Origin of the sequence: Aeromonas bestiarum (assembly GCF_000819745.1) — a bacterium.
Classification (GTDB): domain Bacteria; phylum Pseudomonadota; class Gammaproteobacteria; order Enterobacterales; family Aeromonadaceae; genus Aeromonas; species Aeromonas bestiarum.
In genome coordinates this window covers 1-56575 of record NZ_CDDA01000007.1, presented here as the reverse complement: position 1 = coordinate 56575, position 56575 = coordinate 1, and the positions used below count along the sequence as shown (strand labels likewise).

The window sequence follows — 56575 nt, the reverse complement described above, 5'->3', positions numbered from 1 at the left end:
TTTGGTGCCATGGACGTGCTCTGCACCGACAAGACGGGCACCCTGACCCAGGACAAGATCATCCTGGAGCACCACTACGACGTGCGCGGCAGCCGGGATGACAGGATACTGCAGCTGGCCTGGCTCAACAGTTATCATCAGAGCGGCATGAAGAACCTGATGGACATAGCCGTGATCGAGCACGCCGATGCGTTGGGGTCGGGCTGCAAGCCGGCTGGCTACAACAAGGTGGATGAGCTGCCGTTCGACTTCGTGCGTCGTCGCCTGTCGGTGATAGTACAGGATGAGAGTGGCCAGCAGCTGATGGTCTCCAAGGGGGCAGTGGAGGAGATGCTCTCCGTCTCCAGCCACATCGACGACGGCAAGCAGATCCGCGAGCTGGATGAGATTGAGCGCCGTGCCCTGCTGCGCCGCAGCGAGGAGTACAACGCCGACGGTTATCGGGTGTTGATAGTGGCGACCCGCGATATCCCGGCTGCCGAGTGCAAGCAGAGCTACCGGACCAGTGACGAGGCCGGACTGGTGGTGCGCGGCTTCCTCACCTTCTTCGATCCGCCCAAGGATTCGGCCGCCCCGGCCATCCGTGCGCTGAATGACTACGGCGTGGCGGTCAAGGTGCTGACCGGCGACAACCCCATCATCACCAGCAAGGTGTGTCGCGATGTGGGGCTGAACCCTGGGGTGCCCCTGCTCGGCAAGGACATAGAGGTGATGGACGACGTGGCCCTGTGCACAGTCGTCAAGCACACCACCATCTTCGCCAAGCTCACCCCGCTGCAGAAGTCGCGGGTGGTGAAGGCGTTGCAGGCCAACGGCAACACGGTCGGTTTCCTCGGTGACGGCATCAACGACGCCCCGGCGCTGCGGGATGCGGACGTGGGGATCTCGGTGGACAGCGGTGCCGACATCGCCAAGGAGACGGCCGACATCATCCTGCTGGAGAAGAGCCTGATGGTGCTGGAAGAGGGGGTGGTCAAGGGACGCGAGACCTTCGGCAACATCCTCAAGTACCTCAACATGACCGCCAGCTCCAACTTCGGCAACGTCTTCTCGGTGCTGGTCGCCTCCGCCTGGCTGCCCTGGGCGCCCATGCTGGCGATGCAGATGCTGATCCAGAACCTGGTGTATGACGTCTCCCAGATGCTGCTGCCCTGGGACAAGATGGACCCCGAGTTCCTCAAGCGTCCGCGCAAGTGGGAAGCCAGCAACATCAAGCGCTTCATGCTCTGGCTCGGCCCGACCTCCTCCGTGTTCGACATCAGCACCTTCTGCCTGATGTGGTTCGTGTTCGGAGCCGGTGCCATGTATGCCACCGCCAACGGCAGCATGGATCCCCTGGTCAACGGTCAGGCCATCATGAACTCGGGCTGGTTCATCGAGGGGCTGGTTTCCCAGACCCTGGTGGTGCACATGCTGCGAACCCGCAAGATCCCCTTCCTGCAGAGCACGGCTACCCTGCCGGTGCTGTTGTCGACCTCCATCGCCATCGCCATCGGCTGCTACCTGCCGTTCTCGCCGCTGGCGGAGCACTTCGGCTTCATCACATTGGAAGCGCCCAAGTACTTCATGTGGCTGGTGATCACCATGCTGGCCTACATGGGGCTGACCCAGGCGATCAAGACCATCTACATCAAGCGCCACGGTCAGTGGTTCTGACGGGATAAGCCTGGCCATCAGGCACCAGCGTCAGTGGTGCCCGGTGTGAACCAGACTGTCATGCGGATTTTTATCCGTGTGAACGCAAAGAGGGATGGCTCAGGCCATCCCTCTTTTTCATGGGGTCGGGAGGAGATCAGTGGGGGACCAGGGCATAGGCCTCGCCAGCCATGCCGGTCAGGATGGAGAGGCTGACGGCGCCGAACAGCAGACCCGTGACCAGATTGAGCGGGCGCTGGATCCGGCCAAGCAGGCGTTGGGCCCGCGGGGTGGAGAGGCTCCAGGCCAGCACGCCGAACCAGACCAGGGAGAGCAGGAACAGCTCCAGCACCAGCAGGCCGCGCGTCAGGCCGTCCACCTGCGGCGTCACCATGGCCGCCAGCAGTCCCATGAAGAACAGCAGCGCCTTGGGATTGAGCAGATTGGTGGCAAGCCCGTTCCATATCCCCTTGCGCCAGCCCTGCTGCTCTCCGCCAGCCTTGAGGGCCAGTGTTGCCGAGCTGTGCCAGGCAGCCTTGAGCGCCCCCCAGGCGAGCCAGCCCAGATAGAGGGCGCCGACCACCTTCACCGCCATGAAGAGCCAGGGATGTTCGGCGATCAGCAGGCTGATGCCGGTCAGGCTGAGGGTGGCGTGCAGCAAGATGGCGAGTGCTATGCCGAGCGCAGCCCCCAGTGCCGTTGGCCTGTGCAGGCTGGTACGCAAGATCAGCGCGAAGTCCGGCCCAGGGCTCGCCAGGGCGATCAGGTGGATGAGACCTATGGTCAGAAACAGGCTGGTGAACATGGTAAAACCTCGATGACGGTATGGGGTGACAGCATGGGGGATCAGGGCGTGGAGGCGATTGTAAAAGATTGCATCTGTTGATGGTTATCGGCCGCGCTGGCCTGTCATGGCCCTGGCTAGCCGGGCTGGCCCGTAAAAGACTGCATCTGCTGGCGGTAATCGGCGGGGGTCAGCCCGAAGGCCTGCCGGAAACCGTGGTGGAAGTGGCTCTGATCGAAGAAGCCGACCGCCAGCGCCACCTCGCTCACCGGCAGGCCGCTGCCGAGCAGGCGCTTGCCCTGCTCCAGTCTCAGTCGCTTGAGCCAGGCATAGGGGGTCATGCCAGTCTTTTTCTTGAACTGACGCAGGAAGGCGAAGCGATCCAGCCCGAACAGGGCGGCCAGATCCTCCAGGCTGTGGCGCTCATCCAGCCGGGCCAGCAGATAATCGCGCAGGTATCTGAGCTGGGGATCCGCCAGGGCGTGGCGCTCCGGCGCCAGGTGCAGCAGCTCACCGAGCAGGCCCAGCAGCTGGCTCTCCGCCAGCAGGCCGTCCGCCTGGGGGGTGTCCAGATACATGTGCAGCCGGGCGAAGCCCTGGTAGAGGTCGGGGCGGCTCTGCAAGCCCTTGTCGAAGAAGGGCTCGGGGCTGTCCGGCAGCCAGCGCGCCAGCTGCTCGGGGGCGATGGCGAACACCCGCACCTCGTACCCTTCCGGCAGCAGGCTGAGGCCGTCGTGCATCTCGTCCGGGTTGACGGTGGAGAGCTCGCCGCGCACCAGATTGTGGCTGCTGCCCTTGTGGATGAATTTTTGGCCGCCCTGCTGCACCAGACCTATGTGATAGTCCAGGTGAACGTGGCGGCCATAGCTGAACTCCCTGTGATGGGAGTGGGAGAGTTCAACCCCCGGCAGCAGCCGGGATTGCCAGTAGTGGATGCGGGATTGGGGAGCGCTCATCGACTATTGATAACCTGAAACCCGAATATTGGCTTGTAGATTATTGCAGTGCCGACGCGCCATGCCGTCAATCCTGACTGGCAGCCCGGCGCCGCTTGCCGCTGCGCAGTCCGTCCAGGCTGAACAGCACAAGCGCACTCCAGATGCAGCCGAAGGTGATCAGCTTGTCCAGCGCCAGCTCTTCCCCGTAGAGGGTGACTGCCAGTATGAACATCAGGCTGGGGCCTATGTACTGGAAGAAACCCAGGGTGGAGAGCTTGAGCCGGGTGGCGGCGGCGGTGAAGCAGAGCAGGGGCGCCGTGGTGACGGCACCGGCGGCGATCAGCAGCAGGTTGAGCTGCCAGTTATTTTCAGTGAGATGGCTGGTGGGGCTGTCGGCGAATCCCCACAGGTAGATGGCGGCCGGCGGCAGCATGATCATGGTCTCGATCAGCAGGCCTGTGAGGGCATCGAGGGCCAGCTTCTTGCGGATCAGGCCGTAGATGGCAAAGCTGGAGGCCAGCACCAGGGCTATCCAGGGCAGGGAGCCGAAGGCGATGAGCTGGACGGCGACCCCGATCACCGCCAGTCCCACCGCCCACCACTGCAGGCGGCGCAGCTGCTCGCTCAGGAACAGCATGCCGAGCAGCACGTTGAACAGCGGATTGATGTAGTAGCCGAGGCTGGCATCCAGCATGTGACCGTTGTTGATGGCCCAGATGAACAGCAGCCAGTTGCCGCCGACCGTGATGGAGGTGAAGGCCAGGGTGAGCAGCACTTTCGGCTGGCGCAGCACCGCCTGCACCTTGTGCCACTGACGGCCGATCAGGGTCAGCACCAGCAGCAGGACGCAGGACCAGATCATTCGATGAGTCAGGATCTCGGCGGCCGGTACGGCAGAGATGGTCTTGAAGTAGATGGGGGCGAGACCCCAAAGGGTATAGGCGCACAAGGCATAGATGATGCCCTGACGCTGAGCTTGTTGCTGCATGTGGATAACCTTCACTGGAGAGTCGGATGCTGGAAAACATCGCAAAAAATCAGTGTAGCGATCCTTTTGGAGGGAAAGAAGTGAATAAATGGTGATCAGCGGATTTTAACGGCGGTTTGCTCTGCTCAGCGGCCCCCGCCGCGACGGATCTTCTCGACGTCCAGCAGCAACCACAGCATGAGTGCGATGGCGGAGATCCAGGGGCCCCAGGTCACATAGGCCTCACCTTGCCCCAGCATGTAGAACAGCAGCGGCAGTCCTATCACCAGAAACACTACACTTCCCAGAAAAAATAACATTTTTATCTTTATATTTAAGGGCTTGTCTATTTGATGATTATATCGATTGAGGCGGGCGATGAAAGGGTAAAAATGAAAAAGGGGGATTTCTCCCCCAATTCGCTAGATGAGCGTCATTTCTAATGCTATTCGAGCTGGATCCAGGTGCTTTTCAGCTCTGTGTACTTCTCCAGGGCGTGCAGCGACTTGTCGCGGCCGTTGCCGGACTGCTTGAAACCGCCGAACGGCATCGTCATGTCGCCGCCATCCCAGTTGTTGACGAACACGGTTCCGGCGCGCAGGGCGCGGGAGCCCTTGATCGCCTTGTTCAGATCCGCCGTCCAGAGCGCCGCGGCCAGACCGTAGTCGGTGTCGTTGCCGAGGGCGATGGCCTCTTCGAGGGTGTCGAAGCCGGTTACCGCCAGCACCGGGCCGAAGATCTCCTCACGGAAGATGCGCATCTCGGGCGTCACCTCGTCAAAAATCGTGGGCTCGACATAGAAGCCGCCGCTCTCGATATGGGTGCGTTTGCCCCCCAGCAGCAGCTTGGCCCCTTCCTGTTTGCCAATCTCGATATAGCGCAGCACCTGCTCCATCTGGACGCTATCGACCATGGCGCCGATGCGGGTGGCGGGATCGAGCGGGTTGGCGGAGATCCACTCGCGGGCATGGGCCAGCAGCCGTTCCATGAACTGCGGCTTGATGCTGTTTTGCACCAGCAGGCGGGAGGCGGCGGTACACACCTCGCCCTGGTTGTAGAAGATGGCGCCGGCGGCACTCTTGGCGGCGGCGTCCAGATCCGGCGCGTCCGCCAGTATGATGTTGGGGCTCTTGCCGCCACACTCCATAAAGGCACGCTTGAGATTCGACTTGCCGGAGCACTCCACCAGATGTTTGCCGATCCGGGTGGAGCCGGTGAAGGTGATGCAATCCACGTCCATGTGCATGGCCAGTGCCTCGCCCACCGTGTGGCCAAAGCCCGGCAGCACGTTGAATACCCCATCCGGAATGCCCGCCTCTTTCGCGATCCCGGCGATGCGCAGGGCGGTGAGGGGGGATTTCTCGGAGGGCTTGAGGATGACGGAGTTGCCGGTGGCCAGCGCCGGGCCCAGCTTCCAGCAGGCCATCACCAGCGGGAAGTTCCAGGGCACTATGGCGGCGACCACGCCGAGCGCCTCGCGGGTCACCAGCGCCAGCGCGGACTCTTCCACCGGGGCGACCTGATCGTAGATCTTGTCGATGGCCTCGGCGTTCCAGGCGATGCAGTTGGCTGCGGCGGGGGCGTCATACCCCATGGCATCGCCGATGGGCTTGCCCATGTCCAGCGACTCCAGCAGCGCCAGCTCCACCTTGTTGAGGCGCATCAGCTCGGCAAAGCGTTGCATGATCAGCTTGCGCTGTTTCGGGGCCAGCCCGCTCCAGCGTTTGTCACTGAAGGCGGCGCGGGCGGCTTGCACCGCCAGCTCGGCATCCGCGGCGTCGCAGGCGGCGACCTTGGTCAGCAGCTGGCCATTGGCCGGGTTGATGCAGTCGAAGGTGGCGCCATTGATGGCGTCCCGGTAGCTGCCGTCGATGAAGGCTTGCGAGGGCAGGGTCAGATGGGCGGCCTTGTGTTGCCACTGGGCCAGGGTCAGGTCACTCATGTTCACTCCTTGAACCGGCAAAGAATTGGTCTCCGCGTATCAATATGCTAAACATCTTGCCGCTTGTAAATCCATTCTGTAACAATTCATTAAACACTTGCCCCTTTATCCCCGGCAATGGCGGCCATCCTTGTCACTCGCCATGAGCGAGAAACCGGCCGGGGCAAGGCGCCAGCGATCGGCGTGAACGCCGTTGAATGGCCTTAGAAACTGGCCGGGGTGTTGGCGGAGATCAGCACGCACTCCTGCTCGCCCACGTTGCGAAAACGGTGCGGAGTACGGCTGTCGAAGTAGTAGCCATCACCCGCCGCCAGCTGGTGGATCTGCTCGCCGACTGTCACCTCGACCGTGCCCCGGATGATGATGCCGCACTCTTCTCCCTCGTGGCTCAGCATGTCGTCACCCGTGTCGGCACCCGGCGGCAGTATCTCCTGCATCATGCCGATGGCACGGTTGGCGCGGCTGTGGCCAACCAGCCGGTAGCTGATGGGATGGGTGCCGAGATCCGGCATGTCGCTGGCGCGGAAGATCACCTCGGTTCCCATCTCTGTCTCTTCGGTGAAGAAGCTGGCCAGGGACATGGGGATACCTTCCAGCACCTTGCGCAGTGAGGAGACCGAGGGGCTCACCTGATTTTTCTCGATCTGGGAGATAAAACCGTTGGTCACACCGGAGCGTTTCGCCAGCTCGCGCTGGGAGAGGGCCGCCTTGGTGCGAACCGCCTTGAGGCGGTGACCTATATCCATCAATAGACACTCCTTGACTGTTTACTATTATTAAAATTGTGTTAAATATCTTATACCACCCTGCTCATGTATCAGCTAGGGGTGGCACCAGATGGGGCGATAATGAGCCCCTTTTTAGGAATTCAGGTGTTTAATTTAATAGGCATAAGCCGATAGTTACTAAACACCTTAAGGATGAGGTGACCATGAAACCGATCAGCGACATCAATACGCCCTCCGACATGTCCGCCTTCTGGATGCCGTTTACCGCCAACCAGCAATTCAAGGCGGCGCCGCGCATCCTGAAGTCGGCAGAGGGGATGTATTATCACTCAGAGGATGGCCGCAAGATACTGGATGGCACAGCCGGGCTCTGGTGTTGCAACGCGGGCCATGGTCGCCGTGAGATTGCCGAGGCGGTCTCCCAGCAGATTTCCCACCTCGACTTTGCGCCGACGTTCCAGATGGGGCACCCCCTGCCGTTCGAGCTGGCCAACCGGCTGGTGGAGATTGCCCCCAAGGGGCTGGGCCATGTCTTCTATACCAACTCGGGCTCGGAAGCCGTGGACACGGCGCTCAAGATTGCGCTGGCCTGGCAGCGGGCGCGGGGGCAGGGCACCCGCACCCGGCTGATTGGTCGTGAGCGCGGCTATCACGGGGTTGGTTTCGGCGGCATCTCAGTGGGGGGCATTCCCGGCAACCGTAAATGGTTCGGCTCCCTGCTGAGCGGGGTGGATCACCTGCCCCACACCCTAAATATCGCCAGGCATGCCTTCACCAGGGGGCTGCCCGATGAAGACCTGACCCTGGCCGACGAGCTGGAGAAGATCGTCTTCCTGCACGATGCCAGCAACATAGCGGCCGTCATTGTCGAACCCATAGCCGGCAGTACCGGCGTCATCATGCCGCCCAAGGGCTACCTCAAGCGGCTGAGGGAGATCTGCACCAAACACGGCATCCTGCTGATCTTCGACGAGGTGATCACCGGCTTCGGTCGCCTCGGCTCCCCCTTCGCCGCCCAGGAGTTCGATGTCATGCCCGACATGATCACCTGCGCCAAGGGGCTCACCAACGGCGCCATCCCCATGGGGGCCGTGCTGGTGAGCAACGGCATCTATGACGACATGATGGCCGCCGGCAAGGGTGCCATCGAGCTGTTCCACGGCTACACCTATTCGGGTCACCCTGTGGCCGCCGCCGCCGCGCTGGCGACCCTCGAGATCTATCGCAACGAGAACCTGCTGACCCGCGCCGCCGATCTGGCGGGCTACTGGGAGGAGGCGGCCCATTCCCTCAAGGGCTGCAAGCATGTGAAGGACGTACGCAACTACGGACTGGTGGCGGGCATAGAGCTCGAATCCCTGCCGGATGCGCCGGGCAAGCGTGCCTACGAGGTGTTCGTGCGCTGCTTCGAGAAGGGGGCGCTTGTCCGCGTCACCGGCGACATCATAGCCCTGTCGCCGCCCCTCATCATGGAGCGCAACCAGATAGACGATCTCTTCACCCTGTTGCAGGACGTGTTGCAGACGCAGGCATAACCCCTTTTCACCTTGAATTGCATGGCGCCCCGGATTCGGGCGCCATCTCCCTGTGCCCGGCTCGCGCGAGACGGCGCAGGGAGAGACGGATTAACCATCACGGAGGATTTATGACATACAGGGTCAGCAACTTTATCAACGGCGAGACGACAGAGAGTCGCAGCGAGCGCTTCGGTGCCATCTTCAACCCGGCCACCGGCCAGCAGCAGGGCCAGGTGGTGCTCAGCACGGCCGCCGAATGCGGCGAGGCCATTGCCGTGGCAGAGCGCGCCTTCGCCGACTGGTCGCAGACCCCGCCGCTGGTACGGGCCAGGGTGCTGTTTCGCTTCAAGGAGCTGATGGAGCAGCACAGGGATGATCTGGCCCGGCTGATCAGCCGCGAGCACGGCAAGGTCTTCTCCGACGCCCAGGGGGAGCTGACTCGCGGGCTGGAGGTGGTGGAGTTTGCCTGCGGCATCCCCCATCTGCTCAAGGGGGAGCACTCCCTCAACGTGGGCCGCGGGGTGGACAGCCACTCCATGATGCAGCCGGTGGGGGTGTGCGCCGGCATCACGCCGTTCAACTTCCCGGCCATGGTGTCGCTCTGGATGTTCCCGGTGGCCATCGCCTGCGGCAACACCTTCATCCTCAAGCCGTCCGAGAAGGATCCGTCCCTCTCCCTGCGCATGGCCGAGCTGCTCAAGCAGGCCGGCCTGCCGGACGGTGTGCTGAACGTGGTCAACGGCGACAAGGAGGTGGTGGACGTGCTGCTGACCGATCCGAGGGTCGGCGCCGTGTCGTTTGTCGGCTCCACCCCCATAGCCCAGTACATCTATGCCACCGCCTCGGCCCACGGCAAGCGGGTGCAGGCGCTGGGCGGCGCCAAGAACCACATGCTGGTGATGCCGGATGCGGATCTCGATCAGGCAATTTCCGCCCTGATGGGGGCAGCCTATGGCGCGGCCGGTGAGCGCTGCATGGCGATCTCGGTGGCCGTGGTGGTGGGGGATGAGACAGCCGATGCGCTGGTGGCCAAGCTTTCGCCACTGGTGGCGCAACTCAGGGTCGGGCCGGGTCTGGGTCAGAGCCCGGAGAACGAGATGGGGCCCCTGATCAGTCGCGAGCATCTGGCCAAGGTGCGCGCTTACGTGGATCAGGGGGTGGCCGAGGGGGCCCAGCTGCGGGTCGATGGTCGCGGCGTGAGTCACGGGGAAGGTTACTTTATCGGTGGCAGCCTGTTCGACCGGGTGAGCCCCGAAATGCGCATCTACCGGGAGGAGATCTTCGGCCCCGTACTGGCCATAGTGCGGGCCCCGGATTACGAGACGGCGCTCAGGCTCATCAACGAACACGAGTACGGCAACGGCACCGCCATCTTTACTTGCGACGGCGATACGGCGCGGGACTTCACCGCCAGGGTTCAGGTCGGTATGGTAGGGGTGAACGTCCCCATCCCCGTGCCCATGGCGTTTCACAGCTTTGGTGGCTGGAAGCGGTCCATCTTCGGGCCGCTCAACATGCACGGGCCGGATGGGGTGCGCTTCTACACCCGGATGAAGACGGTGACGGCGCGCTGGCCACAGAGCCTGCGCGCCGGCGCCGAGTTCTCCATGCCGACCATGAAGTGACGCGCAGGCACGCTGCCATGGCCTAACTTGTTGCCCCCGCAGGCCATAGCTCTGCGGGGGCAATCTCTGTAAAGGAGTTACAGATGCGACTGGGAATTCTCGATTGTGACCGGCTGGACCCCGATTTGGCGGGTGATTTCGGCCCCGTTTACTCCGAGATGTTTATCAAGGGCTTTCGGGCCCTGGCCCCCGAGCTGGAGTTTCGGGTCTGGTCGGCGCTCGATGACGAGCTGCCGGACGACCTGCACGGGTGCGATGCCTGGCTCATCACGGGTTCGCGCCACGATGCCTACAGCGATCTGCCCTGGATCCAGGCGCTGCGCGGCTGGATCCGCCAGGCCCACGATGCGGACGTCAAGCTGGCCGGAGTCTGCTTCGGTCATCAGGTGATCGCCCAGGCGCTGGGGGGCGAGGTAGTGAAGTCCACCAAGGGCTGGGGGCTCGGCGTCTCAGTTCATCCCATGCTGGCGACCGGAGCCTGGATGCAGCCCGGGCTGGACACCATCCGGATCCTGGCCAGTCACCAGGATCAGGTCGAGCAGCTGCCGCCGGGCGCGATCCGGCTGGCGGGCAACGATTTTTGTCCCAACTTCATGTTCTTGCAGGGGGATCACATAGTCGCCATTCAGGGACATCCGGAGTTCTCGGTGGAGTACAACCGGGCGCTGATCGAGCGGCGGCGGGACTTTCTGTCCGACGACCGCTATCAGCGCAGCCTCTCCTCGCTGGAGGGGGAAGTGGACTCGGCCACCATGATGCAGTGGCTGTTGCAATTTTTGGGCATACTGCCCGGTGGCGAAGGAGCGACCGGCGGGATCACAGCAGGAGAGCGAGCATGATTATTGGCGTACCCAAGGAAATCAAAAACCATGAATACCGGGTCGGCATGACTCCCGCCGGAGTGCAGGAGCTGGCGGCCCGGGGACACAAGGTCCTGGTGCAACAGCAGGGAGGCGAGGCGATCGGACTGTCCGATGCCGAGTACCAGGCGGCCGGGGCCGAGCTGGTGGCCAGCGCGGCGGAGATCTTCGCCCGGGCCGAGATGATAGTGAAGGTGAAGGAGCCCCAGCCGGAGGAGTGCGAACTGCTCAGGCCGGATCAGCTGTTGTTCACCTATCTGCACCTGGCGCCGGATCCGGTGCAGACCCAGCTGCTGGTGCACTCGGGGGCTGTGGCCATCGCCTACGAGACGGTGACCGACGAGCGCGGCGGCCTGCCGCTGCTGGCTCCCATGTCAGAGGTGGCGGGGCGGATGGCGATCCAGGCCGGCGCCCACAGCCTGGAGAAGGCGCAGGGGGGCAATGGCACCCTGCTCGGTGGCGTACCCGCGGTGGCGCCCGCCAAGGTGGTGGTGTTGGGGGGCGGTGTGGTTGGCGTCAACTCGGCGCGCATGGCGCTGGGACTGGGAGCCGATGTCACCATTTTGGATCGTTCCCTGCCGCGGCTGCGGGAGCTGGACAGCCTCTATGGCCCGGCCCTCAAGACGCTTTACTCCACTCGCACCAATATCGAGGCCTGCATCGCCCAGGCGGATCTGGTGATCGGCGCCGTGCTGATCCCGGGGGCGGCGGCGCCCAGGCTGCTGACCCGCGACATGCTCAAGCTGATGCGCAAGGGATCTGTGCTGGTGGACGTGGCCATCGATCAGGGAGGCTGTTTCGAGACCTCCCACCCGACCACCCACGAGGAGCCCACCTATGTTGTGGACGGCATCATCCACTACTGCGTGGCCAACATGCCGGGTGGCGTGGCGCGTACCTCCACCTTCGCCCTGACCAATGCCACCCTGCCGTTCGTGCTGGCGCTGGCCGACAAGGGCTATGCCCAGGCGCTCAGGGATGACAAGCACCTGCGGGCCGGTCTCAACGTGTTCAAGGGCAAGATCACCCAGGCGGCGGTGGCCCAGGCGCTCGGCTACGAGTACGTCAGCGCCGAGTCCGTGCTGGGCTGACGCAGCAGCGTGAAGCTGGCCGGCAAACGTCGAGCGGGCTCACAAACCCCGCGATTTCAGGGAGGGCCGTCAGGGCCCTTTCTCATATACTGGGATCCCTTGTCAGTGAGGTCTCTCCATGTCCCGTATTCTGCTGCTCGCCAATCTCAACTGTGATCATGTGCTCTCCCTCTCCGAACCCCTGGTGGCCGGAGCCCGCCTGCAATACGTGGATCAGGGCCGCCGGCTGGGGGGCGGCGCCGCCAACACAGGCATAGGGCTGGTGTGGGCCGGCCACGAGGTGACCATAGCCTCCCGCATCGGGCTGGATGAGGCGGGCGACTGGCTGCTGGAGCAGGCGGCGAGCTATGGGCTGGACTGCTCCCACGTGGAGCGGTTCGGCGGCGAGACAGGCGAGCTGTTGATCCTGGTGGACTCCACCGGCGAGCGCACCATCCTCAGGCGACCGAGGCGCCCCGATCTGCCCGGCGACTTGCCGCTGGAGGGGGTGGACTGCCTCTATGTGAACTATCCCGGCACCGCCATCATCGGCTACATGCGCCAGATGCTCGGCAAGAGCTTCGTGGTGGCCCAGTATCCCAAGGGGGGGCAGGCGCGCCGCCCTTGCCACGTGCTGGTGGCCTCCCGCTCCGATCTCGGCGAGGTGAGCGACCCCTGGCAGCATGCCCGCCAGCTGGCGGGTGAGCAGCTGGAGTGGCTGGTATTGACCGAAGGCAAGGCAGGGGCCGTGGCCATTCACGGCGAGGAGCAGATCCGGGTGGCGGCGCGGCCCGTGTCCGTGGTGGATACCACTGGGGCGGGGGATGCCTTCGCCGGCGGCCTCATTCACGGGCTGGCACGCGGCATGGCGATCCAGGATGCCCTGCAGTGCGCGGTGGATTGGGGCGCCTTCGCGGTCGCCTCCGAGAGTTCGATTCCCTCCAGCGCCTTGAAAAACTGGCTCAGGCAGCCTCACTGAATCCTGAAAAACGGTTTCGTATGGTGCAGGTGAATCCACCCGGGTGTTTGGGGAAGACAGGCGAATTTAGCCGCCAAAAACACCCCAAACCTTGGACTAAGCCTGCAAGTTTGCGATCAATCAAAGAAAGTGTCGATTTATGTGCATCTTCATCGACACCCGCCTGAGCTGCTCTTAACCTTGTCACTCCACGACTCAGATTAAGATGCGTACTCCGTGCAAGCGCAAGCGCGGCCCCGCCTCTTAGCTTTAGGTTGTCGTCCTGATTTCTGGCTTGTAGTAAGAGGCAAGTGCGACCATGCAACTGACACGATTTACCGACTATGCCCTGCGTACCCTGACTTTTTTGGCGGTTCAGCCGGGAGATCGCCTGTCGACCATCACTGAGGTGGCCGATACCTTTGCCATCTCCCGCAACCACGTGGTCAAGATAGTGCACCAGCTCGGCATCAAGGGGTACATAGAGACGGTACGTGGCAAGCATGGCGGCATCCGCCTCGGCCGCTCCGCCGTCTCCATCAACCTGCGCGATGTGGTGATGGACATGGAACACGTGCTCTGCCCGGTGGATTGCAAGCGCGAGAACTGCCGCCTCTCCGGTGGCTGCCGCATCCAGGGCATACTGCGCCGCGCCATGAACGCCTTCCTCGAGGTGCTGGGGGAATACACCCTGGCCGATGCGGTGCGCGATCCGACCCGGCTCTGCCACCTGCTCGGCATCGAACAGGATTCCATCCTGGCCATGGCATAAACGCCGCGCCGAACTGACAAAGGGGCCCCCGGGCCCCTTTGTGCTTTCTGGCGTGTGAGCCAAGGGTGGCGGTTGGGGTCAGAGCTGGGGGATCAGGGTGATGGCGCCATGGAAGCAGGCGAGACCGCAGGCACCGCAGCCATCGCAGGCCGCCATGTTGACGCTGACGCCATCGGCGGTGGCCTTGATCGCCTGCTGGGGGCAGGCATCTTCACACAGCAGGCAGTAGAAGCCCTGTCTGGCCTGACAGCTCGCCTCTATCTGCACCCGGGTCTGCACCTGGCGTCCCCACTGGAGGTTGAGGGCGCCGGTCGGACAGGCTCTGGCGCAGCTGCCGCAGTAGCTGCACTGGCCGCAGGCGAGATCCAGCACTGGGGTGCCGGCGATGACGGTCCCCTCATATTCGGGCTGGCTTGCCGGTTTGAGCAGGCCGTTGGGACAGGCCTTGAAGCATTCACCGCAGCGGGTGCAGAGGGAGAGGTACTGGGACTCTTCGATGGCCCAGGGCGGGCGTGCCTCGTGACAAACCACGTCCGGTTTGCGGGAGCCCCCCAATGCGTGCGTCAGCCATCGACAGAAAAAATGAGTCATGCTCACCCCTGATACCTATTAGGGGTTAATTTTATCCAAGTTTCGGCTGGCAAGCCAGAGAATAGCGCCGGCCAGGATCGCAAGCCGGGTTGCCCTTGTGTAAGCTAGGCGAGTCTTTTTGCGGGATTGAATGAACTCATGTGGTTATTTCTGTGGCGTGCGTCTCTGTTGTATATCTTCCCCCTGCTGATGTGGGGCTACTGCCGCATCAAGGATATCGAGTTCGCCGAGCTCGATACCGGGGTTAACAGTCACAAGTGGGTGGTGCTGGCCGCCTACCTCCTCTATGTGGTGATCTGGCTGTTGCTCAACCGCTACCTCGAGCTCTTCCTGCGTCAGCGGAGCCGCAAATGATCGAGCCCGGGCTCTGGGGGATCTTGTTGCCTGCCGCCGTGCTGGCTCTCGGGCTTGGCTGGCTGATCGGGCGTCGGGCCGCCACGGCGCAGGCTCAGGAGCTGATGCTGGCACAAGAGCGCCATCAGGCGCTGCAGGATCGCTTCGACGAGTTGCAGGACGAGCGGATGCAGGGCCAGCAGAAGCTGGATCAGCAGCAGACCCTGCTGATCAAGCTCACTGCCCGCCTCAAGGATGCCGAAGCCACCCTGCGCAGCGAGCGGCTGGCCGCCGCCGAGAAGCTGCAACTGCAGCAGGAGGCGGAGCAGCGTCTCAGCCAGCAGTTTGAAAACCTCGCCAACCGTATCTTCGAGCAAAACTCCGGCAACTTCCGCGAACTGAACCAGAACAGCCTGGATCTGCTGCTGACTCCGCTCAAAGAGCAGCTCGAGGGTTTTCGTCGTCAGGTGGGAGAGACCCACGCCCAGGAGACGGCCCAGCGCCACAGCCTCAAGTTCGAGCTGGAGCGTCTGGCCGAGCTCAATGCCCGCATGACCGAAGAGGCGGCGGCCCTGACCCGCGCCCTCAAGGGGGACAGCAAGCAGCAGGGCAACTGGGGCGAGGTGGTGCTGGCCCGCATCTTGAGCGAATGCGGCCTACGCGAGGGCCACGAGTATCACACCCAGGTCAATATCGAGGTGGACAGGGGCAAGCGCTATCAGCCCGACGTCATAGTCCACCTGCCCCAGGAAAAAGACATCATCATAGACGCCAAGGTGTCGCTGACCGCCTACGAGCGCTGGTACAACTCGGACGACGAGCTGGGCAAGGCGGTGGCGCTCAAGGAACACGTCGCCTCGGTGCGCAACCACATCCGCGAGCTGGGCCGCAAGGATTACCAGCAGCTGCCCGGGGTGCGCACCCTGGACTATGTACTGATGTTCGTGGCGGTGGAGCCCGCCTTCCTCACAGCGGTGGAGGCCGATCCCTCCCTGGTGCGCTACGGCCTCGACAACAACATACTGCTGGTGAGCCCCACCAACCTGATGGTGGCGCTGCGCACCATAGAGAACCTGTGGCGCTACGAGCGGCAGAACCAGAATGCCCGCCAGATCGCCGAGCGGGCCGGTCGCCTCTACGAGAAGCTGCGGCTGTTCGTGGAGGAGATGCAGCAGATGGGGGGCAGCCTGCACAAGGCGCAGGAAAGCTACGACAAGGCGATGGGGCGGCTGGTCAACGGCCGTGGCAACCTGATCGCCCAGGCAGAGCGCTTCCGCGAGCTGGGAGTCGAGGTGACCAAGACGCTGCCCGAGCCGCTGGTCAACCGCGCGCTGGAGCGGGAAGAGTCCGCCGAGTGAGGTGGATGGTCATGCACCGCATGAGAGGAAGAAGGGCAGCCATTGGCTGCCTTTCTTGTTTTCGTTTGTCGGCGGACTGCGGAGTGCAACTTGATCACTGCTTCCAGAAGGAGGGAAAAAAGAGCACGGCCACTGTCAGGATCTCGAGCCGCCCCAGCAGCATGCCGAACGACAGTATCCACTTGGCCGAGTCCGGCAGGGTGGCGAAGTTGGTGCTGGGTCCTATGACGGGGCCCATGCCGGGACCCACGTTGGCCACGGCGGTGATGGAGCCCGAGATGGCAGTCAGGGGATCCAGCCCGATGGCGGCGAGCAGGGCGGCGATCAGCAGTATGACGGCGAAGTAGGCCAGCACGAACGAGATCATGGAGCGGATAATGGCATCGTTGACCGGACGACCGTTGTACTTCTGCGGGAAGACGGCGGAGGGGTGCATCAGCTGGCGCATCTGTTTCTTGAACAGGGCGAATGCCACCTGTACCCGGAAGATCTTGAGCCCGCCGGCGGTGGAGCCGGAACAGGCACCCAGTGCCAGCAAGATGATGAAGATGATGCTGGTGAGCGGCCCCCAGGTGCCGAAATCGCCGAGGCCGAAGCCTGTGGTGGTGAGCACTGAGACTATGTTGAAGCTGCTGATGCGCAGGGCATCCATGAAGCCGTAGATGTCCCTTATCCACAGATAGAAGGTGACGACGACGGTGACCCAGATCACCAGCCAGAAGAAGCCCTGGACCTGTGCATCCTTGAGCAGGCTGTTGTCACGGCGGGAGAGGGCTTGCACATAGAGCAGGAAGGGCAGGCCGCCGAGGAACATGAAGAGGGTGCCGATCCAGTGCGCCGAGTTGGAGAAGTGGGACATGGACTGATCCGAGGTGGAGTAGCCGCCGGTGCTGAGGGTGGTCATCGAGTGGTTGACCGCCTCGAACAGCGTCATGCCGCTCACCCAGTAGGCGAGGAAGCAGAGCATGGAGAGCACCAGATAGACCACCACTATGTTGTTGGCCACCGTCTTGGCGCGTGGCGCGCTCTTGTCCGACCAATCCGAGCTCTCGGTCTGGAACAGCTTCATACCGCCCACGTTGAGGTAGGGCAGCACGGCCACCGCCATCACTATGAAACCCACCCCCCCCAGCCACTGCAGTATGGAGCGCCACAGCAAGATGCTGTGGGCCATGCCGTCGAGCCCAGACAGCACTGTGGAGCCCGTGGTGGTGACCCCGGACATGGTCTCGAAGTAGGCATCGGTGAAGTCGATGTGGTTGATGAAGAAGAAGGGCAGGGCGCCGAAGATGCAGGCCACCACCCAGACCGAGGTGGTGAGCAGAAACATCTCCCGCACGCCGAGGTGGAACACCGCCTTGCGGCCGTAATGGAGACAGAGCAGGGCCGCGCCGTGGGTGATCAGCACGGATTTCAAGAACTCGACGAACCCCTCGGAGCCGGTGAGCAGGGCCAGCAGGGTGGGCAGCCACATGAACAGGGCCAGCTTGGAGAGCACCAGCCCGAGCGTGAAGATGATGGGACGCAGCTTGATCATGCAAGATAACCTGGTCGTTGATTGACAAAAGACCCGGACAATCCCCTTGGGAGGTTGTACCGGGTCTGGTTTGCGCTGCCTGGATGCATGGGCAGATTACAGGAAGAAGGGACTTGGCTGGAACAACCGTTCCACTTCCGGGATGTACTTCTTGTCCACCAGGAACATCACCACGTGGTCATCCTGCTGGATCCGGGTGCGATCGTGGGCAATCAGCACCTCATCACCGCGCACTATGGCACCGATTGTGGTGCCGGGCGGCAGCTTGAGCTCGCCGACCGTCTTGCCGACCACCTTGGAGGTGTTCTCGTCACCGTGGGCTATGGCCTCGATGGCCTCGGCCGCACCACGGCGCAGGCTGTAGACGTTGGCGATGTCGGCCCGGCGCACGTGGGTCAGCAGGGCCGAGATGGTGGCCTGCTGGGGCGAGATGGCGATGTCGATGGAGCCGCCCTGCACCAGATCCACGTAGGCGCTGCGCTGGATCAGCACCATTGTTTTCTTGGCGCCCATCTTCTTGGCGAGCAGGGCCGACATTATGTTGGCCTCGTCCTCGTTGGTCACCGCGATGAAGACGTCGATCTGGTCTATGTGCTCCTCGGCCAACAGTTCCTGATCCGCCGCGTCGCCGCAGAAGACGATGGTGTTCTCCAGCACCTCGGAGAGCTGCTCCGCCCGCTTCTGGTTGCGCTCGATAAGCTTGACGCTGTAGCGCTTCTCCAGCTGGCGGGCGAGGCCGGCGCCTATGTTGCCGCCGCCGACGATCATGATGCGACGATAGGGGCTCTCGAGCCGCTGCAGCTCCGACATCACGGCCCGGATATGACCGGCGGCGGCGACGAAGAACACCTCGTCATCCGCCTCTATGATGGTGGTGCCTTGCGGGCGGATGGAGCGCCCCTGACGGAAGATGGCGGCGACCCGGGTCTCTATGTTGGGCATGTGATCCCGCAGGGTGGAGAGCGCATTGCCCACCAGGGGGCCACCGTAGTAGGCCTTGACCGCCACCAGACCCACCTTGCCACCGGCAAAGTCCACCACCTGCAGGGCGCCCGGATACTCGATAAGGCGACGCACATAGTCGGTCACCAGCTGCTCGGGGGCGATCAGGTGATCCACAGGTACGGATTCCGGCAGGAACAGGCGATCCCGCTCCACCAGATAGGCAGGGGAGCGAATGCGCGCCACCTTGTTCGGGGTATTGAACAGGGAGTAGGCCACCTGGCAGGCGATCATGTTGGTCTCGTCACTGTTGGTGACCGCCACCAGCATGTCCGCATCCTGGGCGCCCGCTTCGCGCAGCACCTTGGGGTGGGCGCCGTGGCCGTTCACCACACGCAGGTCGAACTTGTCCTGCAGCTCCCGCAGCCGGTCGCTGTCGGTATCGACTATGGTGATGTCGTTGTTCTCGCCGGCCAGGTTTTCGGCCAGGGTGCCACCGACCTGGCCAGCGCCCAGAATGATGATCTTCATAGGGACCCCTCAGGGAACGAGGATGCGTTGCAACGGATGGCAATCTGGTCGGGGTCAGTCGTCAACATGATGATTCTCATAGGGAAAGCTTGCTCGATGTTGCGCAGTAATGGGTGCCGTCAAGCGGCACCCGTCATCTTCATGGCCATTGCCCTGCTTACCGCTTGATCAGCTTGGCATAGTAGAAGCCATCCATCTCGGCTTCGCCCGGCAGGAACTGGCGGCCCGGGCACGCCGGCGTGTCCTGTTCGTGCAGGGGCACCAGAGTGGCATCCGGGGTGGCAGCCAGGAAGGCGCGGATCTGTTCGCGGTTCTCTTCCGGCAGCACTGAGCAGGTGGCGTAGAGCAGAGTACCGCCGCTTTTCAGTTTCGACCAGAGAGCGATCAGAATACGGCGCTGCAGCTCGGCCAGCTCACGGATGTCCTGATCCCGGCGCAGCCACTTGATGTCAGGGTGGCGGCGGATGACGCCGGTGGCGGAGCAGGGGGCATCCAGTAGGATGCGATCGAACTGACCCTTTGGCCACCAGAGTTCCGGGGTGCTGGCATCACCGTGGATCACCTCGGCCTTGAGGCCGATGCGATCCAGGTTCTCCTGCACTCGCTTGAGGCGGTGTTCGTCTGCATCGACGGCGACCACCCCGGCCAGCTTGGGCTGACGCTCAAGCAGGTGAGCCGTCTTGCCACCGGGGGCGGCGCAGGCATCCAGCACCCAGTCACCCGGCTGGGGATCGAGCAGGCGTGCGGCCTGCTGGGCGGCACCGTCTTGTACCGAGCAGTCGCCAGCCTCGAAGCCGGGCAGCTTGGTCACGTCGCAAGGGCGTTCCAGCAGGATGCAATCTTCCCCTTCCTCACCGGCCACCGCATTGATGCCCGCTTCGGCCATGCGGGCCAGCATCTGCTCGCGGCTCTGGCGCTGGCTGTTGTTGCGGATCCACATGGGCGGGCGCTGGTTGTTGGCCTCCATGATGAACTCCCAATCTTCGGGATAGGCCTGGCGCAGGCGCTTGGTGAGCCACTCCGGGTGGCCGAGGCGAATGCTGGGAACGCGGTCGATGCGCAGCAAGATGACTTCGGCGCTGCGCTGGAAGTTGCGCAGCACACCATTGATGAGGCCGCGCAATGAGGTGCCCTTGAGCAGTTTGACGGCGTTCACTGTCTCGGCCACGGCGGCGTGGGCCGGAATGCGGGTGTAGATGAGCTGATAGAGACCGACCAGGATCAGATAGTGGAAGATGCGGCTCTTGTTCTTGAGCGGCTTGTCCATCATCTCGTTGACCGCCGCATCGAGGCGGGGCAGCCAGCGCAGGGTGCCGTAGCAGAGTTCTTGCAGGAGGGCGCGATCGCGGGGCGCAACCTTCTCCTGGGCAGCAGGCAGAACAGCGGAGAGGGATTGGCCCTGATCCAGCACCTGTTGAATAACGAGAGCGGCCTGTGCACGTGTTTTCATAATGTTACCTTAGATGCGCAAGTCGGGGCCTGGGCCCCGCTTGGTTCAATTCAATTGCGTGCCGGGTTCAAACCAGTCGCGGCGAGAGTTGAGCAGATCCGAGACGGACATGGCTTTCTTGCCGGGCGGTTGCAGAGTGAGCAGGCGCAGCACGCCCTTGCCGGTGGCGATGTCGATCCCCTGCTTGTCGGCCTTGAGCAGGGTGCCGGCGTTCTGGCCATGGTCGCTGTCGATGACGGTGGCTTGCCATACCTTGATGGTCTGGTCAGCCACTTCAAACCAGCTGATGGGCCAGGGGTTGAACGAGCGGATGCAGCGTTCGATGGCGACGGCCTCCATGGCCCAGTCGATGCGGGCCTCTTCCTTGGAGAGCTTCTCGGCGTAGTTGGCCAGCGCATCATCTTGCGCCTCGGCAGCGGTTTCACCGGCAGCCATGGCATCGAGGGTCTCGACCAGTGCCTGCGGGCCCAGCTCGGCCAGCTTGTCATACAGGCTGGCGGAGGTCTCATCGGCGGCGATAGGGCAGCTCACCTTGCGGATCATGGCGCCGGTATCCAGCCCCACATCCATCTGCATGATAGTGACGCCGGTTTCGCTATCGCCCGCCCAGATGGAGCGTTGGATAGGTGCGGCACCGCGCCAGCGGGGCAGCAGGGAGCCGTGCACGTTGATGCAGCCGAGGCGCGGGGTATCGAGCACCGCCTTGGGTAGGATCAGGCCGTAGGCCACTACCACCATGAGATCGGCGCCAAGGGCAGCCAGTTCGGCCTGCGCCTCTTCTTTGCGCAGGGAGGCGGGCTGGTAGACTGGCAGATCGTGGGCGAGGGCCAGGTCCTTGACCGGGCTGGCAGTGAGCTTCTGGCCACGACCGGCCGGTTTGTCTGGCTGGGTGTAAACGGCGACGACCTCGTGGTCGGAAGACAACAACGCCGCCAGGTGACGGGCGGCGAAGTCGGGAGTACCGGCAAAAATCAGTTTCAGCTTGTTCAATGGGGCAGATCCTCAGAGGATTTTGCGATCTTCACGGGCCATCTTTTCCAGCTTCTGGCGAATGCGCTGGCGCTTGAGTGGGGACAAGTAGTCCACAAACAGCTTGCCGACCAGATGATCCATCTCATGCTGTATGCAGATGGCGAGCAGATCGTCTGTTTCCAGCTCGAATGGCTTGCCGTTGCGATCCAGCGCGCGCACCTTGACCCACTCGGCGCGTGGCACCAGAGCGCGGTGCTCGGGCACTGAGAGGCAACCCTCTTCGATGCCGGTGCTGCCGGATTGCTCGAGGATCTCGGGGTTGATCAATACCAGAGGATCTTCACGGTTTTCAGAGACATCGATCACTATGATGCGCTGATGAATGTCGACCTGAGTGGCGGCAAGGCCTATGCCTTCCTCCGCGTACATGGTTTCGAACATATCATCTACAATGTGTTGTAACTCGGGTGTAAAGGTCTCGACAGGGGCTGCGACAGTGCGCAGACGTTCATCGGGAAAACGCAATACATCTAGAATGGCCATAGTTTTTTCTTTAGTTTCGTATAAATGCAGTCAATATTGGCGTAATTCTAGTCATTTACGCCGACAAAAAACAGCAACACTTTGCGTGCAGAAGTAACAGGGAGTGTTATGTATCTGAAGCAAACCATCCTCGCCTGCCTGCTGGCCACTCTGAGCCAGGGTGCCTTGGCCGATCAGTTGAAATTGAAAGCGGGTTATCCCGAGCGTTATGTCGTGCAAAAAGGCGACACCCTCTGGGATATTTCGGGCCAGTATCTGGCAGAGCCCTGGCTCTGGCCCCGCCTGTGGAACATCAATCCCCAGATTGCCAATCCGCACTGGATCTACCCCGGTGACGTGCTGCATCTGAGCTGGGTCAACGGCGAGCCTCGGCTCGGCAAGGCGACACAGGGGGGCAAGCCGGTCGTCCATCTCTCGCCCAAGAGCCGCTACGAGAACAAGGCCAATCCGGTCCCGACGCTGCCGCTCAGCGAGATAGGCCCCTTCCTGCAAACCGACCACATTCTGGCTGACAACCAGCAAGCGAAAAAGCTGCCCTATGTGCTCGGCAACAACGAGGCCCACATCGGTATGCTGGAGGGCGACACCCTCTATGTGCAGGGCTCGCTGACGCCTGGTCAGGACTACGGCATCTATCATCCGGGCATGGTTTACAAGGACAAGCAAACCGGCGAGCTGCTGGGGCAGGAGGCGGTCTTTGTCGGCACGGCCAGAGCCGAGGAACGGCTGCCGGATGATCGCACCCGGGTCACCCTCAGTCACAATCAGCGAGAGGTGTATCAGGGGGACAAGGTGATGCCTTTCCCGCCGCAGGAAACGCTCTCCGCCGTGTTCACCCCGAAGGCGGCGCCCGTGATCTCACCGGGCTACATAGTCGATCTGCCGAGCAAGGCCCGTGGCGGTGGCAAGTTTGATGTCGTGCTCATCAACAGGGGGCTGCGGGATCAGCTTGCCCCCGGCGATGTGCTGGAGATCCGGCGCCCCGGTGCCAAGCTGGTGAGCAAGAACGGCAAGGTATCGTACAAGGAGTACTCTTCCGTCTACAACAAGGCCTTCTACTCGGCCGGCAAGCCCCCCTTGCCCTCGGAGGCTGTGGCCAGGGTCATGTTGTTCAAGGTGTACGACAAGCTGAGCTACGGCCTCATCATGCAGAGCCAGGACATGGTCAGCTCCGGCTATCAGGTCAGTAACTTCTAACGTGCCACCTCCACTCGGGCGGGTCTCGCTGTGGCTGACGCTGGATGCCGTCACCGGTATCGGCCCCGTCACCGCCGCCCGTCTGCTTGCCCACTTCGGTGGCGATATCGCCGCCCTGTTTGAGAGTGATGATGGTCGTTTGCGGGCGCTTGGTCTGCACTCGGCCCAGATCCGGCAGCTAAGATGGCCACTACCTTCGGTTGAGCAGGGGCTGAGCTGGGCCACCGAGCCTGGCAATCACCTGCTCTGCCCCGATGATCCCGCCTATCCTGACCTGTTGAAAGAGATCCCCGCCGCCCCCTTGCTGCTCTACTGTCGTGGCAATCTTGCCGCCTTGTCTGTTCCACAGCTGGCGATGGTCGGTACGCGCCACCCCACCTATGCCGGCAAGGACAATGCCGCGCGCCTGTGTACGGAACTGGTGGCGTATGGTCTGGCGATCACCTCGGGACTCGCGCTCGGTATCGATGGTGTCTGTCATCAGCAGACCCTGGCGACTGGTGGTATCACGCTCGCCGTGCTGGGCTCCGGCCTCGACTGCCTCTACCCCAAGCGTCATCAGGGGCTGGCTGGCCAGATCCTGGAGAACGCGGGTGTGCTCATCTCCGAGCTGGCGCCGGACAAGGGGCCGCTCGCCGAACATTTCCCTCGTCGCAATCGCATCATCAGCGGACTGGCGCTCGGAACCCTGGTGGTGGAGGCGGCCGAACAGAGTGGCTCACTCATCACGGCCCGCTACGCGCTGGAGCAGGGGCGTGAGGTATTTGCCGTTCCCGGTGCGCCGCAGAATGTGCAGGCGCTGGGCTGCAACAAATTAATCCAGCAGGGGGCCAAACTTGTATTGAGCGCGGCCGATATAGTGGAAGAGCTTCCCGGATTGGTCAGCCTGGCACGGAAACCGGATGGATTGCCTGAGCAACGGCATAATAGCGAATTGCCTTATGCCGATTTGTTGGATAACGTAGATTATGAGACCACGAGCGTGGATACCGTCGCCGAACGGGCCCAGCTTCCTGTCGAAGTGGCATTGGGCAGGTTGGTAGAGCTGGAGCTTTCCGGTGCAGTGATGGCGGTAGCCGGTGGATACGTCAGAGCGAGGAGGGCGAATCATGTTTGATGTATTGATGTACCTTTTCGAGACCTACATCCACAGCGATGCAGATGTAATGGTCGAGCAGGATGAACTCACCGACGAGCTGAGTCGGGCCGGTTTCGATAAAGACGAGATCGAGAAGGCGCTCGACTGGCTGGAGCGACTGGCCAACCTGCACGATAGCGAGCGGGAGGTGTACGTCACCGCCAGCGCGCAAGGCTCGATGCGTATCTATGCCCCGCAAGAGCTGGCTCGCCTCAGCACCGAATGCCGTGGCTTCCTGCTGTTCCTGGAACAGGCTCAGGTACTGAATGCCGAAACCCGCGAGATCTGCATCGAGCGTCTGCTCGAGCTGGACAAGCCGGATATCGAGCTGGACGATTTGAAGTGGGTCGTCATGATGGTGCTGTTCAACGTACCGGGCAGTGAAAATGCCTACCAGCAGATGGAAGAGCTGGTGTTTGATGAGTCAGACGGCGTCATTCACTGACAGTCCGGTGCCGCGCTGGTAGAATTCAGGCCATCTGGATTTCAAGGCGCAGCCCATGTCAAAAATCGATCATCATCTCTTTTCTGCCCACGAACAGGCGTTCGAGCGAGAGCCGTGTCCGCAGTGTGGTGCCGAGCTGGTGATCCGACAGGGCAAGCATGGCCCCTTTCTGGGCTGCTCCGCCTATCCCTCCTGTGACTATATCCGTTCCCTGACGCCATCCGGCCGCGACATCGAGAAAGTGCTCGAAGGTTCGGCTTGCCCGGATTGCGGCCAGCCGCTGGCAATCAAGAAGGGGCGTTACGGTCTGTTTGTGGGTTGTACCCAGTATCCGGCCTGCCAGCACATCGAATCCCTGCAGGAAAGCGACGATACCCAGATCCTCTGTCCCGAGTGTGGCAAGGGTCATCTGGTGAGTCGCACCTCCCGCTATGGCAAGCAGTTTTACTCCTGCGATGGGTATCCCCATTGTAAATATGTGGTTAACGACAAGCCGATCCCCATGCCTTGTCCCGAATGTGGCTGGGGCATCATGGTAGAGAAGAAAGTGAGGGGAAATCTGAGGTGGATCTGCCCGCAAAAGAAATGCGGCCATCAAAGTGAGCAGGTATAATCCCGCCGCCGTAACCAAATTGAAACGTTTTCGGCGAACTTCAACCCCCCACTTGGAGTAAGGAAATTCCCACCATGAATAAACCCTTTGTTGCCGTATTGATGGGCTCTGATTCTGATTTTCCCGTGATGCAATCTACCCTTGAAGTCCTCAAGTCGTTTGATATCACAGTGGAGGTCAAGGTTACCTCTGCGCACCGCACCCCGGCTGCGACTCATCAGTATGTGACCGATGCCGAGGCCCGTGGCTGCAAGGTCTTTATCTGTGCTGCCGGTTTGGCGGCTCACCTGGCCGGTGCCGTTGCCGGCATCACCACCCGTCCCGTGATCGGGGTGCCCATCGATGGCGGCCCGCTCAAGGGACTGGATGCGCTGCTCTCTACCGTGCAGATGCCGGGCGGTGTGCCAGTAGCAACCGTGGCGATCGGCAAGGCCGGCGCCAAGAACGCGGGCTATCTGGCGGCTCAGATGCTGGCGGTCGGAAATGATGAGCTGGCGGCCAAGGTACGTGCCGAACGTCAGAAGAATGCCGAAGAGGTGATGGCCAAGGATGCCGCCCTGCAGGCTCAACTGCTCAAGTAAGTGATAAAGCGGCAACCAGCCGGACATGTTCGCGCTTTATAACAGGACGCACGGATGTGTAACGGCGGTTGTCGCTCTAACAGGTTCAATCCAAATAAGTGATGAGGCGGCAGCCTGGCTGCCGCATTTTTTCTATGCCCAACGAATTTGAACAAGCGGTTGCCGCCCTCCACAGTGAAGGGGTGATCGCCTATGCCACCGAGGCCGTGTTTGGTCTGGGTTGTGATCCCGACTCAGAATTGGCGGTGCAGCGTCTGCTGGCCATCAAGCAGCGTCCGGTGGAGAAAGGCTTGATCCTGATCGCCGCCGATCTGGCGCAACTGCAGGAATATATCGATGTGAGCCAGCTCAGCGCCGAGCAGCTGGCCCGGGTCGAGGCCAGCTGGCCCGGCCCCTTCACCTGGATCATGCCCGCTCGAGCCGCGACGCCGACCTGGCTGACCGGTCAGTTCGACACCCTGGCTGTGCGAGTGACGGCCCATCCTCAGGTGCAGGCCCTGTGCCGCGCCTTCGGCAAGCCACTGGTCTCCACCAGTGCCAACCTGACCGGCGAGGAGCCTGCCCGTCGGCTAGCCGAGATCGGTGAGGTGCTGGCAAGCCAGCTGGCCTATGTCCTGCCCGGCGAGGTCGGGGGCCAGGCCAATCCTTCCGAGATCAAGGACGCCAGAACCGGCGCCATCATTCGCCCCTCCTGAGTGGGGCGGGCTGACCCTTTTTTACCGCAATGCACATGGGCCTTGAGCCCTGGGTGTGACATCACAATAAAATGGACAGGGCGTTCAAGATCCTGCCTGACTGGAGACAAGATGAGCAAACCGGACGTGGCCCAGGTCAAGGCCTTCCTGTTGCAGTTGCAGGACGAGATCTGCCGTGGCCTGGAGCAGGCCGATGGTGCCGGGCACTTTGTGGAAGATGCCTGGTGCCGCGAGGGTGGCGGCGGTGGTCGTACCCGAGTGTTGCGCCATGGCGCCGTGATCGAACAGGGAGGCGTCAACTTCTCTCACGTCTATGGCGATGCCATGCCTGCCTCGGCGACGGCCCACAGGCCCGAGCTGGCGGGTCGCAAGTTCGAGGCCATGGGGGTGTCGCTGGTGATCCACCCGCACAATCCCCATGTGCCGACCAGCCACGCCAACGTCCGTTTCTTCATCGCCGAGAAAGAGGGCGAAGCGCCCATCTGGTGGTTCGGCGGTGGTTTCGACCTGACCCCGTTTTATCCGTTTGCCGAGGATGTGCAGCACTGGCACCGGGTATCGCACGACCTCTGCCAACCCTTTGGCGAGCAGGTCTACCCCGAGTTCAAGTCCTGGTGCGATCGCTACTTCTTCCTCAAGCATCGCAACGAGACGCGCGGGGTGGGTGGCCTCTTCTTCGATGACCTGAATCGTTGGCCGTTTGCGGATTGTTTTGCCTTCATGCAGGCGGTCGGCAAGGGCTATCTCGATGCCTACCTGCCGATTGTCGAACGGCGCAAGGCTCAGCCCTATGGCGAGCGGGAGCGGGAGTTCCAGCTCTATCGTCGTGGTCGCTATGTGGAGTTCAATCTGGTGTATGACAGGGGAACCCTGTTCGGCCTGCAGACCGGCGGACGTACCGAGTCGATCCTGATGTCTATGCCACCACTGGCCCGCTGGGAGTATGACTGGCAGCCGGAAGCGGGCAGTCCGGAGGCCTTGCTCTACACTGACTACCTCACGCCACGAGAGTGGCTGTGACCAGAGGGGCCATCATGGCCCCTTTTTACTGGCCGATATTCGGCTTGTTCCCGCGCGAGAAAACCCGTTAAATCGGAATATTGCCCTCTGATGGAACTCCTTGATGGATCGTTATCTGGTTTTTGGCCACCCGGTGCGCCACAGCAAATCCCCCTTTATCCACACCCTGTTTGCCAGGCAGACCCAGCAAGAGCTGGAATATGGTCTGGCCGAACCCGCCATCGATGAGTTTGCCACGACCCTGCGCGCCTTCTTCGCACAAGGGGGCAAGGGGTGCAATGTCACGGTCCCTTTCAAGGAGCAGGCCTTCGCGCTGGTCGACAGGTTGAGCCCGAGGGCCAAGCGGGCTGGGGCGGTCAATACCATCAAGCTGACCGACGACGGCGTACTGCTGGGGGACAATACCGATGGTGCCGGTCTGGTGGCGGATCTCAAGGCCCACGGCGTGACCCTGACGGGCGGTCGGATCCTGCTGCTGGGCGCCGGAGGGGCTGCCCGTGGTGCCCTGGCGCCCTTGCTGGCCGAGCATCCGGCCGAACTGGTGATTGCCAACCGCACCCACGCCAAGGTGGAGCAACTGGCGGCCGAGTTTCACGATCTGGGGGCTGTCACGGCCCAGCGCTATGAGCTGCTGGAGGGGGTGTTCGATCTCATCATCAATTCCACCTCTGCCAGCCTGCAAGGAGAGCTGCCGCCCCTCGCCCCTGCGCTGATCCACGCCGATATTGCCATCTACGACATGATGTATGGTGCCTCGGATACCCCTTTCATCGGCTGGGCCAGACAACAGGGAGCCCGCCAGATCATGGATGGGCTGGGCATGCTGGTCGAGCAGGCGGCGGAGGCCTTTACCGTGTGGCGCGGAATCCGGCCAGGGACTAAACAGGTATTGAGAGAACTGAAACGAAATCTGGGGACCCTATGAACCAAGGCATACTGTTTCCCGAGCTGGCGGACTGGCAGGCGCATGAACAGCGGATCCATTTCCCGGCCCAGCAGAGAGGGGCTCTGGTCGATTGTTACATCAGTCGCCGGCGCCTGGAAAAGATGACTGGTCTTTCCCTCGTCAGGGAGGAGGACATACTGCGCGCCTTCGAGAGTGTGCGCTTCGATATCGAAGATGTGGCAGAGAAACTCATTGAAGAACAAGAGTTTGCGGAAGATGGTGCAATATATCTCTAAGTTTTCTTAGTTTTTTCTCAAAGCAGCGGAACTTGTGTGGAATGCCGCTGACTAACTAGATAGTTGAGGAAGTGCTAGCTAGTCACCTTTATAACTCCCCGGTATTCGTACTGGGGATTTTTTTATCTACATGAAAAATAAAGTGTTTTATGTAATTCATCTTTCATGAAACTAAATTACATAAATTACTTTCACTTTCTGCTGCTTTGCTATACAGTTAGCAACGTAGGGTACAGAGGTAAGATGTTCTATCTTTCAGACCTTTTATTTCACGTAATTGAATGTGGCTGAATAGCAGCCCCGATGAGTATTCGTCGGGGTGTTTTTTTATGTGCGGCGTTTAGAGTAAATGCTTTAATGTGGCCAGATATTTGTTAGAATGAAGGGGCTTCTTGAGGAAAACCAGTTGTCTTTGTTCTCAAGATTTAGCTTCTTCCCAATTTTTGAACTGATTGTTTCAGGCCGATACTGCACCAGTGGTACCGGCCTCATTTTTGTCCCTCCCCGCCACCTCTATGTAATAAAATTTCATTTCCGTACTTATTGAGTGATGTGCCTTCAATTCGATGGCAGAAATCTGAAAACGTTGCCATGGGGATAAAAAGTTAATTTAGAATGGTAATTAACTTTTCATCCCATTGTTAAAAAAGGCTTTTATCAAATTTTCTTGAGGAAGAGTATAGGCGGGTATCTAGGGTTGGCGGGACGTCATCAAACTGAAAGTCTTTCAATCAGCGGAGGGTCAACTCCGCCAATTGCAAGGAGGGGATAGCAGTATGATGGAGGAATGCATTATTCCTCGATCTGCTCTTGCGCATCACCTTCGGCGATCTCGTCCGCCCCGGCCAGATACCAGCCAGACAGAGTCTGGGCCAGTTTTTCCACCCCGATATTGTTGAGGGAGGAGAAGGCTTCTACCTGGATCTGAGGGCCCAGGTCGGCAATGGCCTGACGAACCTTGATGACCTGATTGTTGCGGGGACCCGGGCTCAGTTTGTCCGCCTTGGTCAGCAGCAGCATGACCGGCAGTTCACGGTGGGAGCTCCACTCCAGCATGTTCATGTCGGTATCTTTGAGCGGGTGACGGATGTCCATCAGGATCACCAGGCCTTTCAATGACTCACGACGCTGCAGGTATTCTGCCAGTGACTTTTGCCACTTGAGCTTCATTTCCAGCGGTACTTGTGCATAACCATAGCCCGGCAGATCGACCAGACGCTTGCCCGGTTCCAGTTCAAACAGGTTGATCAGCTGGGTGCGACCCGGGGTTTTACTGGTGCGAGCCAGGTTCTTGTGCTTGGTTAAGGTGTTCAATGCAGATGACTTACCGGCATTGGAACGGCCGGCAAACGCAATCTCGACACCCCCATCATTTGGCAGGTGACGGATGTCGGGTGCGCTGGTCACAAAATGCACCTTATTGAAATTCAGAGTTTGTGTATCCAACGTAAATTCCCCATAGAGATAGAGGGTTATAGAGTTACTTTTTTGTGAAATCGTGTAAAATGGCGTCGCTTAAACGCGTTTATTTTAACATGCCTTCAGCGGCATGGGATCTGGAAGCCTAATAACGAGAAGTTGGAACGCCATGAAGAACCTAGTCATTACTCTTGCTCTGATGGTTGGCGTAACGGGGATGGCACAAGCCAAGGGCGATGCCGCTGCGGGACAATCCAAGGCTGCCGTGTGTGCGGCTTGTCATGGACCGGACGGAAACAGCCTTGTCGATATGTATCCCAAGATTGCTGGTCAGCACGCATCATATATCAAAAAGCAATTAGTTGAACTGAAGGCTGCAGCTTCTGGCCAAATTGGTCGAGTTGCGCCCATCATGGGGCCTATGGCGCTTCCCCTGTCCGATCAGGACATGGAAGACCTTGCTGCCTACTTCTCCAGCCAGAAGGTAACACCGATTGCGGTGCCTGATGACGCTGTAGCAGCGGGTAAAGCGCTCTATATGGGTGGTGACATGAGCCGTGGTCTGGCTGCTTGTACCGCTTGTCACGGTCCGCGGGGCTCGGGTGTCGAGCAGGCCAAATATCCGAGCCTGTCCGGCCAGCATCCTGCTTATATCAAGGCCCAGCTCACCGCGTTTCGTGCGGCTGCCCGTGAGAACGACCCGAACAGCATGATGCGGGACGTTGCCAAGAAGCTGACCGATCAGGATATAGAAGCCTTGTCCAAATACGTGGCCGGTTTGCACTGAAAACGCATTATGATGTACCCCATTGATATTAACGAGGAGCCACCGGCTCCTCGTTTCTTTTTGGCCTTTAACTCCATTTGGCCAATTTTTTCTCGCATTGTTGTAAGAGATCCCCCATTCATTGGCCTGGCCAGGGCTTAAACATGTTTCAAAAAATTTTTAGTAATTCATTAATTTCAATATGTTAAATGACAATAAGCAATTTATATCCGTTTGAAAACGTTCTTGGTGGATTGAGTCGTTTTATTAAGTTGATACAGTGGATACATGGAATGGCCCACGAGGCGATTCACGACCGGGATGTTGTGAAGACAGGATGTCTATGCGGCGGGATGCCACAGGACCACGCAAGTGACAGGCAAGGGATTGAAATACCAGGATGGTGACTGCTCAGGAAGAGCGGGGCTGCGGGATGCAACCACCCCAGAGTGATAGCCGGAGGCCGTCTCCATGGGTCAAGCAAGCACACGCACATTCAGGAACGACCATTAAGGTCAGGACGACCATATACAAAGATATGATGCGCAGAGGTATCACCAGGGACAGGGTGATTTACAGCCAGGGATGGGACTCGCATAAACATATCGAGGCAGCTTCGGCTGCCTTTTTTCTTTTGGGTCATTAACCCGATTAGCCATTCTGTGTCAAAATACCAGCAACATGCCCAGAGGATACCGATCCTGCGGTGTTCAGAGGCCAGAAATGGTCGGGTTGGTGCAGGATCCCGCTCTTGTTTCTGATCCACTGTCCCCCGTGTCAGTATCCTCCCCGGATGGTCTCATCCCGGGTGCGGCTTCAATCCAGTTATTTGTCGGAGTCAGTCATTCATGTCGGCTAAACAACCCAACCGCAAGCCTACCGGTAAGCGCAAAGAATCAGATGCCAGTGCCCTGGAAGGCCGTGAGCGCAAGCGCGCCGCCAAGCGTAAGGGCTTGAAGGCGGGTTCCCGCCAGCAGGCAGAACAGTCCAGCAACAAGAATGGCAAGCAGGCCAAGGATCCGCGTATCGGTTCCCGCAAGCCCATCGCGCTGATCGTGGAAGAGAAGAGCGGCAAGCCGGTTGCGCCCAAGCCGGTGAAAGAGAAGAAGCTGGCGATGACACCCGAGCAGGAGCTGGCTGCCATCGAGAATGATGATCGCCTGAACGATCTGCTGGATCGCCTCGATGCCGGCGAGACCCTGGAAGCGGCCGAGCAGACCTGGGTTGACCAGCGTGTCGATCGCTATCAGGAGCTGATGGATGAGCTTGGCATCATAGACAACGATGATGACGAAGACGACGATGGCTCCTTCGACGATGCCGGCTATGACGAGCCGAGCCAGCCCGCCTCCGAAGAGGAGCTGTGGGATCGCTTCACCCAGGTTGACTATCAGCCAGAGCCCAAGCCTGAGCCGAAGAAAAAGTGATGAGTGGATGGATGCTGGCCGCCCTGTTGGGCGGCCTGATTTTGCTGGGGCTGGCCTGGTATGCCGGTACCCTGCTGGCCCGTCTCAAGCGCCAGCGTGATGTGCAGATGCAGGCCGTTGCGGCCCGCAATGAGCGTATCCTCGACAGCGTACGGGTGATTGCCCATGCGGTGCGGGACGGTCAGTGCGATTATTCCGAAGGCGCCATCCGGCTGACCAATTTGCTGGATGCCTTGCAGATTCAGGGCGGTCGGGCCTTTGCCAGTGAATTTCCGGGTTTGTACAGTCTCTATGAGAAGGTGAAAGAGATGCCGACTCATGAGGCGAGACGGGCCCTCAAGCGCAATGAAGTGATGAAGATGGATCTCGAACGCAGTGGCTATGAGGCCGAGCTGGAGGCGCAGATCCTCAAGGATGTGGCCCAACTGAAGGATTTTCAGTTAAGCCGGTGAGCCGATAACAAAAAAGAGGAAGCAAGCGTGCAAGCAGAACAGATTGTGTGGGATCAGGCCCTGATCGAAAAATATAACTACAGCGGCCCGCGCTACACCTCCTATCCCACCGCGCTGGAGTTCAACGAGCGCTTCGGCTATCCGGACTTCGTTCACGCCGCAGGCCAGTATCCGGCGCGCAACCTGTCTCTCTACGTGCACATCCCTTTCTGTCACAAGCTCTGCTACTACTGCGGCTGCAACAAGGTGATCACCCGTCATCAGCACAAGGCCGATCAGTACCTCGACTATCTCGAGCAGGAGATCAAGGCCCAGGCCCCCCTGTTCAAGTATCGGCTGGTGACCCAGCTGCATTGGGGCGGCGGCACGCCCACCTATCTTGACGAAGCCCAGACCCGCCGGCTGATGGCCATGTTGCGCGAGCACTTCCAGTTCGCGGACGAAGGCGAGATCAGCATCGAAGTGGATCCGCGGGAGATCGAGCTCACCATGCTGGATGTGCTGCGTGAAGTGGGGTTCAACCGCATCAGCCTCGGCGTGCAGGACTTCAACAAGGCAGTGCAGGTCGCGGTCAATCGCGAGCAGGATAACGACTTCATCCGCGCCATGCTGGAGCGTGCTCGCGAATTGGGCTTTCGCTCCACCAACCTGGATCTCATCTACGGCCTGCCGCACCAGAATCGAAACAGCTTCCACCACACCCTGGAAGAGGTGCTCAAGACGGATCCGGCCCGCCTCTCCATCTTCAACTATGCCCATCTGCCAAGCCGTTTCGCCGCTCAGCACAAGCTGAAAGAGGAAGATATGCCGGCCCCCCGGGAGAAGCTGGCCATGCTGCAGGACACCATCGCCTTCCTCACCGGCCAGGGTTATCAGTTCATCGGCATGGATCACTTCGCCAAGCCTGATGACGAGCTGGCGGTGGCCCAGCGCGAGGGCAAGCTGCACCGCAACTTCCAGGGCTACACCACCCAGGGGGATTGTGATCTGCTGGGGCTGGGGGTCTCCTCCATCAGCATGATCGGCGACGCCTATTCCCAGAACCAGAAAGAGCTCAAGGCCTATTACGCTCAGGTAGAAACGCTGGGCCATGCCCAGTGGAAGGGGTGCTCCCTCAACCAGGACGACCTGATCCGCCGCGAGGTGATCAAGCGCCTCATCTGTGACTTCAGCCTGAACTTCGCCGCCGTCGAACAGGCTCATGGCCTGGTCTTCAGTGAGTACTTCGCCGACGATCTCAAGCTGCTGCAGACCTTTGTCGACGACGGTCTGGTACGCATGACCGAAGAGGGACTGGAGGTGGTCTCCACCGGCCAGCTGCTCATTCGCAACATCTGCATGTGTTTCGATGTCTATCTGCGCAACAAGGCGCGCCAGCAGCAGTTCTCCCGGGTGATCTGAACCGGCAGCCCGGCGCTGAAGATAAAAAAACCGCCTCTCGGCGGTTTTTTTATGGAGTAAGCAAGCGGTTCAAGACTCAGCGGCTGGCGGCGCGGGCACTCAGCTCGGCTTTCTCGCCATCGCTCAGGAAGGCCAGGGTCAGGCCGTTTTGCTGGGCGGTGCGGCTCTCGCTCGCCGTCATACCGGCGGCCGGGGCGGCCACCTCGTATTCGTGGGGCAGGTCTATGCCTTCGACCGCAGGATCGTCCGTGTTGAGACAGGCCAGCACGCCGGCGGCCAGGAACTGGCGGATCGGATGCTCGGTCAGGCTCGCCACCGTGGTGGTCTGGAGGTTGGAGGTGAGGCAGGATTCGATGCCGATGCGGTGCTCCGCCAGATAGGCCATCAGACGGGGATCCTGGATCGCCTTGACGCCGTGGCCGATACGCTCGGCGCCCAGATCGCGGATGGCTTGCCACATGCTCTCGGGGCCGGCGGCTTCACCTGCGTGCACGGTCACGCGCATGCCCGCATCGCGCACCTTGCGAAAGTGCTCGGTGAACAGCTCGCCCGGGAAGCCCAGCTCGTCGCCGGCCAGATCGACGGCAACCAGCTTGTCGCGGTGGGCCAGACAGGCCTCCAGTTCGATGCGGCACTGCCCGGTGCCGAAGGTGCGGCTCATGATGCCGATCAGGTTGGTCTTGATGCCGAAATCGCGGCTGCCGGCAGTCACGCCGTCTATGATGGCCTCCACCACGCCCTGCGGGTGCAGCTTGTGGGCCATGGCCATGTAGGCCGGGCTGAAGCGCAGCTCGGCGTAGTCGATGCCGGCGCGCAGCAGATCTTCCACGTTTTCGTAGGCGACCCGGCGGCAGGCGTCGTAATCGGCCAGCACGGCCACGCCCCAGTCCAGCTTCTTCAGGAAGGCGACCAGACTCGGCTCGTTCTCGACGATCTGCACGTGGGGGCGCAGCGCCTCCAGTTCATCGGCGGGCAGCTGGATATTGTGCTGACGTCCCAGCTCGAGGATGGTCTGCGGACGAATGTTGCCGTCCAGATGGCGGTGCAGGTCGGTCAGGGGGAGAGATCTGTCAATCATGGTGACGCCTTCTTCGAGTCGGGTTTGAAAGCCTGCCATTCTAGGCAGGGCTCTCAAAAAAGATACCCCGTTTGAAATCAAACGGGGTCTTATTGGTCAGTGATTTGCGAAGGCGTGATGGGAATCGTTTTTCCCGAGGACTCAGGAGAGGTCGAGTTCCTTCAGCTTGCGAGTCAGGGTGTTGCGACCCCAGCCGAGCAGGCGGGCGGCCTCCTGTTTATGGCCATGGGTGTGATCCAGTGCCGTCTCCAGCATGATCCGCTCGAACTGGGGCAGGGCATCGGCCAGGATATCGGTCTCCCCCAGCGCCAGCTTGCTGGCGACCCAATCCTGCAACTGCTGCTGCCAGCCACCGGTCAGGGCCGGCTGGCCCGGCTCGGCCGCGCTGGTGATGGGGGTCAGCAGCTCGGCGGGCAGATCCCCGACCAGCACCTCCTGGCCAGAGGCCATCACGGTCAGCCAGCGGCAGACGTTCTCCAGCTGGCGCACGTTGCCCGGCCAGGGCAGGCGGCTGATGTAGGCCTGGGTGTCCGGATGCAGGCTCTTGGCCTCCACGTTCAGCTCCTTGGCGGCGCGCAGCAGAAAGTGCTGGGCCAGCTGGGGTATGTCTTCACGGCGCTCCTTGAGGGCCGGAATGTGGATGCGGATGACGTTGAGGCGATGGAACAGATCTTCCCGGAATTCGCCGTCGGCGACCCGCCTCTCCAGATTCTGGTGGGTGGCGGCGATGATCCGCACGTCCACCTGCACCGGTTGATGGCCACCGACCCGGTAGAACTGGCCATCGGCCAGCACCCGTAGCAAGCGGGTCTGCACATCCAGCGGCATGTCGCCTATTTCGTCGAGAAACAGGGTGCCACCGTCGGCCTGCTCGAAGCGGCCGTGACGTATGTTGTTGGCGCCGGTGAAGGCCCCTTTCTCATGGCCAAACAGCTCGGATTCGATGAGATCTTTCGGGATGGCCGCCATGTTGAGGGCGATGAAGTTCTTGTGGGCGCGCGGACTGTGCTTGTGCAGCGCGTGGGCGACCAGCTCCTTGCCGGTGCCGCTCTGGCCGTTGATCAGCACAGAGATGCTGGAGCGCGACAGCCGGCCTATGGCGCGGAACACTTCCTGCATCGCCGGCGCCTCGCCGATGATCTCGGGTGTGGCGGTGGCTTCTTGCTGACGAGACTTGCGCTTGGTGCGCTGCTCTTTCAGGTGATTCTCGGCGCGGCGCACCAGGGTGACGGCCTCGTCGATGTCGAACGGCTTGGGCAGGTACTCGAAGGCGCCGCGCTGGTAGGCGTTGACCGCGCTGTCGAGATCCGAGTGGGCCGTCATTATGATGATGGGCAGATCGGCCTGGCGGCGGTGGATCTGCTCCAGCAGGCTGAGGCCGTCTATGCCAGGCATGCGGATATCGGAAAGGATAACGTCCGGCGAGCGCATCTCGAGCGAGCTCAGCAGGGCCTCGCCGTCGGCGAAGCTCTCACACTCGAAGCCTTCGCTGCCGAGGGTGCGTTCCAGCACCCAGCGGATAGAACTGTCGTCATCGACGATCCACACTTTTGCTGTCATGACGTTCCCTTATTTGCGAAGCGGTAGAAAGATGGTGAATTCGGTGTGGCCTGGCCAGCTGATGCAGTCGATGCGCCCCTTGTGCTGATCGATCAGGTTCTGGGCGATGGAGAGGCCGAGCCCGGTGCCTCCCTCCTTGCCGGTGATCATGGGGTAGAAGAGGGTATCGCGGATGGCATCGGGAATGCCGGGGCCGTTGTCGATGATCTTGATCTCGGCCGCCAGCCGGTAGCGCTGGCCGTGGATGGTGATCTGGAAGGCGGTGCGGGTCTTGATGCGGATGAGCCCGGTTTGCTCGCCTATGGCCTCGGCGGCGTTGCGCACTATGTTGAGAAACGCCTGCTGCAGCTGATCCGGCTCCATCTCGAATTCCGGAATGCTGGGATCGTAATCCCGCTCTATGCGGACCGTCGGCGGTAGCTCCAGCTCCACCAGGCGGCGCACCTGTTCCAGCACTGAGTGGACATTGTGCATCTGGTGACGACCCGGGCGTTGTGGGCCGAGCAGGCGATCGACCAGCACTCGCAGCCGGTCGGCCTGCTCTATGATGATGCCGGTGTATTCACGCAAGGCCGGATCCGGCAGCTCTTTTTGCAACAGTTGGGCCGCGCCGCGCAGGCCGCCCAGCGGGTTCTTGATCTCGTGGGCCAGACCACGCACCAATTCCTTGGCCGCCTGCTGCTGGGCATGTTGTTGCAGCTCCTGGCTGATCTTCTTCTGCTGATCGATCTTGCGCAGCTCCACCACCATCAAGCGTTGTTCATGGTCGGCGAGCGGGCTCACGCTCATCTCCACCAGTCTGGGTTCTCCTTCCACCACCAGGGTCACTTCGCTGTCGGTGAAGCCCTGCCCCGAGGTGAGGCACTGCTTGAGGCGTTGCAGATCGAGGGAGATGTGTTCCAGCAGATGGGGCAGCTCGATCCCGATGAGCCGGCGCTGGCTGAGGGAGAGCAGTTGTTCGGCCGCCGGGTTGACGAACTGGATGCAGAGCCGCTCATCCATCAGGATGACGGCGGTCAGCAAGTTATCGAGCAGTATCTTGGCTTGATCCGGGCGGGTTGGCACAGGTTTCTCCCTAAAACGGTGCTATACACCAGTAATGCACCAACGTGGTGCATTTAGTCTACCCGTATCGATGCACAGGATCACCCCTTGTTGGGGAGCGGGGTCACTTTTGGTGCCGGATTGAGGCTGGCTCGGTGCAGGTAGAAGGTGACTACCCTGGATTTAGCAAGGATCGTACCGTCTTTGGCCAGCAGCTCGAGTTGGGCCTCGTGCGCACCGCGATCCAGGTTCTCGACCCGAATGGCCAGGCCATTGTTGACTATGGGGGCCGCCTTGCCATCCAGCGTCAGGCGCACGTCGTACTGGGTCGGTGCTTTCGGGCTGATCTGGCCCTGGAACACCACGTTGCCTGTGTTGTCGCGCAGCGTGCTGCCCTGTTCTGGTGAGAGCAGCTCGATCACCAGCTTGGCCGCTTCCTTCTCCTTCTTGGCATCGACGCCGGTCAGGCTGTTGAAGTTCTCCACCTGTACCGAACGCGGCGAGCTGCCAACGAGAGGGGCAACCCGCAGATCCACTTCTTTGGCCTGCTGGCCGGGGGGAGGGGCATCCGTGTAGTGGACGACGCCCTTGCTGTCTGTCCAGGAGTATACCTTGGCGGCCTGGGCCCCCATGCTCGCCAGCAGCAGACTCAGTGCCCATACGGGGTATGTGTTTCTCATCCATCTCTCCTTGACGGGATTTTGCTTAATCCTATCAGAGAAAAAACCCGCCTGTTGGCGGGTTTGGTCAAGTTCTGAGCTGTGGTCCGGATTAAACGGAGTAGTACAGTTCAAACTCCAGCGGGTGCGGGGTCATGCGCACGCGGTCAACATCCTGCTGTTTCAGTTCCAGGTAGGAGTTGATGAAGTCATCGCTGAACACGCCACCGCGGGTCAGGAACTCGCGATCGCTGTCCAGTGCGGCCAGGGCTTCGTCCAGAGAGCCGGCAACGGTCGGCACTTCGGCGGCTTCTTCCGGCGGCAGGTCATACAAGTTCTTGTCCATGGCATCGCCCGGATGGATCTTGTTGATGATGCCATCCAGACCGGCCATCAGCTGGGCTGCGAACGCCAGGTACGGGTTGGCTGCCGGATCCGGGAAGCGTACTTCGATGCGGCGAGCTTTCGGGCTCGGCACTACCGGGATACGGATGGAGGCAGAGCGGTTGCGGGCGGAGTAGGCCAGCATGACAGGTGCTTCATAACCCGGCACCAGACGCTTGTAGGAGTTGGTGGTCGGGTTGGCGAAGGCGTTGATGGCCTTGGCGTGCTTGATGATACCGCCGATGTAGTGCAGTGCCATCTCGGACAGACCGCCGTACAGGTCGCCGGCGAACAGGTTGACGCCGTTCTTGGCCAGGGACTGGTGGCAGTGCATGCCGGAGCCGTTGTCACCGAACATGGGTTTCGGCATGAAGGTGACTGTCTTGTTGTAGGCGTGTGCCACGTTGTGGATCACGTACTTCAGCACCTGCACTTCATCCGCTTTCAGGGTGAGGGTGTTGAAACGGGTCGCGATCTCGTTCTGACCGGCGGTCGCCACTTCGTGGTGGTGAGCTTCAACGACCTGGCCCATCTCTTCCAGCACCAGGCACATGGCGGCGCGGATGTCCTGGGAGGAGTCGACCGGTGCAACCGGGAAGTAACCGCCTTTCACGAACGGACGGTGGCCCTTGTTGCCGTGCTCATACTCGGTACCCGAGTTCCAGGCGGCTTCTTCAGATTCGATTTTCACGAAGCTGTGGCCCATGGTGTTCGAGAAGGTGATGTTGTCGAACATGAAGAATTCCGGCTCCGGCCCGAACAGCACGGTGTCAGCGATGCCGCTGGCTTTCAGGAAATCTTCGGCGCGCTTGGAGATGGAGCGCGGATCGCGGTCATAACCTTGCATGGTGGCCGGTTCCAGCACATCGCAGACGATGTTCAGGGTGGTCTCTTCGGTGAACGGATCCAGCTTGGCGGAGGCCGCATCCGGCATCAGCACCATGTCAGACTCGTTGATGCCCTTCCAGCCGCCGATGGAGGAGCCATCGAACATCTTGCCGTCTTCGAAGAAGTCTTCGTTGACCTGGTGGGAAGGGATGGATACGTGCTGCTCTTTACCCTTGGTGTCGGTAAAGCGCAGGTCAACAAACTTGACTTCGTGTTCCTGGATCAGGGCCAAAACGTTCTGGGCTGACATGCTAAGTAACCTCCGGTGTTAAAACTCTTAGGGTGAATGCGTCATCACATTCACATAAGCCAGTATCGTGCCAAGTTTGTGACAGCTTGATTTCAGGGCATTTGCGACTATAAGCCTGCCCCAAGACCCGCCATCTCAGCGCGTTACGCCTCAAAGTAGTGCAACAGTGGATCGTTTTGGTGCACTAAAATGGTGCGCAGTATACGGTCAGCCCCCATCTAAGCAGGCTTTGAGCGGAAGGTCCATGATCCCGATCCCCTGTTATGCGTGAATGCACTGCAATTCTGCTAGGCAGATCACAAAGGCGAGAGTACAATTAGCGCCCAATTTTACCCGGTGATTGAGGCGAGAATGTTAGAGAATTTACGCAATATTGCGATTATTGCGCACGTAGACCACGGCAAAACTACCCTGGTTGATAAGCTGCTGCAGCAGTCTGGAACCCTGGACCGTACCACTGATGGTCAAGAGCGTCTGATGGATTCCAACGACCTGGAAAAGGAACGTGGTATTACCATTCTCGCCAAGAACACCGCGATCCGCTGGAAAGACTACCGTATCAACATCGTTGATACCCCGGGTCACGCCGACTTCGGTGGTGAAGTAGAGCGCGTCATGTCCATGGTCGACTCTGTGCTGCTGCTGGTTGATGCTGTTGACGGCCCTATGCCGCAGACTCGTTTCGTGACCCAGAAGGCATTCGCCCAGGGTCTGAAGCCGATCGTGGTCATCAACAAGATCGACCGTCCGGGTGCTCGTCCTGACTGGGTTATGGATCAGGTATTCGACCTGTTTGACAACCTGGGTGCGACCGATGAGCAACTGGACTTCAAAGTTGTCTACGCCTCTGCACTGAACGGTTGGGCCACCATGGACCAGGGCGTTGAGTCCGACAACATGGAACCCCTGTTCCAGGCCATCGTTGATAACGTTGAGCAGCCGAAGGGTGATCCTGCCGGTGCTTTCCAGATGCAGATCTCCCAGCTGGATTACAACTCCTACGTGGGTGTTATCGGCATCGGCCGTATCAGCCGTGGTCGCGTCAAGACCAACCAGCAAGTCACCGTCATCGGTGCCGATGGCAAGACCCGTACCGGCAAAGTCGGTCAGGTGCTTGGCTACCTGGGTCTGTCCCGTACCGAAGTGGTTGACGCGCAAGCGGGTGATATCATCGCCATCACAGGTCTGGGCGAGCTGAAAATCTCCGACACCATCTGTGACAACAGTGCTGTTCAAGCCCTGCCGCCGCTCTCCGTTGACGAGCCGACCGTGAACATGACCTTCCAGGTCAACACCTCACCGTTCGCCGGTAAAGAAGGCAAGTTCGTGACCTCCCGCAACATCATGGAGCGTCTGAACCAGGAGCTGGTCCACAACGTGGCCCTGCGTGTGGAAGAGACCGAAGATCCGGACAAATTCCGCGTATCCGGTCGTGGTGAACTGCACCTCTCCATCCTGATCGAAAACATGCGTCGCGAAGGCTACGAGCTGGCGGTATCCCGTCCGGAAGTTATCCTGCGCACCGTGGACGGCGTTCTGCACGAACCGTTCGAAACCGTGACTGTCGATGTGGAAGAGATCCACCAGGGTTCCGTGATGGAGCAACTTGGCCTGCGTAAGGGCGAGATGACCAACATGACCCCGGATGGCAAGGGCCGTGTCCGTCTTGACTTCATGATCCCGAGTCGTGGCCTGATCGGCTTCCAGACCGAGTTCCTGACGATGACCTCAGGTACCGGTCTGCTGTACCACACCTTCGACCATTACGGTCCGCACAAGGGTGGCAGCATCGGCGAGCGTCAGAACGGCGTGCTGATCTCCAACGCTACCGGCAAGGCTCTGACCTTTGCCCTGTTCGGTCTGCAAGACCGTGGTCGTCTGTTCATCGGTCACGCGACCGAAGTGTACGAAGGCCAGGTGATCGGTATTCACTCCCGTTCCAACGACCTGACAGTGAACTGCCTGAAGGGCAAGCAGCTGACCAACATGCGTGCCTCCGGTACCGATGAAGCCCAGGTGCTGACTCCGCCGATCCGCATGACCCTGGAACAGGCTCTTGAATTCATCGACAACGATGAACTGGTAGAGATCACGCCCAAGGCTATCCGTGTGCGTAAGAAACTGCTGACCGAGATGGATCGCAAGCGCGCCGGTCGTGCTTGATATCTGTTCCTCGACAGACAGAGAGAGGCCTTCGGGCCTCTTTTTTTATGGTCGCTCGGCGGGGTATCGCTGGCCAGCATGCCCGAACAGGTCGCATCGATCCGGCCCATAGGTGGCCAAATGGCCATGCAATCTGACACAATGCCGGCATGATGAAGACATTGGGAATCACGATGCAGCAGAAATTCGGTGGCCGTCTCGGCCATGCCCTCTCCTTTTTACGCCACGATGGTGGCCACTTCGCCCAGTTTGTCTGGGGTCGTTTCCAGCAGGACAGGCTGACGGTGACCGCCGGTTATCTGGCCTATGTCACCCTGCTCTCCCTGGTGCCCATGATTGCCGTGGTGTTCGGCATGATGTCCGCCTTTCCCGTGTTCCAGACCCTGAAACAGGCGATGGAGCAGTTCGTCTATCACAACTTCGTGCCCACCGCGGGTGAGATGCTCAAGGAGTACATAGACGGCTTCGTGGCCAATGCCACCAATACCACTGCCGTCGGCATCGGTGCCCTGATAGTGGTGGCGCTGATGCTGATCTCGGCCATCGACAAGAACCTCAACTACATCTGGCGCTCGACCCAGGGCCGACCGCTGGCGCAGGCGTTTGCCATGTACTGGATGATACTGACCCTGGGCCCTGTGCTCATCGGCGCCAGCATCGCCATCTCCTCCTACATTTTCTCGCTGCGGCTGTTTGGGGCCGAGAGCCTGTTCGGCATCGGCTACCTGCTGCTGCGCGGCTTGCCGTTCCTCTTCTCCGTGCTCACCTTCCTGCTGGTCTATACGGTGGTGCCCAACTGCAAGGTGCGGCTGATACACGCCTTCATCGGCGCCCTGGTGGCCGCTACCCTGTTCGAGCTGGCCAAGCGCGGATTTGCCATCTACATCACCAACTTCCCCTCCTATCAGGCCATCTATGGCGCCCTGGCGACCATTCCGATCCTGTTCGTCTGGGTCTACCTCAGCTGGTTGGTGGTCTTGCTTGGCGCGGAAACTACCGCCTGCCTCGGTGAATATGAGCGACCGGGTGCTGATGAGTTGGCCTGATCCGGCCTCTTGCTGTTAGCATCGATGACCGCCCCTGTTAGCAAGATGGGGGCGGTCATTTTGTTTCAAGAGGAGAGGGATGTGATTGCATTGATCCAGCGGGTTTCCGAGGCCAGCGTAACGGTAGAGGGAGACGTGACCGGGGCCATAGGCCGGGGGCTGCTGGTGCTGCTCGGGGTGGAGCAGGGGGATGACGAGGCCAGGGCCGCCAAGCTGCTGCACAAGGTGAGCGGCTACCGCATCTTCTCCGACGAGAATGGCAAGATGAATCTGAACGTGAGCCAGGCGGGTGGCAGCCTGCTGGTGGTCTCCCAGTTCACCCTGGCGGCGGATACCAACAAGGGGATGAGACCCGGCTTCTCCGGCGGCGCCCACCCGGTCGAGGCCGAGCGGCTATACGACTACTTCGTGGCGCAGGCAGCATCCAGCGGCATACCGACCGAGACGGGCCGCTTTGCCGCCGACATGAAGGTGGCGCTGCTCAACGATGGTCCTGTGACCTTCTGGCTGCAGGTCTGAGAGGATGTATCGGCAGAGCCGGTGGCAATAACCGGGAGCATCGCGGCTAGGCGAGGTGGCGCGGGATTGCGTGCAGGATCACGTTGATGTAGCCGGGCACTGGGTGCGCCTGGGTGGGGCCAATCCACTCCTCGGCCAGCATGAGTGCCTGCTCCAGCTCCCTGTGGGTGCGCGGCAGCAGGTTGATGATGAGGGGACCGCGCAGCCGGGCGGCCAGGGTCTGATAGAGGTGATGCTGGAACAGCAGCAGGGGGTTGCCATCCTGGCTGAACAGGTCGAGCAGCGCGAAGTCATAGGTGTCGTCGTGGGCCAGCAGGAAAGCGAGGGCATCGGCGTGGTGCAGGTGCAGCGCCCGATCAGCGGGTTCCGCCGGGTGGCGGAAGAACGCCTGAAACAGGGTCAGTACCTCTTCGTCCAGATCCACGCAGTCGTGCCGTGCCTCGGGCCAGCGTGCCCCCAGGTGACGGGTGAGATCGCCGCCGCCCAGCCCCAGCTCCAGCACCCGGGTAGCCGTCACCGGCAACAGGCTGGCGATGCACTGCTGATGGGGCAGGCAGAGACTGGCCGGTTGGGCGAGGGACATGGCCGACTGCACCACGCCGTCTATCTCCAGCCAGCGGTGATGGGCATTTTCCAGAATGGAGAGGCGCCGTTCCGGCTTGGCGCTCAGGTGCAATAAGTGGTCGGCTTGGTACGCTTGCAGATTGAAGTCCATGAATTTGCACGGCAAGATGGTTTTCGACCAGTGTAACTCAAGGATGGAACTATGTACCGGGTGGTCACTCCCCAGACGGCAGCCGAGCTGGACTCTTACTACCCGCTGCGCTGGGAGGCATTGGTGCGCAAGCCCTTCAATCTGTCCGTCGGCACTCACTCAAGGATCGCTTTATGTACCGGGTAGTCCCCCCTCAGACGGCAGCCGAGCTGGAAGCTTACTACCTGCTGCGCTGGGAGGCATTGGTGCGCAAGCGCTTCAATCTGTCCGTCGGCACTCACTCAAGGATCGCTTTATGTACCGGGTAGTCACCCCTCAAACGGCAGCCGAGCTGGATGCTTACTACCAGCTGCGCTGGGAACTGCTGCGTAAACCCTTCAATCTGCCCGTCGGTTCCGAGCGGGACGAATACGATACCGTTGCCATCCACCGCCTGATGCTGGCGCCTGATGGCACGCCCATCGCCGTCGGCCGACTGTTTGTCGGTGGTGATGAGGCCCAGATCCGCTTTATGGCGTTGCGCCCCGAGTTTCGCGGTCAGGGACTGGGTGCCCGCATGGTGGAAGATCTCGAACAACTGGCCCGCAGCGAGAAGGTGAAGCGGCTGGTGATGAATGCCCGCCAGGAGGCGGTGGAGTTCTATCGCAAGTGCGGCTTCCTCGAGGTGGGGGAAGGCCCCGTCTCCTTCGGCCGCATTCCCCATCGCCAGATGATCAAGTCCCTCAGCCCCTTGCAGACCATCCAGTATCGCCCCGAGTGGTGCCAGGATCTGACCACCCGCTGGTCGCGGGGCATCCCCATCAGCGAGAAGATGGGGGTACACATCACCCACTACGACGGCCAGACCTTCCATCTCAAGGCCAATCTGGCGGCCAACCTCAACGTGCACGACACCATGTTTGCCGGCAGCATCTACAGCCAGTGCGTGCTGGCGGGCTGGGGCCTGATCTGGTTGCAGCTCAAAGAAGCGGGTCTGGTGGGGGATACAGTGCTGGCAGAGGGCAACATCAAGTATTACCGCCCGGTCAACGAGGAGCCGGAGGCGCGGGTGGCCCGCGAGGGAATGCCCGCCGTGCTGGCGCCGCTCAAGGCGGGAGAGTCGGCCAAGTTCAGCCTCAAGATCAAGCTGTTCAGTGGTGACAAGCTGGCGGCCGAGTTCCTCGGTCACTACGTGGTGCAGCCCATCAAGCGGCCCGGTCAGCAGGCCTGACGCTTTTCACCTCGCAAGATTGCAACAAGGCCTCATGATGAGGCCTTGTTCGTTTTACTGCTCGCTGGCCGGCGTGGGCGCTTTGGCGGGCTGTGCCGGTCGCCAGAGCGGGCTGTTGCGCCCCTGGGCCGGGTAGCTCACCCCCACCTCCCAGCCACAGGAGGCCTGCTTGGCCGGGAACTCCCAGCTCAGCACGGGGGCATAGAGCGGGCCGCGCCAGTGGCTCAGCAGCTCGGCGCAGCGCTGGCCATTCAGGGCACCGAGATCCAGCTGCCACTGTTCGTTGACCAGATCTATGCCCCCCTGCAGGGCGAGCAGATGGGTGATGGTGGAGGCGCCGGCCTGCTCTATCTGCAACTGGCCCTGCTCCACCTTGCCCTGCAGCTTGATGCGGTAGAAGGGGGTGTCCCCCGCCTGCATGGCCTGCCACAGCTGATCCGGGCTGAGGGTGGGCGGGGTTGCGCCCTTGAACCACTCATCCAGCAGGGGATCTATCTGCACCTTGTCCCAGAAGGGCTCGTTGGCATCGAGGGCAAAGCTCCCCTGCAGGGTGCTGCGCCACTCGCCTGGCGTCTTGCCGTGCAGGGCCTGCAGATCGGCACTCAGATCGGCCTTGCCGGCGAAGGAGATGGGGGAGTGCAGCAGCTTGCTCCACTGCACCAGATCCAGCTTCTCCCCCTTGAGCTGCAACCGGCTGGTCTGGCCCGGCTCCTTGCCCCACTGGCCGCTCAGGCTGAGGGAGCCCTGGTCCGGCAGCGAGCTGGTCAGCTTGTTGAGCAGCCAGGCGCTGGGGGTCAGTTCACCGTCCAGCGCGCCGTTGCGGGCGCTGAGGCCGTCCCACACCAGCTCGAACCACTGGCTCTCTATCCTGGCCCGACCGAGCAGGGGGGCGGGCTGCTGGCCCCGCAGGCCGAGATCGGTCAGATAGAGCTGCCAGCCGGTCAGCGACAGCGGCAGGGCATCGTCGAACGAGAGCACCTTGAGCTTGTCGAATGCCAGCTTGCGGATGTCGATCTGCTGTGGCCGCCAGCTCTGCCAATCCTGCCACCACCCCTGTGGCAGGCTGATGTCCATGCCGCTCAGGGCCATGTCTTTCAGGGTCAGCTTCTGCTGCTGGGTATCCAGCGCCAGTTCCAGATTGAATTCGCCTTCGTAGGCCTTGCCCTGCACCTCGGCGTCAATCTGCTGGGGCGAGAAGGCGACCTTGCCCTGGATGGCCTCCAGCTGGAACAGGCCGCGGCCGAGATCGCCGAGGGTTCCCGAGAAGTAGCCGGTCGGCGTGCTGCCGGCCTGCCAGTTGAAGGCGGTGAGCTGGCCGTTGAGGTTGTTGAGGGCCAGCTCCTGCTCGATGTCGTTGAAGCTGAGATCCCGGATCTGGCCGAGATCCAGGCTGACCTGACGCAGGGGAGATTCGGCCTTGGCAAGGGTGCTCCACTCGATGCGCATACCCTGGGTCTTGAGGTTGCTCAGCCGCAGGCTGCGGGCCGGCCAGTCCAGTTCCATGCCGGTTTCCAGCAGGCCGTCGAACAGGTTGGTGGTCAGCTTGTCGGTACTCAGCACCTGGCCTTCCAGTCGACCCTTGAGGTTGAGGCGGGAGAGGGCCAAGGCAGGGGTTGTCAGCTGATTGATGTTGAGGCTCAGGTTGGCCTGGGGTGGCCGCACCGGATTGAGCAGCTGCCAGTCGTTGAGGGTGGCGTTGAGGCCGCTCAGGGTCAGCTCGTCACTCTGCAGGCTGAGCCGATCTATGGTGCTGTCGCTGATGGTGAGGGAGTGCACCGGCAGGTTCGGCAGCTGGTTGGGCAGCGGCAGCCTGATGACGGGGCGAATGAGATCGAGGTGGGCGATGCGCACGTCCCGGTTCAGCCAGTCGATGCTCTCTATCTCCAGATAGAGCTTGTCGAGGGTGACGGCGTCGCCATAGCTCACCTGCTCGGCCAGCAGGGTGTAGGGGTGGAGCGGGTTGAACACCAGCCGCCCTATGGTGACGGGCACCCCTGTCTGCTGGCTGATCCAGCCGGCGATGGGGCCCTTGGCCCGCTCCGCATCGAACAGGCCTAGGCCGACCCAGACAAACAGCAGCAGGAAGGCAAATGTATAGAGCAGGCCGCGTAGCCAGGAATTCATGGGTGCTTTCCTCCTGTTTCGGGATGGTTGTCAGGCGTTGGAGTAGTGATCTCGCAGACCCAGCCAGCGGCGGATCAAGGGGTCTACGTGGGAGCCGTATCTGTCCATCAGGCAATGTGCCCATCTTCTGCATTTACCTTGGTCAGGCATTGGAATAGTGGTCCCGTAAACCGAGCCAGCGCCGTATCAAGGGATCGACATGGCTCGGGTGGCGGTCCATCAAGAAGCGCGCCATCTTCTGCACCTGCGGGATGAGCGACTGGTCGCGCACCAGGTCGGCGATCTTGAGATCGGCCAGCCCGGTCTGACGGGTACCGAGCAGTTCCCCCGGGCCGCGCAGCTCGAGATCGCGCTGGGCGATCAGGAAACCGTCGTTGGTCTCCCGCAACACTCCGAGCCGGCTCTGGGCCGTCTTCGACAGGGGAGCATGATAAAGCAGCACGCAGTGGGAGGCCACAGAGCCGCGACCAACCCGGCCGCGCAACTGGTGCAGCTGGGCAAGCCCGAGCCGCTCCGGGTTTTCGATGATCATCAGGCTGGCGTTGGGCACATCCACCCCGACCTCGATGACTGTGGTGGCGACCAGCAGCTGCAATATGCCCGCCTTGAACTCCTCCATCACCCGCTGCTTCTCGATGGGGCGCATCCGGCCGTGCACCAGCCCGATATGCAGGCCGGGCAGCTGGTTTTGCAGCTCGGCGGCGGTATCCTCGGCGGCCTGGCACTCCAGCACCTCGGACTCCTCGATCAGGGTGCAGACCCAGTAGGCTTGCTTGCCCTCTTCACAGGCCAGCTTGACCCGCTCGATCACATCCTGGCGACGGCTGTCCGGCAGCGCCACCGTGGTGATGGGGGTGCGGCCCGGCGGCAGCTCGTCGATGATGGAGGTGTCGAGATCGGCATAGGCGGTCATCGCCAGGGTGCGGGGAATGGGGGTGGCCGTCATGATGAGCTGATGGGGATGAACACCCTCCCTCTCCCCTTTTTCGCGCAGGGCGAGGCGCTGGTGCACCCCGAATCTGTGCTGTTCATCGATGATCACCAGGGCCAGGCGCTGGAATACCACCTGATCCTGGAAGATGGCGTGGGTGCCCACCACCATCTTGACGCTGCCGTCGGCGATGGCGGCGAGCTGAGCCTCCCGCGCCTTGCCCTTCTGCTTGCCCGCCAGCCAGCCGACTCCGATGCCGAGCGGTGCCAGCCAGTGGCCGAAGTTGATGGCGTGTTGCTCGGCCAGCAGCTCGGTCGGGGCCATCAGCCCCACCTGGCAGCCGTTGCCGATGGCTTGCAGTGCGGCCAGCGCCGCGACCAGCGTCTTGCCTGAGCCCACGTCGCCCTGTACCAGCCGCATCATGGGGTAGCTGCGTTGCAGATCCTGGCCGATCTCCGCGACCACCCGGTTCTGGGCGCCGGTGGGAGTGAATGGCAGGGCGCCGAGCAGTTGCTCGACCAGCGCGGGCGCCGGCTTGAGGACGCGGGCCAGCTGGGTTTGCGCCTGGGCACGGACTTTCAGTACCGAGAGGTTGTGGGCCAGCAGTTCCTCCAGCACCAGTCGCTGCTGGGCCGGGTGCTGGCCGCTCTCCAGCAGCGCCAGCGCCACCGAGGGGGGCGGGCGATGAAGCAGGCGCAGGGCGGCGGCCAGTTCGATCTGCTGGGGATAGAGGCCGGCGGGCAGCACCTCTTCCACTCCGTACAGGTCGAGCTGGGCCAGCGCCTGATCGGTGAGGTTGCGCAGGGTGAGCTGGCGCAGCCCTTCCGTGGTGGGGTAGACGGGGGTGAGCGCCTCTTCGGTCTGGCCGGCCTGTTCTTCGCCGAGCAGCTTGTACTCGGGGTGGGCCATCTCCAGCCCGTATTTGCCGGGGCGCACCTCGCCGAAGCAGCGGATCAGGCGGCCCTGGCCCAGGCTGTTCTTCTGGGCGGCAGTGAAGTTGAAGAAGCGCAGGGTCAGGGTGCCCGTGCCGTCGCTGATGCGACAGACCAGCATGCGGCGGCGGCCCATCACCAGCTGAGTGTCCTGGATTTCGCCCTCGACGGCGCCGTGCAGCCCGGGCGGCAGATCGCCGATGGGCCACACCTGGGTACGGTCCTCGTAGCGCAGGGGGAGGTGGAACAGCAGATCCTGTACCGTCGCCAGCCCCAGCCGCTCGAGTTTCTCCTGCATCTTGCTGCCGACGCCCTTGAGGCTGTCGAGGGAGATTTTATCCAATTTCATCAATTAGATGCCCGAAAACACTGTAAATATGTCCAGATGATAGGGGTTGTTGATGGCTCGATGCAAGCCGCGTTGCAGTGAGCCGGGCCGGCCGGGCGGCTGAAAAAAGGCGGTGGCCACATGTGACAAAGGCCTGCCGAAAAACGGGAGGCCTTTGTTGCAGCTGCCTGTGGGCGCGATGCGCCCGGCGTCAGATGATGCGTTTGAGCAGGATATGAGCCCTGACCCTGTGGATCCGGGCCAGCAGCTTGCGCACCTGTTCCGGGTAGTCCTTGATCTGCTCAATCTGATCGAAGTGGCTGATCCGCTTGGTGTTGGCGAGTATGTTCTCCCGCTCCCCGTTGAACTGGGCACGCAGGTGATGGCGACGATCGTACACCAGCAGACCGTTCTCCAGATCCAGCGCCCAGGCGCGGGGGTTCAGGTTGTTGCCGGTGAGCAGCGCCCACTCGTCATCCACGAAGATCCCCTTGAGGTGGTAGGAGTTGCGCTCGCAGCACCACAGCATCAGGTTCAGACGGCCGGCATCTATGTGATGCTGGTTGCGCTCGGCAAACTTGCGCAGATTGGTCTCGTACAGATAGGGCAGGCCGCCTATGGTGGAGAATTTCTCCTCCGGCGGGATGAAGAAGTCGTTGGCCGTCTTGTCACCCACCACTATGGTCACCTTGCAGCCGCGCTTGAGCAGGGCCTCGATGTCCTTGTTCAACTCCTTGGGCGGGTTGAAATAGGGGGTACAGATGAAGATCTCCCGCTCGGTGGCGCGCACCAGGGTACGGATCATCTTGTTGAGCTGATTACCCCGCTTGCCCAGCCCCGTCATCGGAGTGATAGCGATCTCCTGGCTGTTGACCGGCATGCTCTCGAAGCGGTACTGGCCCAGGCGCAGGCTGTGCTTGAAGCGGCGGATCGGCCCCTTCAGCTGCTTGGCAGTGGGGATGTCGCTGCGATCCAGCCGCTGCACAGCTTCGCTCTTGAGGAAGAGATCGTCCACATAGTGGACCATGCAGCGGGTCAGCTCGGGGCTGGTGATCTGGTGATAACGGTCGAAACGGTAGCGATCCTGCTGATGCAGATAGATGTCGTTGAGGCTGGCACCCGAGTAGAGCAGGGTGTCATCGAAGATGAAGCCCTTGAGGTGCAGCACGCCGAGCAGTTCGCGCCCCTTCACCGGCACGCCGTAGATGGCGATCTGGTGTTCGTGGCGGGCGGCCATTTCCTGATACATCAGGTGGTTGCCCCCCTGCTTGCCCTTGCCGATCAGACCGCGCTGGGCACGGTGGAAGTCGACGAAGAGCTTGATGTCCAGGGCCGGGTTGCGCTGCTTGGCGGCGTAGAGGGCGGACAGTATCTCCCGTCCCGCTTCGTCATCCTGCAGGTAGAGGGCCACCAGATAGATGCGGTGAGTCGCGCTGGCGATGAGCGAAAGGATCCGGCTCTTGAAGTCCCGGGGGCTGTTGAGCACCTGAAACTGATCTGCGGCGACGGCGATCTGGGGCAGACGAGCCAACAGCTGTCGATAGTGTGCCGATGAATGCATAGAGAAACCTGAAATCACTGCGTTAAGCGTTCCACTCGGAGCGATGGATAGGCGATTCTAGCAACCTCGACCTGTTAGCCAAAGAAAGAATCGTCATAAAGATGAAAAAGGCCTCACATCGGAGGCCTTTTTGACAGCGGTTATGTTCAAAGGAAGCTGTAGATGATCATCGCCATGACGCCGCCCGTGGTGCCTATGATGGTCTCCATCACTGTCCAGGTCTGCAGGGTCTGCTTCTCGGAGAGGCCTAGATAGCGGTTGGCCAGCCAGAAGCCGGAGTCGTTGACGTGGGAGAGCACTATGGCCCCGCCCCCGATGGCGATGGTCACGGCGGCCAGCTGGGCACCGTTCAGGCCGAGCGGTTCCAGCATGGGCAGCAGCAGACCGCATGCGGTCAGCATGGCGACGGTGGCGGACCCCTGAATCACCCGTACCGCGGCCGCCAGTATGAAGGCCAGCGCGACTATGGGCAGGCCGGAATCCGCCAGCATGTTGCCAAGGGCGGCACCCACCCCGGAATCCACCAGGATCTGCTTGAACACGCCACCGGCGCCGGTCACCAGTATGATGACGCCGGCTGGCTGGATGGCGCTGTTGCAGACGTTCATCACCTCGTCACGGGACATGCCGCGACGCACCCCCAGCAGGTAGAAGGCGGCCAGACAGGCGACCATGATGGCGGTGAAGGGGTGACCGACGAACTCCAGCCAGTTGTGCAGTGTGGATCCCGCCTCGACGAAGCGGCCGACTATGGTCTTGAGACCTATCATCAGCAGCGGCAGACCGATCAGGCCCATGGCCAGTCCGAAGGAGGGCAGGGTCTTGCAGTCGTCGTGGGCGCTGCTCTGGGCATCGGCGGGCAGCGGCACATCCACCACCTTGCTGATCAGCTCCCCGAACAGCGGGCCCGCCAGGATCAGGGCCGGCACGGCGGCGATCAGGCCGAACAGTATCATGTAGCCAAAATCGGCCCCCAGCTGGGACGCCACCAGAATGGGGCCCGGCGCCGGAATAAGGAACGCCTGGCAGGTGGCTATGCCCGCCAGCAGTGCTATGCCTATCTTCACCACGCTGCCGCCGCCGCGACGGACGATGGCAAAGGCCACCCCGATCAGCAGCACCACGGCCACGTCGAAGAAGAGCGGCAGAGCGCAGATGAAGCCGGTCAGTGACATGGCCCAGTTGGCGCGCTTGACGCCGAAGGTACCGAGCAGGGTATGGGCCACCCGGTCGAGGGCGCCGGTGACCTCCATCACCTTGCCGAACATGGCGCCCAGCGCCACCACCACGGCGACGAAGCCCAGGGTGCCGCCCATCCCTTTCTGGATGGTGTTGGCGATCTCGGCCGGGTTCATGCCGGCAGCTAGGCCGGCCACCATGGAGACCAGGATGAGGGAGACGACCGCGTGCAGGCGGGCCTTCATCACCAGAAAGAGCAGCAGCACTATGGAGCCGGCGGCCGTCATGATCAGGGAGAGGTCAGACATTGTTGTGCGTTCCTTGTTCCAGATTCAGTATCGACACCCTGCCGATCCATTGGCAGGCCATATCTTTATGATTTATTTAGATTTATGGCCAGGGCTCAAGCTCGCTTGCCCAGGTGGCTGTGAGTTCGCTCAGTCTGTGGCAGACTTCACATTTCTTGTTGTTACCGGTAACATGTTACCGGTAACGTGCTAAGTTAGAACCCATCGGCAGCACGATTTTTGAAAAATGGGATAGAGGTCAAACAATGGCGGGCAAGAGCATTATCGTGATGGGTGTGTGTGGTAGCGGCAAGTCCAGCGTCGGCCTCAAGGTGGCCCAGGCGCTGGGGGCCAAGTTCATCGATGGCGATGATCTGCACCCCAGGGCCAATATCCAGAAGATGGCCGGTGGCAATCCGCTCAACGACGAGGATCGCGCCCCCTGGCTGGAGCGGATCCGCGACGCTGCCTACAGCCTGGAACAGAAGAACGAGGTGGGCGTCATCGTCTGCTCGGCCCTCAAGAAGCAGTACCGCGACCAGATCCGCGAGGGCAATGACTCAGTGCATTTCCTGTTTCTGGATGGTGATCAGGCGCTTATCCTCGAACGTATGCGGGCACGCAAGGGCCATTTCATGCGGGAAACCATGGTACAAAGTCAGTTCGATACCCTGGAGCGCCCGGATGGCGAGGCCGGTGTATTTCACATCGATATAGACGGCACCTTCGAGCAGGTGGTTGATCGGGCCGTCACAGCATTGGAGCAAGCCCAATGATCCATCAGGTTATTTCCAGCGTCACAGCCCGCATTCGCGAGCGCAGTGCCGCCCGTCGCCAGGCGTTCCTGGCCCGTATTCAGCGCCAGGCCGAGCAGGGCAAGACCCGCGCCGCCCTGGCTTGCGGCAACCTGGCCCACGCCGTGGCCGCCTGCAGCAGTGACGAGAAGGGTCGTATCCTCGACATGACCCGCGCCAACGTCGGCATAGTCACCGCCTACAACGACATGCTGAGCGCCCATCAGCCCTATCAGGGCTACCCGGACATCATCAAGGCCGCGCTGGCCGAACTGGGTCACAGCGCCCAGGTGGCGGGTGGCGTACCGGCCATGTGCGACGGCGTGACTCAGGGTCAGCCGGGGATGGACATGTCCCTGTTTTCCCGCGATCTCATCGCCCAGGCGACCGCGCTCTCCCTCTCTCACAACACCTTCGACGCCACCCTGCTGCTCGGCATCTGCGACAAGATAGCCCCGGGCCAGATCATGGGGGCGCTCTCCCACGCGCACCTGCCCACCGCCTTCGTGCCGGCCGGCCCGATGGCCAGCGGCATCAGCAATGATGACAAGGTAAAGGTGCGCCAGCAGTACGCCGCCGGTGAACTGGGCCGCGATGCCCTGCTGGAGATGGAGTGCGGCGCCTATCATGCGCCGGGTACCTGTACCTTCTACGGCACAGCCAACACCAACCAGCTGGTGTTTGAGGCCATGGGCCTGATGCTGCCGGGCTCCGCCTTCGTCCATCCTCACAGCGAATTGCGCCACGCGCTCACCGAAGAAGCCGCCCGTCGCATCAGCGCCATGATCCCTGGCTCCCCTGCCTACCGCCCCTTGAGCGAGGTGCTGGACGAGCGCTCCCTGGTCAACGGTCTGGTGGCCCTGCTCGCCTCCGGCGGCAGCACCAACCACAGCATCCACATGGTGGCGCTGGCACGGGCCGCCGGCCTGCACCTGACCTGGGACGACATCAGCGATCTCTCCGATGTGGTGCCGCTGCTGGTGCGCATGTACCCAAACGGCCCGGCCGATGTGAATGCCTTCGAACAGGCGGGCGGCGTGCCCGGCCTGATGCGCCGTCTGGCGCAAGAGGGGCTGATCCACCTGGATGCCACCCCTGTGTTTGGCGAGATGCAGGATTACCTCAGCCGTCCGGCGCTGGTGGATGGCGAGCTGGTGTGGCAGCCGGTGGGTGAAAGCACGGATCCGAGCGTATTGTCGCCGACCGGTTCCGTGTTCCAGGCTACCGGCGGCACCAAGCTGCTGGCGGGCAATCTGGGCCGTGCCGTGGTCAAGGTCTCCGCCGTGGCCCCCGAATATAGGGTCATCGAGGCGCCGGCGCGGGTCTTCTCCTCCCAGCACGCAGTGGAGACGGCCTACAAGGCTGGCAGCCTCAATCAGGATGCCGTTATCGTGGTGCGCCACAACGGCCCGGCGGCCAACGGCATGCCTGAGTTGCACAAGCTGATGCCTGTGCTCGGCAACCTGCAGAAGGCGGGCCACAAGGTGGCGCTGGTCACCGATGGCCGTCTCTCAGGCGCCTCCGGCAAGATCCCGGCGGCCATCCATGTCACCCCGGAAGCGCTGCACGGCGGCGCCATCGGCCTGTTGAAGGATGGCGATCTGCTGCGGGTGGACGCGGTAAACGGTCGCCTCGATTGCCTGACCGATTTGAGTGGCCGTACCCAGGCCGAGATTGACCTCACTCTGGAACAAGAGGGGTGGGGCCGTGAACTGTTCAGCGTGATGCGTCGCGCGGTATCGAGCGCCGAGTGCGGCGCCACCATCTTTGATTAAGGAAGCGTTATGCAAAACTGGAAAGTGACCCCTGCCGAGGTGTTTGCCGCCTCTCCGCTGGTACCCGTGATGGTCATCAACGATCTGGAACAGGCCCTGCCGATGGCCAAGGCGCTGCTCGACGGCGGCATCTCGGTGTTCGAGGTCACCCTGCGCACCCCGGTGGCGCTCGAGGCCATCGCCCTCATCGCCAAGGCGATGCCGGATGCCATGGTCGGTGCAGGCACAGTGCTCAACTGCGCGCAGTTTGACGCAGCCGTGGCCGCCGGTGCCCGCTTCGTCATCTCCCCGGGGATGACACCGGCGCTGCTGGCCCATGCGGCCAACAGCACGGCCCCGCTGATCCCGGGCGTTGCCACTGCCTCCGAGGTAATGCAGGCGCTGGAAGCGGGTTATGACCACCTGAAGTTCTTCCCGGCCGAAGCGAACGGCGGCACCAAGGCGCTGGCTGCCATTGCAGCACCGCTTCCCCAGATCAAATTCTGCCCCACCGGCGGTATAGGCCCGAAAAACGTGGCCGACTATCTGGCGCTGAAATGCGTCGCCACCGTCGGCGGCTCCTGGATGCTGCCGGCCGATGCGGTCAAGAGCGGCAACTGGGAGGAGGTGACTCGCCTCTCTCGCGAAGCGGTCGAACTGGTTAAACGCTAAACCCGCATCGTTTATGGAAAGAGTGTTGGGTTGATAGAAAAAGAGCAGGCCACCCCGGGGTGGCCTGCTCTTTTTTTTTGCCTTTGAATAAGGCTATGTCCCAATTAC

General features: G+C 61.4%; 55 protein-coding genes (1 of these 55 cut by a window edge). 32 read left to right on the top strand and 23 right to left on the bottom strand.

Annotation, left to right across the window (positions count from 1 at the left end):
* Positions 1-1656 carry the 3' portion of a magnesium-translocating P-type ATPase gene (mgtA, locus tag BN1118_RS03495; protein WP_052449152.1) on the top strand. 1107 nt of this gene lie to the left of the window's left edge, so the window shows 1656 of its 2763 coding nt (coding positions 1108-2763); the start codon falls outside the window, past its left edge; it ends in the stop codon at positions 1654-1656.
* Positions 1657-1792: 136 nt separating this feature from the next.
* Here mgtA and BN1118_RS03490 read toward each other — a convergent pair whose 3' ends face one another.
* From BN1118_RS03490 to BN1118_RS03470, 6 genes are all read right to left on the bottom strand, one after another.
* Positions 1793-2440, bottom strand: a complete 648-nt coding sequence (locus BN1118_RS03490; RefSeq protein ID WP_043554595.1) for a LysE family translocator — start codon at positions 2438-2440, stop codon at positions 1793-1795.
* A 116-nt stretch (positions 2441-2556) separates the two neighbouring features.
* A complete protein-coding gene (locus tag BN1118_RS03485; RefSeq protein WP_043554594.1) occupies positions 2557-3375 on the bottom strand; it encodes an AraC family transcriptional regulator in 819 nt (272 codons plus the stop codon).
* A gap of 67 nt (positions 3376-3442) precedes the next feature.
* Positions 3443-4345: an EamA family transporter RarD gene (rarD, locus tag BN1118_RS03480; RefSeq protein ID WP_043554593.1), complete on the bottom strand. Its 903-nt coding sequence runs from the start codon at positions 4343-4345 to the stop codon at positions 3443-3445.
* Between the two features lie 125 nt (positions 4346-4470).
* Positions 4471-4620 carry a hypothetical protein gene (locus BN1118_RS22005; RefSeq protein WP_165576249.1) on the bottom strand — a complete coding sequence of 50 codons (150 nt, stop codon included), beginning with the start codon at positions 4618-4620 and terminating at the stop codon, positions 4471-4473.
* 149 nt (positions 4621-4769) lie between these two features.
* Positions 4770-6266: an aldehyde dehydrogenase gene (locus BN1118_RS03475; protein WP_043554592.1), complete on the bottom strand. Its 1497-nt coding sequence runs from the start codon at positions 6264-6266 to the stop codon at positions 4770-4772.
* Positions 6267-6469: 203 nt separating this feature from the next.
* A complete protein-coding gene (locus BN1118_RS03470) occupies positions 6470-7012 on the bottom strand; it encodes a cupin domain-containing protein (protein ID WP_043136526.1) in 543 nt (180 codons plus the stop codon).
* A gap of 185 nt (positions 7013-7197) precedes the next feature.
* On the opposite strand from BN1118_RS03470, the gene aptA reads away from it, so the two are divergent.
* The 6 genes from aptA (at position 7198) to BN1118_RS03440 (ending at position 13796) form a co-directional block, all read left to right on the top strand.
* Positions 7198-8529 (top strand): omega-aminotransferase AptA, encoded by a 1332-nt coding sequence (gene aptA / locus BN1118_RS03465; RefSeq protein WP_043554591.1) that lies wholly within the window; start codon positions 7198-7200, stop codon positions 8527-8529.
* A 110-nt stretch (positions 8530-8639) separates the two neighbouring features.
* Entirely contained in the window at positions 8640-10136 is a 1497-nt protein-coding gene (locus BN1118_RS03460) for a CoA-acylating methylmalonate-semialdehyde dehydrogenase (RefSeq protein WP_043554590.1), read from the top strand.
* An 83-nt stretch (positions 10137-10219) separates the two neighbouring features.
* Positions 10220-10975 carry a glutamine amidotransferase-related protein gene (locus BN1118_RS03455; protein ID WP_043554589.1) on the top strand — a complete coding sequence of 252 codons (756 nt, stop codon included), beginning with the start codon at positions 10220-10222 and terminating at the stop codon, positions 10973-10975.
* On the top strand, positions 10972-12087 hold the full coding sequence (ald, locus tag BN1118_RS03450; protein ID WP_042866877.1) for an alanine dehydrogenase: 1116 nt from the start codon (positions 10972-10974) through the stop codon (positions 12085-12087). Before BN1118_RS03455 ends, ald begins: the two co-directional genes overlap by 4 nt.
* Before the next feature lie 118 nt (positions 12088-12205).
* Positions 12206-13045 carry a PfkB family carbohydrate kinase gene (locus BN1118_RS03445; protein ID WP_043136515.1) on the top strand — a complete coding sequence of 280 codons (840 nt, stop codon included), beginning with the start codon at positions 12206-12208 and terminating at the stop codon, positions 13043-13045.
* A 298-nt stretch (positions 13046-13343) separates the two neighbouring features.
* Positions 13344-13796, top strand: a complete 453-nt coding sequence (locus BN1118_RS03440; RefSeq protein WP_011704258.1) for an Rrf2 family transcriptional regulator — start codon at positions 13344-13346, stop codon at positions 13794-13796.
* Positions 13797-13874: 78 nt separating this feature from the next.
* On the opposite strand, the gene BN1118_RS03435 is transcribed toward BN1118_RS03440, so the two are convergent.
* Positions 13875-14387, bottom strand: coding sequence for a ferredoxin-type protein NapF (locus tag BN1118_RS03435; protein WP_043554588.1), 513 nt, complete (start codon positions 14385-14387; stop codon positions 13875-13877).
* Between the two features lie 138 nt (positions 14388-14525).
* Here BN1118_RS03435 and BN1118_RS03430 point away from each other — a divergent pair, with 138 nt between their 5' ends.
* Together BN1118_RS03430 and rmuC are read left to right on the top strand one after the other, a co-directional pair.
* The gene (locus BN1118_RS03430) at positions 14526-14741 is read left to right on the top strand and encodes a hypothetical protein (RefSeq protein WP_043136509.1); all 216 of its coding nucleotides are present in this window, start codon (positions 14526-14528) and stop codon (positions 14739-14741) included.
* Positions 14738-16078 (top strand): DNA recombination protein RmuC, encoded by a 1341-nt coding sequence (gene rmuC, locus BN1118_RS03425; protein ID WP_052449151.1) that lies wholly within the window; start codon positions 14738-14740, stop codon positions 16076-16078. The genes BN1118_RS03430 and rmuC overlap by 4 nt, the downstream gene beginning before the upstream one ends.
* Positions 16079-16172: 94 nt before the next feature.
* Here rmuC and BN1118_RS03420 read toward each other — a convergent pair whose 3' ends face one another.
* From BN1118_RS03420 to def, 5 genes are all read right to left on the bottom strand, one after another.
* Positions 16173-17615, bottom strand: a complete 1443-nt coding sequence (locus tag BN1118_RS03420) for a TrkH family potassium uptake protein (protein ID WP_043554587.1) — start codon at positions 17613-17615, stop codon at positions 16173-16175.
* Positions 17616-17711: 96 nt separating this feature from the next.
* Entirely contained in the window at positions 17712-19088 is a 1377-nt protein-coding gene (gene trkA / locus BN1118_RS03415) for a Trk system potassium transporter TrkA (protein ID WP_043136504.1), read from the bottom strand.
* Positions 19089-19245: 157 nt separating this feature from the next.
* Positions 19246-20538: a 16S rRNA (cytosine(967)-C(5))-methyltransferase RsmB gene (rsmB, locus tag BN1118_RS03410; RefSeq protein WP_043554586.1), complete on the bottom strand. Its 1293-nt coding sequence runs from the start codon at positions 20536-20538 to the stop codon at positions 19246-19248.
* A 45-nt stretch (positions 20539-20583) separates the two neighbouring features.
* Positions 20584-21528: a methionyl-tRNA formyltransferase gene (gene fmt / locus BN1118_RS03405; RefSeq protein ID WP_043554585.1), complete on the bottom strand. Its 945-nt coding sequence runs from the start codon at positions 21526-21528 to the stop codon at positions 20584-20586.
* Between the two features lie 12 nt (positions 21529-21540).
* Positions 21541-22053, bottom strand: coding sequence for a peptide deformylase (def, locus tag BN1118_RS03400; RefSeq protein ID WP_042866891.1), 513 nt, complete (start codon positions 22051-22053; stop codon positions 21541-21543).
* A gap of 108 nt (positions 22054-22161) precedes the next feature.
* Here def and BN1118_RS03395 point away from each other — a divergent pair, with 108 nt between their 5' ends.
* The 10 genes from BN1118_RS03395 (at position 22162) to spfP (ending at position 29215) form a co-directional block, all read left to right on the top strand.
* Entirely contained in the window at positions 22162-23250 is a 1089-nt protein-coding gene (locus tag BN1118_RS03395) for a LysM peptidoglycan-binding domain-containing protein (protein ID WP_043554584.1), read from the top strand.
* A gap of 1 nt (position 23251) precedes the next feature.
* Positions 23252-24367 carry a DNA-processing protein DprA gene (gene dprA / locus BN1118_RS03390; protein WP_043554583.1) on the top strand — a complete coding sequence of 372 codons (1116 nt, stop codon included), beginning with the start codon at positions 23252-23254 and terminating at the stop codon, positions 24365-24367.
* The gene (locus BN1118_RS03385; RefSeq protein ID WP_043136489.1) at positions 24360-24833 is read left to right on the top strand and encodes a DUF494 family protein; all 474 of its coding nucleotides are present in this window, start codon (positions 24360-24362) and stop codon (positions 24831-24833) included. Before dprA ends, BN1118_RS03385 begins: the two co-directional genes overlap by 8 nt.
* 55 nt (positions 24834-24888) lie before the next feature.
* Complete coding sequence (locus BN1118_RS03380) at positions 24889-25446, top strand: DNA topoisomerase family protein (RefSeq protein ID WP_043554582.1); 558 nt, start codon at positions 24889-24891, stop codon at positions 25444-25446.
* 74 nt (positions 25447-25520) lie between these two features.
* A complete protein-coding gene (gene purE, locus BN1118_RS03375; RefSeq protein ID WP_043136483.1) occupies positions 25521-26027 on the top strand; it encodes a 5-(carboxyamino)imidazole ribonucleotide mutase in 507 nt (168 codons plus the stop codon).
* A gap of 134 nt (positions 26028-26161) precedes the next feature.
* Positions 26162-26722, top strand: coding sequence for an L-threonylcarbamoyladenylate synthase type 1 TsaC (gene tsaC, locus BN1118_RS03370; RefSeq protein WP_043554581.1), 561 nt, complete (start codon positions 26162-26164; stop codon positions 26720-26722).
* A 111-nt stretch (positions 26723-26833) separates the two neighbouring features.
* Entirely contained in the window at positions 26834-27742 is a 909-nt protein-coding gene (hemF, locus tag BN1118_RS03365; protein ID WP_043554580.1) for an oxygen-dependent coproporphyrinogen oxidase, read from the top strand.
* A gap of 103 nt (positions 27743-27845) precedes the next feature.
* A complete protein-coding gene (gene aroE / locus BN1118_RS03360; protein WP_043554579.1) occupies positions 27846-28667 on the top strand; it encodes a shikimate dehydrogenase in 822 nt (273 codons plus the stop codon).
* Positions 28664-28924 (top strand): DUF1488 family protein, encoded by a 261-nt coding sequence (locus tag BN1118_RS03355; protein WP_043136474.1) that lies wholly within the window; start codon positions 28664-28666, stop codon positions 28922-28924. The genes aroE and BN1118_RS03355 overlap by 4 nt, the downstream gene beginning before the upstream one ends.
* A 165-nt stretch (positions 28925-29089) precedes the next feature.
* Positions 29090-29215 (top strand): small protein SpfP, encoded by a 126-nt coding sequence (gene spfP / locus BN1118_RS22500; protein WP_462934466.1) that lies wholly within the window; start codon positions 29090-29092, stop codon positions 29213-29215.
* 501 nt (positions 29216-29716) lie between these two features.
* Here the strand turns inward: spfP and yihA are convergent.
* The gene (gene yihA, locus BN1118_RS03350; protein ID WP_043554578.1) at positions 29717-30370 is read right to left on the bottom strand and encodes a ribosome biogenesis GTP-binding protein YihA/YsxC; all 654 of its coding nucleotides are present in this window, start codon (positions 30368-30370) and stop codon (positions 29717-29719) included.
* 142 nt (positions 30371-30512) lie between these two features.
* Here yihA and BN1118_RS03345 point away from each other — a divergent pair, with 142 nt between their 5' ends.
* The 4 genes from BN1118_RS03345 to hemN all read left to right on the top strand — a co-directional run bounded on the left by BN1118_RS03345 (position 30513) and on the right by hemN (position 34389).
* Positions 30513-31130 carry a c-type cytochrome gene (locus tag BN1118_RS03345; RefSeq protein ID WP_043136470.1) on the top strand — a complete coding sequence of 206 codons (618 nt, stop codon included), beginning with the start codon at positions 30513-30515 and terminating at the stop codon, positions 31128-31130.
* Between the two features lie 827 nt (positions 31131-31957).
* Positions 31958-32536 (top strand): Der GTPase-activating protein YihI, encoded by a 579-nt coding sequence (gene yihI / locus BN1118_RS03335; RefSeq protein WP_043554577.1) that lies wholly within the window; start codon positions 31958-31960, stop codon positions 32534-32536.
* Positions 32537-32547: 11 nt separating this feature from the next.
* Complete coding sequence (locus BN1118_RS03330; protein ID WP_043554576.1) at positions 32548-32988, top strand: DUF2489 domain-containing protein; 441 nt, start codon at positions 32548-32550, stop codon at positions 32986-32988.
* A 27-nt stretch (positions 32989-33015) separates the two neighbouring features.
* Entirely contained in the window at positions 33016-34389 is a 1374-nt protein-coding gene (gene hemN, locus BN1118_RS03325) for an oxygen-independent coproporphyrinogen III oxidase (RefSeq protein WP_043554575.1), read from the top strand.
* Positions 34390-34465: 76 nt separating this feature from the next.
* Here the strand turns inward: hemN and add are convergent, their stop codons facing one another.
* The 5 genes from add to glnA form a co-directional block, all read right to left on the bottom strand.
* Positions 34466-35467, bottom strand: a complete 1002-nt coding sequence (gene add, locus BN1118_RS03320) for an adenosine deaminase (RefSeq protein ID WP_043554574.1) — start codon at positions 35465-35467, stop codon at positions 34466-34468.
* Positions 35468-35608: 141 nt separating this feature from the next.
* Positions 35609-37027: a nitrogen regulation protein NR(I) gene (gene glnG / locus BN1118_RS03315; RefSeq protein ID WP_043136458.1), complete on the bottom strand. Its 1419-nt coding sequence runs from the start codon at positions 37025-37027 to the stop codon at positions 35609-35611.
* A 9-nt stretch (positions 37028-37036) separates the two neighbouring features.
* On the bottom strand, positions 37037-38092 hold the full coding sequence (gene glnL / locus BN1118_RS03310; protein ID WP_043554573.1) for a nitrogen regulation protein NR(II): 1056 nt from the start codon (positions 38090-38092) through the stop codon (positions 37037-37039).
* Positions 38093-38172: 80 nt separating this feature from the next.
* On the bottom strand, positions 38173-38751 hold the full coding sequence (locus BN1118_RS03305) for a DUF4124 domain-containing protein (RefSeq protein WP_043554572.1): 579 nt from the start codon (positions 38749-38751) through the stop codon (positions 38173-38175).
* A gap of 91 nt (positions 38752-38842) precedes the next feature.
* Positions 38843-40252, bottom strand: coding sequence for a glutamate--ammonia ligase (gene glnA, locus BN1118_RS03300; protein ID WP_042866924.1), 1410 nt, complete (start codon positions 40250-40252; stop codon positions 38843-38845).
* 351 nt (positions 40253-40603) lie between these two features.
* Here glnA and typA point away from each other — a divergent pair, with 351 nt between their 5' ends.
* The 3 genes from typA to dtd all read left to right on the top strand — a co-directional run bounded on the left by typA (position 40604) and on the right by dtd (position 43980).
* Positions 40604-42415 carry a translational GTPase TypA gene (gene typA, locus BN1118_RS03295; protein WP_005319864.1) on the top strand — a complete coding sequence of 604 codons (1812 nt, stop codon included), beginning with the start codon at positions 40604-40606 and terminating at the stop codon, positions 42413-42415.
* A 173-nt stretch (positions 42416-42588) separates the two neighbouring features.
* Positions 42589-43461, top strand: coding sequence for a virulence factor BrkB family protein (locus BN1118_RS03290; protein ID WP_043136447.1), 873 nt, complete (start codon positions 42589-42591; stop codon positions 43459-43461).
* A gap of 81 nt (positions 43462-43542) precedes the next feature.
* Positions 43543-43980, top strand: a complete 438-nt coding sequence (dtd, locus tag BN1118_RS03285) for a D-aminoacyl-tRNA deacylase (protein ID WP_043554620.1) — start codon at positions 43543-43545, stop codon at positions 43978-43980.
* A gap of 46 nt (positions 43981-44026) precedes the next feature.
* Here dtd and BN1118_RS03280 read toward each other — a convergent pair whose 3' ends face one another.
* Positions 44027-44695: a spermidine synthase gene (locus BN1118_RS03280; RefSeq protein WP_043554619.1), complete on the bottom strand. Its 669-nt coding sequence runs from the start codon at positions 44693-44695 to the stop codon at positions 44027-44029.
* 51 nt (positions 44696-44746) lie between these two features.
* On the opposite strand from BN1118_RS03280, the gene BN1118_RS22345 reads away from it, so the two are divergent.
* From BN1118_RS22345 to BN1118_RS03265, 3 genes are read left to right on the top strand one after another with little or no spacing between them, the layout of a single operon-like run.
* Entirely contained in the window at positions 44747-44881 is a 135-nt protein-coding gene (locus tag BN1118_RS22345; RefSeq protein ID WP_043554571.1) for a hypothetical protein, read from the top strand.
* Complete coding sequence (locus BN1118_RS22190; protein ID WP_043554570.1) at positions 44869-45003, top strand: hypothetical protein; 135 nt, start codon at positions 44869-44871, stop codon at positions 45001-45003. The genes BN1118_RS22345 and BN1118_RS22190 overlap by 13 nt, the downstream gene beginning before the upstream one ends.
* Positions 44991-45905, top strand: coding sequence for a bifunctional GNAT family N-acetyltransferase/hotdog fold thioesterase (locus BN1118_RS03265; protein ID WP_043554569.1), 915 nt, complete (start codon positions 44991-44993; stop codon positions 45903-45905). Before BN1118_RS22190 ends, BN1118_RS03265 begins: the two co-directional genes overlap by 13 nt.
* A gap of 54 nt (positions 45906-45959) precedes the next feature.
* On the opposite strand, the gene BN1118_RS03260 is transcribed toward BN1118_RS03265, so the two are convergent.
* The 4 genes from BN1118_RS03260 to gntU all read right to left on the bottom strand — a co-directional run bounded on the left by BN1118_RS03260 (position 45960) and on the right by gntU (position 53268).
* Positions 45960-48029 carry an AsmA family protein gene (locus BN1118_RS03260; RefSeq protein WP_043554568.1) on the bottom strand — a complete coding sequence of 690 codons (2070 nt, stop codon included), beginning with the start codon at positions 48027-48029 and terminating at the stop codon, positions 45960-45962.
* A 142-nt stretch (positions 48030-48171) separates the two neighbouring features.
* Positions 48172-50241, bottom strand: coding sequence for an ATP-dependent DNA helicase RecG (recG, locus tag BN1118_RS03255; protein ID WP_043554567.1), 2070 nt, complete (start codon positions 50239-50241; stop codon positions 48172-48174).
* A gap of 190 nt (positions 50242-50431) precedes the next feature.
* A complete protein-coding gene (gene pssA / locus BN1118_RS03250) occupies positions 50432-51781 on the bottom strand; it encodes a CDP-diacylglycerol--serine O-phosphatidyltransferase (protein ID WP_043554566.1) in 1350 nt (449 codons plus the stop codon).
* Positions 51782-51927: 146 nt separating this feature from the next.
* Positions 51928-53268, bottom strand: coding sequence for a gluconate transporter (gntU, locus tag BN1118_RS03245; RefSeq protein ID WP_043554565.1), 1341 nt, complete (start codon positions 53266-53268; stop codon positions 51928-51930).
* A gap of 245 nt (positions 53269-53513) precedes the next feature.
* Between gntU and BN1118_RS03240 the strand changes: the two genes are divergently transcribed.
* From BN1118_RS03240 to BN1118_RS03230, 3 genes are read left to right on the top strand one after another with little or no spacing between them, the layout of a single operon-like run.
* Positions 53514-54023 carry a gluconokinase gene (locus tag BN1118_RS03240; protein WP_042866937.1) on the top strand — a complete coding sequence of 170 codons (510 nt, stop codon included), beginning with the start codon at positions 53514-53516 and terminating at the stop codon, positions 54021-54023.
* Positions 54020-55816, top strand: coding sequence for a phosphogluconate dehydratase (edd, locus tag BN1118_RS03235; protein WP_043554564.1), 1797 nt, complete (start codon positions 54020-54022; stop codon positions 55814-55816). Before BN1118_RS03240 ends, edd begins: the two co-directional genes overlap by 4 nt.
* 9 nt (positions 55817-55825) lie before the next feature.
* Positions 55826-56467 (top strand): bifunctional 4-hydroxy-2-oxoglutarate aldolase/2-dehydro-3-deoxy-phosphogluconate aldolase, encoded by a 642-nt coding sequence (locus BN1118_RS03230; protein ID WP_043554562.1) that lies wholly within the window; start codon positions 55826-55828, stop codon positions 56465-56467.
* Positions 56468-56575: the final 108 nt, after the last annotated feature.

What these genes read in the sequence shown, in the direction of transcription:
- BN1118_RS03230 (WP_043554562.1), top strand. Translation starts at nt 55,826, where the DNA reads ATGCAAAACTGGAAAGTGACCCCTGCCGAGGTGTTTGCCGCCTCTCCG.
- trkA (WP_043136504.1), bottom strand. Translation starts at nt 19,088, where the DNA reads ATGAAGATCATCATTCTGGGCGCTGGCCAGGTCGGTGGCACCCTGGCC.
- rsmB (WP_043554586.1), bottom strand. Translation starts at nt 20,538, where the DNA reads ATGAAAACACGTGCACAGGCCGCTCTCGTTATTCAACAGGTGCTGGAT.
- BN1118_RS03470 (WP_043136526.1), bottom strand. Translation starts at nt 7,012, where the DNA reads ATGGATATAGGTCACCGCCTCAAGGCGGTTCGCACCAAGGCGGCCCTC.
- aroE (WP_043554579.1), top strand. Translation starts at nt 27,846, where the DNA reads ATGGATCGTTATCTGGTTTTTGGCCACCCGGTGCGCCACAGCAAATCC.
- add (WP_043554574.1), bottom strand. Translation starts at nt 35,467, where the DNA reads ATGATTGACAGATCTCTCCCCCTGACCGACCTGCACCGCCATCTGGAC.
- rmuC (WP_052449151.1), top strand. Translation starts at nt 14,738, where the DNA reads ATGATCGAGCCCGGGCTCTGGGGGATCTTGTTGCCTGCCGCCGTGCTG.
- BN1118_RS03460 (WP_043554590.1), top strand. Translation starts at nt 8,640, where the DNA reads ATGACATACAGGGTCAGCAACTTTATCAACGGCGAGACGACAGAGAGT.
- pssA (WP_043554566.1), bottom strand. Translation starts at nt 51,781, where the DNA reads ATGCATTCATCGGCACACTATCGACAGCTGTTGGCTCGTCTGCCCCAG.
- recG (WP_043554567.1), bottom strand. Translation starts at nt 50,241, where the DNA reads ATGAAATTGGATAAAATCTCCCTCGACAGCCTCAAGGGCGTCGGCAGC.
- BN1118_RS03455 (WP_043554589.1), top strand. Translation starts at nt 10,220, where the DNA reads ATGCGACTGGGAATTCTCGATTGTGACCGGCTGGACCCCGATTTGGCG.
- gntU (WP_043554565.1), bottom strand. Translation starts at nt 53,268, where the DNA reads ATGTCTGACCTCTCCCTGATCATGACGGCCGCCGGCTCCATAGTGCTG.
- edd (WP_043554564.1), top strand. Translation starts at nt 54,020, where the DNA reads ATGATCCATCAGGTTATTTCCAGCGTCACAGCCCGCATTCGCGAGCGC.
- BN1118_RS03260 (WP_043554568.1), bottom strand. Translation starts at nt 48,029, where the DNA reads ATGAATTCCTGGCTACGCGGCCTGCTCTATACATTTGCCTTCCTGCTG.
- aptA (WP_043554591.1), top strand. Translation starts at nt 7,198, where the DNA reads ATGAAACCGATCAGCGACATCAATACGCCCTCCGACATGTCCGCCTTC.
- yihI (WP_043554577.1), top strand. Translation starts at nt 31,958, where the DNA reads ATGTCGGCTAAACAACCCAACCGCAAGCCTACCGGTAAGCGCAAAGAA.
- spfP (WP_462934466.1), top strand. Translation starts at nt 29,090, where the DNA reads ATGAAACTAAATTACATAAATTACTTTCACTTTCTGCTGCTTTGCTAT.
- typA (WP_005319864.1), top strand. Translation starts at nt 40,604, where the DNA reads ATGTTAGAGAATTTACGCAATATTGCGATTATTGCGCACGTAGACCAC.
- BN1118_RS03280 (WP_043554619.1), bottom strand. Translation starts at nt 44,695, where the DNA reads ATGGACTTCAATCTGCAAGCGTACCAAGCCGACCACTTATTGCACCTG.
- BN1118_RS03395 (WP_043554584.1), top strand. Translation starts at nt 22,162, where the DNA reads ATGTATCTGAAGCAAACCATCCTCGCCTGCCTGCTGGCCACTCTGAGC.
- rarD (WP_043554593.1), bottom strand. Translation starts at nt 4,345, where the DNA reads ATGCAGCAACAAGCTCAGCGTCAGGGCATCATCTATGCCTTGTGCGCC.
- BN1118_RS03420 (WP_043554587.1), bottom strand. Translation starts at nt 17,615, where the DNA reads ATGATCAAGCTGCGTCCCATCATCTTCACGCTCGGGCTGGTGCTCTCC.
- glnG (WP_043136458.1), bottom strand. Translation starts at nt 37,027, where the DNA reads ATGACAGCAAAAGTGTGGATCGTCGATGACGACAGTTCTATCCGCTGG.
- BN1118_RS03490 (WP_043554595.1), bottom strand. Translation starts at nt 2,440, where the DNA reads ATGTTCACCAGCCTGTTTCTGACCATAGGTCTCATCCACCTGATCGCC.
- BN1118_RS03380 (WP_043554582.1), top strand. Translation starts at nt 24,889, where the DNA reads ATGTCAAAAATCGATCATCATCTCTTTTCTGCCCACGAACAGGCGTTC.
- BN1118_RS22345 (WP_043554571.1), top strand. Translation starts at nt 44,747, where the DNA reads ATGTACCGGGTGGTCACTCCCCAGACGGCAGCCGAGCTGGACTCTTAC.
- BN1118_RS03385 (WP_043136489.1), top strand. Translation starts at nt 24,360, where the DNA reads ATGTTTGATGTATTGATGTACCTTTTCGAGACCTACATCCACAGCGAT.
- BN1118_RS03485 (WP_043554594.1), bottom strand. Translation starts at nt 3,375, where the DNA reads ATGAGCGCTCCCCAATCCCGCATCCACTACTGGCAATCCCGGCTGCTG.
- BN1118_RS03265 (WP_043554569.1), top strand. Translation starts at nt 44,991, where the DNA reads ATGTACCGGGTAGTCACCCCTCAAACGGCAGCCGAGCTGGATGCTTAC.
- BN1118_RS03305 (WP_043554572.1), bottom strand. Translation starts at nt 38,751, where the DNA reads ATGAGAAACACATACCCCGTATGGGCACTGAGTCTGCTGCTGGCGAGC.
- ald (WP_042866877.1), top strand. Translation starts at nt 10,972, where the DNA reads ATGATTATTGGCGTACCCAAGGAAATCAAAAACCATGAATACCGGGTC.
- BN1118_RS03435 (WP_043554588.1), bottom strand. Translation starts at nt 14,387, where the DNA reads ATGACTCATTTTTTCTGTCGATGGCTGACGCACGCATTGGGGGGCTCC.
- hemF (WP_043554580.1), top strand. Translation starts at nt 26,834, where the DNA reads ATGAGCAAACCGGACGTGGCCCAGGTCAAGGCCTTCCTGTTGCAGTTG.
- BN1118_RS03240 (WP_042866937.1), top strand. Translation starts at nt 53,514, where the DNA reads ATGGCGGGCAAGAGCATTATCGTGATGGGTGTGTGTGGTAGCGGCAAG.
- BN1118_RS22190 (WP_043554570.1), top strand. Translation starts at nt 44,869, where the DNA reads ATGTACCGGGTAGTCCCCCCTCAGACGGCAGCCGAGCTGGAAGCTTAC.
- BN1118_RS03355 (WP_043136474.1), top strand. Translation starts at nt 28,664, where the DNA reads ATGAACCAAGGCATACTGTTTCCCGAGCTGGCGGACTGGCAGGCGCAT.
- def (WP_042866891.1), bottom strand. Translation starts at nt 22,053, where the DNA reads ATGGCCATTCTAGATGTATTGCGTTTTCCCGATGAACGTCTGCGCACT.
- purE (WP_043136483.1), top strand. Translation starts at nt 25,521, where the DNA reads ATGAATAAACCCTTTGTTGCCGTATTGATGGGCTCTGATTCTGATTTT.
- glnA (WP_042866924.1), bottom strand. Translation starts at nt 40,252, where the DNA reads ATGTCAGCCCAGAACGTTTTGGCCCTGATCCAGGAACACGAAGTCAAG.
- BN1118_RS03430 (WP_043136509.1), top strand. Translation starts at nt 14,526, where the DNA reads ATGTGGTTATTTCTGTGGCGTGCGTCTCTGTTGTATATCTTCCCCCTG.
- tsaC (WP_043554581.1), top strand. Translation starts at nt 26,162, where the DNA reads ATGCCCAACGAATTTGAACAAGCGGTTGCCGCCCTCCACAGTGAAGGG.
- BN1118_RS03330 (WP_043554576.1), top strand. Translation starts at nt 32,548, where the DNA reads ATGCTGGCCGCCCTGTTGGGCGGCCTGATTTTGCTGGGGCTGGCCTGG.
- BN1118_RS03345 (WP_043136470.1), top strand. Translation starts at nt 30,513, where the DNA reads ATGAAGAACCTAGTCATTACTCTTGCTCTGATGGTTGGCGTAACGGGG.
- BN1118_RS03445 (WP_043136515.1), top strand. Translation starts at nt 12,206, where the DNA reads ATGTCCCGTATTCTGCTGCTCGCCAATCTCAACTGTGATCATGTGCTC.
- BN1118_RS03290 (WP_043136447.1), top strand. Translation starts at nt 42,589, where the DNA reads ATGCAGCAGAAATTCGGTGGCCGTCTCGGCCATGCCCTCTCCTTTTTA.
- BN1118_RS03440 (WP_011704258.1), top strand. Translation starts at nt 13,344, where the DNA reads ATGCAACTGACACGATTTACCGACTATGCCCTGCGTACCCTGACTTTT.
- BN1118_RS03475 (WP_043554592.1), bottom strand. Translation starts at nt 6,266, where the DNA reads ATGAGTGACCTGACCCTGGCCCAGTGGCAACACAAGGCCGCCCATCTG.